Here is a 42,132-nt window from a genome sequence, read left to right on the forward strand (position 1 = left end):
CCCGGGCCAGGGCCAGGCACCCGGACCCGCCCACAGCGGCGTCCCGGGCCAGGGCCAGGCACCCGGACCCGCCCACAGCGGCGTCCCGGGCCAGGGCGAACGGCCCCGTGGGAGCGTCCCGGGGCCCGGACTCCACGGGAGCGTCTCCAGGCAGGGCGAACGGCCCGGCGGGAACGTCCCCGGGCAGGAGGAACGGGCCCGCGGGGCGGCCTACGGGGGCGTCCCGCGGGCGCAACGACCGGAGGCCGGGTGGCGGACGCATCGGCCGTGAGGGGCCTGCATCCGGCGGCCTGGCCGATCGCCGCGCTCCTGGTGGGATACCCGCTGTGGTGGGTGCTGGGCTTCGGCGGCCTCTCGGTGGTCGCGGTGGCCCCGGTGATGGCACTCGTGCTGTGGCGCAGGCGGCCGATCAGGGCGCCGCGCGGGTTCGGGCTCTGGCTGCTGCTCCTGGCGGGTTACCTGGTCAGCGGGTTCATGCTGGGCGAGATGCCACCGGACACCTACGGCGAGTTCGGGGCCGGACGGCTGATCGGCTACCTCATGCGCCTGTCCCTGTACGTCTCACTGCTGATCATGGTGCTCTACCTGGGCAACCTGGCGGAGAGGGAACTGCCGCAACTCACCCTGGTGCGCATGCTCGGCACGCTGTTCCTGACGACCGTCGCGGGGGGTCTGCTGGGCGTGCTCGCCCCGCACGCCGAGTTCACTTCGCCGGTCGAGTCGATCCTCCCCGGGTGGATCAGCGGCAACTCCTTCGTCCACAACCTGATCCACCCGACCGCGGCGCAGACGCAGTGGGTTCTCGGTCACCCCTCGCCCCGCCCGGAGGCCCCGTTCGAGTGGGCCAACGCCTGGGGCAGCAACGTCTCGGTGCTGCTGGTCTGGTTCGTCGTCGGCTGGTGGGCGCACGGCGGGCCCCGTAGGCGCCTGGCCGTGGTCCCGCTGCTGGCCCTGGCCGCCGTCCCGATCGTCTACTCGCTCAACCGCGGCCTGTGGATCGGCCTCGGCGTCGCCGTGGCGTACCTCCTGCTGCGCCTGGGCGGGCGGGCCCGCGTCGCGGCCTGCGCGGCGGTCACGGCCGGGGCGCTGGCGTTCTTCCTCAGCCCGTTGCAGGCGATGGTGGCCCAACGGCTGGAGAACCCCCACAGCAACGACATCCGGGCCTTCACCGTGTCGGAGACCATCGCCGCGGCGAGCACCTCGCCGCTGATCGGCTACGGCAACACCCGCAGCGCCCGGGGCAACCACCGGACGGTCACCACCGGCAAGACCGACTGGTGTCCCACGTGCGGGCACCCTCCGCTCGGAGGCGACGGCCACCTCTGGCACCTGATGATCACTCAGGGCTTCACCGGGGCCGCGCTCTACTCGGCCTTCTTCGCCGGGGCGGCCCGCCGCCACTGGCGCGACCGGAGCCCGATCGGCATGGCGGGGGTCCTGGTCATGATCCTCACCCTGCTCTACATGTTCGTCTACGACGGGCTGGTCACCCCGCTCAGCCTGTATCTCATCTCGTTCGCGCTCCTGTGGAGGAACTCGATGGCGAGCACGACCGCATGAACGACGCCCGCGCCAGGCTGCGCTACCTCGACCGGACGATCGGCCTGCTGTTCCCCGGTCCCGGTGAGCCACGGCCCTACACCCTGCTCCCCCACCGGCTGATGCCCCGCAGGCTGGTGCCGAGGGCATGGTGGCACCCCGCCGGTAGGGTCACCGTCCCGGCGGGGCGGGACAGCATCGAGACCTACCTGAGCGAGGCGCTCGGCACCCCCGTCCGCGTCACACTACACGTCCGCCCGGCCCGGCGGGCCAACCGCAAACCCGTCCTCCAGGCGCGCGGTCCCGAGGGGACCGTCGCCTTCGTGAAGATCGGTGACACCGACCGGACCCGCGCGCTCGTCGCGCACGAGGCGCGTACGCTCGACCTGCTCGCCGGGGTGCCGCTGAAGAGCGTCGTCGCACCGGTGGTGCTGCACCACGGTTCCTGGCGCGGCCTGTCCGTGCTCGCGCTGGCGCCGCTGCCCGTACGGCGCGGCCGGGTCCCCGGCGACCTGCTCTCCGACGCGGTCGGCGAGATCGCCCGCCTTCCCGGCCACCCCGCCCTGCCAGGACCGGTCACCGGCGAGCTCACCGGCGAAGGCCCGCGCTCCGGAAGGCGGCCGGTCGCGGGCCCGCGCCCCGGGGAGGGGTTCGCCTGGCACGGCGACCTCGCCCCGTGGAACATCGCACCCGGGCCCGACGGACGGCTGCTGGTCTGGGACTGGGAGCGGTTCGGCACCGGGGTCCCCCTGGGCTTCGACGCCGTCCACCACTTCTTCCACCGCGCCCTGCGCCGGACCGGTCCGCTCGCCGCCGCCGAGGCCTGCGTGGCGCAGGCCCTGCCCACCCTGGCCCCGTTCGGGCTGTCGGCCGCCGAGGCCCGGCTGACCGCGGTGCACTACCTGATCACGCTGGCCAACCGGTACGCCGCCGACGGCCACAGCCCTCTCGGCCCGCCGGAGCTCTGGCTGAGCCCCGTCGCCGACCGCCAGGAGGTCCTGCTGTGATGCCCGCGCTGAAGCGTTACGCGCACGCCGTGTCATGGACCGCGGGGCGCCTCACCTCGGGGAGGCGGGTGCTGCCCGCGTTCCTGATCATCGGGGCGCAGCGCTCCGGCACGACCTCCCTGTACCGGGCGCTGGCCCAGCACCCGCTGATCCTCAAGCCCGTCCTGCGCAAGGGCGTGCACTACTTCGACCTGGCCTACGACCGGGGCCTGCCCTGGTACCGGGCGCACTTCCCGCTGCGGCCGACCGCCGCCCGGCTGGAGCGCAGATACGGTTACCGCCCCCAGGCGTTCGAGTCGTCGCCCTACTACCTGTTCCACCCGCTGGCCGGTCCCCGCATCTCCGTCGACCTGCCCGGCGTGAAACTGATCGTCCTGGTCCGTGACCCGGTCGAGCGGGCCTTCTCCGCTCACGCGCACGAGCTGGCCAGGGGCTTCGAGACCGAACCCGACTTCGCCCGAGCCGTGGAACTGGAGGAGGAACGCCTGGCCGGGGCGGTGGAGGCCCTGGTCACCTCGCCGTGCTCGACGAGCACCGCCCACCGCCACCACGCCTATCTGGCCAGGGGCCGTTACGCCGAGCAACTGGCCCGGTTGGAGCCGTTGGTCGGGCGGGAACGGATCCTCGTCCTCGACAGCGGGCGATTCTTCACCGAGCCGGAGACCGCCTACGACCGGGTTCTGGCCTTCCTCGGGCTGCCGCACATCGGCACCCCGGTCTTCGAGCGGCACAACGCCCGGCCCAGGCCCGCGCCGATGCCCGACACACTCCGCCGCGAACTGTCGCGCCGTTTCGAGGAGGACGACGCCCTGCTGCTCTCCTGGCTCGGCGCGGAGCCCTCATGGCGGTGCTGACCCGGTTGCCGCCCCAGCCGCTGAACCGGCTGCTGAACCGGCTGAGAGAGCGGCTGCTGACCCGGCTGAGGGACCTGGCACGGACGGCCGGGGCCGCGCGGAGCGGGGTGACGCGAAGCGGGGCGGCGGGGCTGGCGGGGGCGGGGGTGGCGGCCATGGCGCAGTTCTCGCTGGTCGTGGTCGTCACCAGGGGCACCGCGCCGGAGACCGCCGGCGCCTTCTTCGCCGCGACCGCCCTGTGCCTGACGGCCGCCGCCGTCCTGCGACTGGACGCCGGTAACGGCCTGGTTCACGTCATCGCCCGTACCCGGCCGTCCGGTCACCGCCCCGCCCCGGGCCGCCACGGATCCGACCGCCCCATGCCTGCGTACCACCTGTCCGGATACATCCGCGCGGCGCTGCTCCCGGTCGCGGCGCTCTCGCTGACCGTGGGGGTGGTGGTGACGCTCACCGCCGCCGATCCCGCACTGCGGGTGCTGGCGGTGGCCCTGCCCTTCCTCGCGTGCGCGGACGTCGTCGTCAGCGCGACCCGCGGGTTCGGCGCGATGCGACCCACCGTGCTGCTGGACGGTGTGTTCCAGCCGGTGGCCCGGCTCGTCCTCGTCGGCGGCGCGGTGCTGGCGGGCGTGACCTCGGTGCCGATGCTCACCGCCGCCTGGGCGCTGCCGTCCCTGCCGGTGCTGCTGCTGGCCTGGCTCTGGCTACGCCGGCGGCCGCTCCGCGCCCCGGACGGACCACACGTGCCGGACGCGCCGCGCATCCCGGACGAACCAAACGTGCCGGACGCGCCGGGCACACCGAGCACGGTGGGCGTGGCACGCGACCTTTGGCGCCATACCTGGCCCCGCTCGCTGGCGGCCGGGATCCAGGCGGTGTTCCAGCGGATGGACATCGTGATCGTGGCGGCGCTCGCCGGACCGGCCGAGGCCGCCGTCTACACCGCCGCCACCCGCTTCAAGATCGTCGGCCAGTTGGCCGGGCAGGGACTGGCACGGGCGGCGCAGCCCCGGCTGGTACGGGCCATGGCCGAGGGCGACCTGCCGCGCGCCCGCGCGCTGTACCGCTCGTCCACCCGCGTGCTGGTACTGCTGACCTGGCCGATCTGGCTGGCGTACGCCGCCGTCGCGCCGTGGCTGCTCGGGGTGGTCTTCGGCGAGGACTACGCCTCCGGAGCACCGGTGGCGCTCGTGCTGGCCGCCACGATGATGCTCGCCACCGCCTGCGGGATGGCCGACGTGGTGCTGACCTCCGCGGGGCACACCGGTTCCAGCCTGGCTCACCTGGCCGCCGCCGTGGCGACCGCCGTACTGCTGGACGTGCTGCTGGTCCCCGGGCTGGGAGCGCTCGGCGCCGCCCTCGGCTGGGCGGGGGGCACGGCGGTCAAGAACCTGCTGCCGCTGTGGCGCATCCACCGCGGCTACGGCCTGCGTCCCTTCGGCTTCCCCGGGCATGCCGCCCCGGCCACCGGGGGGACGCGGTGACGCCCGTGCTGGTGACCGGCCTCCCCCGGAGCGGGACGAGCTGGACGGGCAGGATGCTCACGGCGAGCGGCGAGCTGATCTACGTCAACGAGCCGCTCAACCCCGAGCACCCGCCGGGCCGCTCCCCCGGTGTCCTCCGCGCCGCCGTCACCCACCGCTTCCAGTACATCTGCCCGGACAACGAGCAGGACTGGTTGCCTGCCTTCCGCCGCACTGTCGCGCTCCGCTACGGGTTCCTGGCCGAACTGCGATGCAACCGGTCACCGTACGACCTGGCACGGATGGTCCGCTATGGCACCGCGTTCACGCTGGGCCGGCTGGGCGGGCGCCGGGCGCTGCTGGACGACCCGTTCGCGCTGTTCTCCGCCGGGTGGTTCGCCGAGCGGCTGGGCTGCCGGGTGGTGATCCTGCTGCGCGACCCGGTGTCGTTCGTCGGCAGCTGGCAGCGGCTCGGCTGGACGGTCTCCTTCCACGAGTTCCTCGAACAGCCGCTGCTGATCCGCGACCAGCCCCATCTGGAAGCGTTGCGCCCGCTGGTGGGTTCCCGGGACCGCATCGCCAAGGCCGCGGCCCTGTGGCGGGCAGCCGGGATCACCGCCGCCGGCCTGGCCGCCCGGCATCCCGGAATCCTGCTGGCCCGCTACGAGGACCTGGCCACCGACCCGGGAACGGGCTTCCGGCGCCTGTACGAATGGGCGGGCCTGACGTGGTCTCCCCGCGCCGAGAGCCGCGTCATGCGCGCGTGCACGACGGCCCCCGGCGCCGCCGCCCGGGACGGGGGCGGCTTCGCCTGGAGCGGCCTGTCGCGCACCGCCTACCGGCCGATGGACTCGCGCCGAGCCCTCGTCTCGGCCACCGCCCGGCTGAGCCCTCATGAGGCCCGCCGGGTCAGGGAACTGGCCTTCGCGGCCCCCGATGGCTGGACGGGCCCGGCCGACGGGGAGGGACCGACCGGCCAGGAGAGCCGGGAAAGCCCGGCCGGCTAGGAGAACAGGCCGCGGATGAGGGAGGTGGTGAGGAGCCCGAGGGCGTACGGCGCGTCGTCGACCAGGTAGCGGCGGGCGAGCCTGCCCGGTTCCCCTGCCAGCCGGAAGAGCCACTCCAGGCCGCTCCGGCGCATCCACGCGGGTGCCCGGCGCACGGTACCGGCGGTGAAGGCGATCGCCGAGCCGCAACCGACGAACCAGGTGCCGGGCAGGTCCTTGCGGAGCGCGGCGATGAGCCGCTCCTGCTTGGGGAAGCCCAGCCCGACGAAGACCAACCGGGGCCCGGCCGCGACCACTGCGTCGCGGACCCGGGCGCAGCTCTCGGGGGCGTCCTCGAACCCGTAGGGCGGGGAGTCGACCCCGGCGACGACAAGGTTCGGATAGCGCAGGATCAGCTCGCAGGCGGCCTGCGCGGCCGCGCCGGGTGGTCCGCCCAGCAGGTAGACGGGATAGCGGTAGAAGGCCGCGGCCTCCGACAGGGACCAGATCAGGTCGGCCCCGGTGACCCGGCCGGGCACCGGGGTGCCGAGCAGCCGCGCCGCCCACACCAGCGGCATACCGTCGGCCACGACGAGGTCGGCGCCCTCGACGAGCGCGCGCGCCCGCGGGTCGCGGCCGACGGTCCGGCAGATGTCGACGTTCGGAGTGACGAGGTGCCCGCCCTCACCGCGTTTCAGCGCGGCGACCACGTGGTCGACGATCTCGCTCTCGGTCATCGGATCGATGGCGACGCCCGCCACGTGCACGCGCCTGCGCAGCCGCCTGCGGGTGGCTCGGTCGGGCCGGGACCGGCCGGTCCGGCCCTGCCGGGAACGCTGCCGGGGGATGGCGGGCACGGGCGCCGCCCCGTGACGGGCGGCCGGGGACCCGGGGTCGGCCACGGCCAGGTGATCGGCCGCGAACCTCTGGTCCGTCACCGGCCCGCGGACGGCCGCGAACCCGTGCTCCGCACCGGGCCGGTGCAGACCCGCAGGACGGTCCTCCGTCACAGGCCGATGCCCGGTGCCGGGATGGTGATCTGCCGCGGACCGGGGCTCGGTCACGGGCCGGCGCTCGGTGGTGGGCGGCATCAGATGCCGTGCCCTCGGTGGTGCAGGACGCTGAGCAGGGCGTCGGGCCTGATCAGACCCGCCGCCACCGCGAGCGCGAGAGGCGCTCTTGGCTCGCTCCGGCGGGTGGAGAACGCACGCCAGGCCCAGCGGCCCGCCTCCCGCCGACGGCCGAGGGCGGCGTGGTGGAAGGCAAGCTGGCCGTAGACCCGTGCCGCGCCGCGCGGGTCTACGGCCAGATCGGGGTGCCGGGCGAGCATCCACTCCAGTCCGGCGATGCGGTCGGCCCAGCGGGCCACATACGACGAGCCACCCCAACGCACGCGCACCAGGGGACGGTCGACGTGCACGATCGGATGGTGGGCGGCGGCGCGCAGGGCGAGGTCCCAATCTTCGTTCTGGCCGTGGGGGGCGCTCTCATCCACCCAGAGCCCACCGCGCCGGAACAGGAAGGTCGAGGAGTGCACCATCACCATGCGTGAGCGCACCAGGTGCCCGCGGGTCACCCGGCAGGTGCCGGCCAGGCGGGGGATACGGCGCGAGCCGTACTCGACCTCGATGGAACAGCTGGAGAATCGCGCGTCCGGTTCGGTCGCCAACGCGGCCACCTGGGCGCGGACCTTGCCGGGCAGCCACTGGTCGTCGTCGTCGCAGAAGGCGACCAGGTCGGTGCCGAGCGCCGCGATGCCGGTGTTGCGGGCCCCCGGCAGGCCGGGGGTGAGCCGGTTGGCCATCACCCGCACGCTGCGCGGGGGCGCCTCGTCCGCTCCCGGGACCGAGGGCGAAGGCGGGGAGACGATCAGGTCGGCGAGCTGGCCGGTGACCGGGGCCGGATCACCGCCGTCGACGACCACGACCACCTCGATCAGGCCGGGGTGATCCTGACCGAGCACGGCGAGCACGGCGGCGCGCAGCCGGTCGGGCCGGTGCCCCCGGGTGGGCACCACGACGCCCACGGACGCGTCGGCGCTCACGGACGTCTTCACCCCTACGGCCGATCTCCCGCCCGTCACGGCCGTCGCCACGCCGGCGGACGTCGCCGGGCCCATGGGTGCCATCGGGTCCGTGGGCGCCCACGCGCCTGCGGGTGCCTGCGCACTCGTGGACGTCGTCATGCTCACGGGTGCGTTCACGCGAGCCTCCTTCGGTAGCCATACTTGATCATGAGCGGCCAGGTCAGTGCGGTGACCAGTCGCCGCCGACGGGGCGAGGCGGCGGTGCGCCAGCCGTCGTCCCCGGTCAGCTCGGTGGGCCCGAGCGCGAAACGCATGGGGTTGCCCGAGGCCGTGTGCGCCGTCGAGAACTCGGCGACGCGCCCGGACAGGAAGTCGAGGCGGGGCGGGAGGCCGATTCTGGCGACCAGGCGCCTGAGAGTGGCGGCGGGGGCCTCGATCAGGTCCTCGTAGCGGACCCGGGTGACCGGGACTCCCCGCCGGGCCAGAAGCTCCAGGCTGAGGTTCTCGGCCATCCAGTGGAGTGAGGTGCGGGACGGCGACCAGTGCGTCATCGGACGCCCGTCCTCGGGGCGGGGGACGTGCCGGTGCCAGGAGTGGGCGACGGCGCGGGGGTCGCGGACCACGTGGACCACGTGGACGTCGACGCCGGCCGCGGCGAGGCAGAAGGCCAGCGAGGCGTGCTTGCTGGAGTCGACCACGACCGGGCAGTCGGCGACCTCACCCGCCGCGTCGTACAGGCAGCGGTGCACCCCGACGTACTCGCTCAGCTCAGCGGTGCCGGGCGCCGGCCAGCGGCCGGTGCCCGCCTGCTCCTCGGCCAGGAGCCGGGCCAGGACCGGGATACGCCGGGTACGGTCGACGCGGGAGCGGAGGGCGAGCATCCGGTGGGCCAGTTCCTCGGACCAGCCGCCGAAGGCCCGCTCGCCGACCTTGTGCCAGAAGGGGCACGACCCGAAGGGCTCGCGGCACCCGCAGGACTCGTCCGCCAGCACGCTCCTGGACCACAGGTGGACGATCTCGCCGAGCGGCGCGATGCCGGGGACCTCACCGAGCAGGCGCTCCAGCAGGGTGGTCCCGCTACGGCCGAGGCCGCCCAGGAAGACCACCCGGGCAGGGGACGGACTATCAGACACAGGCACGAATCCTTACCCGATGGATACGGAACGTGCCGAGGCTAGCGCGGAGGGTAATCGTACGGTCAGAGAACGGACAAAGGATCTACCGAGTCGGCACAACAGCGGGGCAGTGCGTCGGATACCACCCGAATCCATCACATTGCACGGCACTCCACAGCGTCCACGCCGGAACGCTGACGGAGAGGCGGCGTAGTGGGGTCCAGGACGCGAAGACAGCGCCGCGGTGGTGCGGGACACGACGGTGGAGCGACGGCATCACGGCGAACCGCCCGTGCCCGCCATCGCACCGCCGCGGGGTGCGCGGCGGGTACGCGGTGACGGACACGGGCGGTCGGACGGAGCGCGTGGGCGGCCGGATGCCACGGACACGGACGGGCGTCACGAACGATCGGACCGCCCCCGGGGAAACGACCCGGCCACCGCGGACACGAACGGGCGTCACGAACGGTTAGGCGCCGCACCCGGAAACGACCCGGCGTTCGCGGACACGGACGATCGGCCGCACCCGGAAACGACCCGGCGTTCGCGGGTGCGGCCGGGAGACCTACTTGGCCTCGACGACCATGCCGGCGCCGACGGTGTTGTTGGTGGCCTCGTCGACGAGGATGAAGCCACCGGTGAGGCGGTTGCGGGCGTAGTCGTCGACGAACAGCGGCTGGGTGACACGGAGCGAGACCCGCCCGATCTCGTTGAGGCTGAGCGACTGGGCCGTCTCGTCCCGGTGGAGGGTGTTGACGTCCAGCCGGTAGTGCAGATCCCTGACCAGGGCGCGGGCGGTGCGGGTGGTGTGTTTGATGACCAGCTTGCTTCTCGGGGCCAGTTTGCTCGCGTCGGTCATCCAGCAGACCATCGCCTCCAGTTCCTGGGCGACATGCGGCTGGTTGTTGGGCCGGCAGATCATGTCGCCGCGCGAGATGTCGATGTCGTCCTCCAGCCGGAGCGTCACCGACATCGGCGGGAACGCCTCGTCGACCGGTCCGTCGAAGGTGTCGATCGAGGCGATGCGCGTGGTCAGCCCGGAGGGCAGGTGCACGACCTCGTCGCCCGGCTTCAGCACGCCTCCGGCGATCTGGCCGGCGTAGCCGCGGTAGTCGTGGAAGGCCGGGTCGGTGGCCCGCTGCGGGCGGATGACGTACTGCACGGGGAAGCGCACGTCGACCAGGTTGCGGTCGGAGGCGATGTGCACGTTCTCCAGGTGGTGCAGCAGGGAGGAGCCGTTGTACCAGGACATGTTCTCCGAGCGCGACACCACGTTGTCACCGTGCAGGGCCGAGATCGGGATGAACGTCAGGTCGGGCGCGTTCAGCTTGGAGGCGAAGGCGGTGAACTCCTCACGGATCTCCTCGAACCGCTCCTGGGAGTAGTCGACCAGGTCCATCTTGTTGACGGCCAGCACCAGGTGCGGCACCCTCAGCAGGGTCGTCAGGAACGCGTGCCGCCGCGACTGCTCCAGCACGCCCTTGCGAGCGTCGATCAGCACGATCGCCAGGTCGGCGGTGGAGGCGCCCGTGACCATGTTGCGGGTGTACTGGATGTGCCCGGGGGTGTCGGCGATGATGAACTTGCGCCTGGGCGTGGCGAAGTAGCGGTAGGCCACGTCGATCGTGATGCCCTGCTCCCGCTCGGCCCGCAGGCCGTCGGTGAGCAGCGACAGGTCGGTGTACTCGGTGCCGCGGTCACGGGAGGTGCGCTCGACGGCCTCCAGCTGGTCCTCGAAGATCGCCTTGGAGTCGAAGAGCAGGCGCCCGATGAGGGTCGACTTCCCGTCGTCGACGCTTCCCGCCGTGGCAAAGCGAAGGATGTCCATCAGAACTGCTCTCCAGAGATCGTACGGCTCTCACTGCGGGGCCGCGCCGGACGTGGTCGGGAAACGCCCGGGGCCGGGCGGCGCCGGGAACCGGTCGGGGAGGCGGGCATCAGAAGTAGCCCTCCCTCTTGCGGTCTTCCATGGAAGCCTCCGAGGCCCGGTCGTCGGCACGGGTGGCGCCACGCTCGGTGATGCGGGTCGCGGCGATCTCCTCGATGATCTCCTCGACCGTCGCGGCGGTCGACTCGACGGCGCCGGTGCAGGTCACGTCACCGACCGTGCGGTAGCGGACCGTCAGCTCCATGAGCGGCTCGTCCTCGTCACGGGAGACGAACTCGCTGTCGGCCAGCAGCATGCCGTCACGCTCGAACACCTTGCGGGTGTGGGCGTAGTAGATCGACGGGATCTCGATACCCTCGCGCCGGATGTAGTCCCAGATGTCGAGCTCGGTCCAGTTGGACAGCGGGAAGACCCGGATGTGCTCGCCCTTGCGGATCTTGGCGTTGTAGAGGTTCCACAGCTCGGGGCGCTGGTTCTTCGGGTCCCACTGGCCGAAGTCGTCGCGGAAGGAGAACACGCGTTCCTTGGCGCGGGCCTTCTCCTCGTCGCGGCGGGCCCCGCCGAAGACTGCGTCGTACTCGTTCTCCTCGATCGCGTCGAGGAGCGTGGTGGTCTGCAGCCGGTTGCGCGAGGCCCGGCGGCCGGTCTCCTCGACGACGCGGCCGGCGTCGATGGAGTCCTGGACGCTGGCGACGACCAGGCGGGCGCCGAGCTCGGCGGCGCGCCGGTCACGGAACTCGATGACCTCGGGGAAGTTATGCCCGGTGTCGACGTGCATCAGGGGGAAGGGGATCGGTGCGGGCCAGAACGCCTTCTCCGCGATGCGGAGCATGACGATGGAGTCTTTACCACCGGAGAAGAGCAGACAGGGACGCTCGAACTCCGCCGCGACCTCGCGCATGATGTGAACGGCCTCTGCCTCGAGGACGTCGAGCTGCGACGTTGTGTAGTCGCGCTGAAGCATCGGACTCTCCTAGCGGGGATTAGCGGTGCAGATCCCGGATTCCAGCGAGCAACGTTGGTGCCAGTCCCGGTAGGGAAACAAGGATATCCGGCAGTGACGGGTCACCTTGGTTGTAGGTCAGCGCCGCGCCGTCGATGCGGCTGGCGTGGGCTCCGGCGGCGAGGGCCACCGCGACGGGCGCCGCGGAGTCCCATTCGTACTGGCCACCGGCGTGGACGTACGCCTCGACCTCGCCGGTGAGCACCGCGGAGATCTTGGCGCCCGCCGATCCGATGGGCACGAGGTCGGCCCCGACGAGGTCGGCGAGGTTGCGTACGAACTCCGGCGGGCGGGTGCGGCTGACCGCGATCCGCGGGCGGGCACCGGCCCGCGGGGCGGGCAGGACAGGGGGCTCGACGGTGGAAAGAGTGCGGCCCTGGGCGGGCAGCGCCACGGCACCGGCCGTCAGCGCACCGCGCTCCCAGAGCGCCACGTGGACCGCCCAGTCGGCGCGACCCTCCTCGGCGAACTCGCGGGTGCCGTCCAGCGGGTCGACGATCCAGACACGCTCGGCCCGCAGCCGGCGGGGGTCGAGCCGTTCCTCCCTGGTCGCCTCCTCGGACAGCACGCTGTCGTCCGGGCGCAACCGCGCCAGCGCCTCCGTGAGGAACAGGTGGGAGGCGATGTCACCCTCCTTGCGCAGCGCGGACGGGTCACCGAAACCCCGCTCCGCCCGCAGGGCCGCCAGCTTCTCACCGGCCGTCGTCGCCAGTTCCGCGGCGAGTGTGTGATCGTCGCGAACGGTCATCAATATGCTCCAGCTCCTCGCGCGACAGCCGACCAGGTCTTCCAGAGAATCTGCAGGTCCAAGGTGAGAGACCAGCTCTCCACGTAACGCAGGTCCAACCGTACCGATTCCTCCCACGACAGATCCGACCGGCCGCTCACCTGCCACAGGCCCGTCATACCGGGCCTGACCAGCAGCCGGCGGCGGACGTCGTCACCGTACCGCGCCACCTCCTCGGGCAGCGGCGGCCGGGGCCCCACCAGTGACATGTGGCCGAGCAGCACGTTGATGAGCTGGGGCAGCTCGTCCACGGAGTGGCGGCGCAACCAGGCGCCGATCGGGGTCACCCTGGGATCGTTGCGGATCTTGAAGAGCACGCCCTCGCCGTCGCTGCACAGGTCGATCTTCCATTGTTCGGCGTCGGCGCGCATCGTCCGGAACTTGTACATCGTGAACTCGGCGCCGCCGCGGCCCACCCGGGTCTGCCGGAAGAACACGGGCCCGGGGCCGGAGGCCCGCACGGCCACGGTCACCCCGGCCAGCAGCGGCAGCAGGACGACCAGCAACAGCCCGGCCCCGACCCGGTCGAACAGGTTCTTGACCACCTGGCGCAGGCCGGAGATCTCAGGATGGTCGACGTGGAGCAGCGGCAGCCCCGCCGCCGGGCGGATGGTGATCCGCGGCCCGGCCACCTCCATCAGCGCCGGGGCCACGATCAGGTCGGTGTCGGTCTTCTCCAGCCGCCACGCCAGCCGCCGCAGGGCCACCCCGTCCATCTCGGGGCAGGCCAGGACCGCCACCGTGTCGGCGGCGACCTGCCCGACCACGAGCGGGACGTCGGAGAAGTCGCCCAGCACCGGGACACCCTCCACATCGCCCATGCCGTCATGCGGCGCGCAGGCGCCCACGACCTCCATTCCGTGGTACCGCTCCCGGCGGAACCGGCGGACCAGCTCGGCGACGGCCGCCCGATGGCCCACCGCCACCACCCGCCGCATGCACCTGCCCCGCGCCCGCCTGCGGTGCAGGGATCGGCGCAGGGCGTAGCGCGCCAGGAGGGTGAGCAGCGTGGTCAGCGGGATCGCCAGCACCACGTAGCCGCGGGCCACCTCCGTCTTGGTGAGGTAGGCGCCGACGGCGAGGGCGGCGGTGAGCATGAAGCCGCAGTGCAGGACGCGCCGGAACTCCTCCGGGCCCAGGCCGATGAGGCGCGGCTCGTACGCGCGGTTCAACGCGACGGTGCAGACCCAGGCGACCGGCAGGATCGCGCTCGCCACGACATACGGGGCGACATAAGGAGTAACCTCGCCGAATCGAACGAACAGCGCCAGCACGCCGGCCAGGGCGGCACAGCCGGTATCGGCGGCGACGGCCATCATCCTGTGCCCCCGCACCCAGCCGGGCGCACGCCGACGGGCGGCCGGTGTGACACCGGGCACCGATCGGACGGCTGTCACGTCGCGCACGTTCTCCCCCTGAGTGACCATTCGCGTACGCACAGTCATCGAATGGTAGCGGCAGACAGGAAGGCACGCACGTTGAAGACCGAAACGTATATCTCTGTGGATATCGAAGCCGACGGCCCCATTCCGGGGCCGTATTCGATGGTGAGCTTCGGAATGGCCGTGGCGGGACGCATGACCGGGAAGGTGTTCGAACCCGTCGATCCGGAGTCCCACACGTTCTACGCCGAACTACGGCCGATCAGCGACGACCACGTGCCCGAGGCACTGGCCGTCAGCGGGCTGGACCGGGACACGCTGATCCGCGAGGGACGCGACCCGGCCGAGGCGATGCGCGAGGCCGCGGCGTGGATCCGCGAGACGTGCGGCACCAGCTCACCAGTGCTGGCCGCCTACCCGCTCTCGTATGACTGGATGTGGATCTACTGGTACTTCATGCGCTTCGCGGGCACCTCGCCGTTCGGGCACTCGCGCTGCGTCGACCTCAAGACGCTGTACGCCGCCAAGGCGGGCGTGCCGATCGGCTGGGCCACCAAGCGGCAGATGCCGCGGCACCTGCTCTCCCAGCGGCCGCACACCCACAACGCGCTCGACGACGCGATCGAACAGGCGGAGCTGCTGCAGAACCTGATGGCCTTCGGCCGACCGCCCGGGACCTGATCGGCCGGGCCGGCCGGTGCCGTCTGCGTCCGGTCCGCTACCTGGGAGGCCCGGAGATCTTGAGGTCGCCGGCGTGGAAGGTGTTCTGGGTCTGCTCCAGGCCCACCTTGATCAGCGACTCCACCACGTCGGCGGCACGGTCGACCAGGAAGGCGAGGTCCTTGCGCTCGGCGGTGGCGAAGTCCCGCAGGACGTAGGCCGCGGCGTCCATCCGGCCGGGCGGACGGCCGATGCCGAACCGCACCCGGAGGTAGTCCCTGGTCGCGAGCGACTTGGTGATCGACTTAAGCCCGTTGTGGCCGTTGTCACCGCCGCCCAGCTTGGCCCTGAGCGCACCGTAGGGGATGTCGAGCTCGTCGTGGACCACGAGCACGCGAGCCGGGTCGACCTTGTAGAAGTCGGACAGGGCTTTGACCGGACCGCCCGAGAGGTTCATGTACGAGAGCGGCTTGGCCAGCACCGCGGGAACACCCGCCAGACGGCCCTCCAGCACCTCGGCCCGCGACCTGTGCGCCTTGAAGCGGCCGCCGACCCGGGCGGCGAGCTCGTCCAGGACCATGAAACCGGCGTTGTGGCGGTTCCCGGCGTACTCCGGCCCGGGGTTCCCCAGGCCCACGACCAACCAGCGGTCCACGGTCGGCATCCCTTCCCGCGCGCGTCAGGATCACATGCGCGTCAGGGCGGTCCGGTGGTGGACCGCCCTGACATATCCGGCGAAGAACTACTCGGCGGCCTCGGCGGCCCCGGCGGCCTCACCCTCGGCGGCCTCGGCGGCCTCACCCTCGGCGGCCTCGGCGGCGGCCGGAGCCGCGACGACCAGCACGATCGTCTCGGGGTCGGCGACCAGGGTGGTGCCCCGGGGCAGCTTCAGGTCGCCGGCGGTGACGTGGGCGCCGACCTCCAGGCCCTCGACGTCGACCTCGACGCCCTCGGGAATGTGGGTGGCCTCGGCCTCGACCGAGACGGAGACGAGCTGCTGGTCGAGGATGCCGTCGGCGACCTCACCGGTCACGGTGACGGGGATGTCGACGGTGACCTTCTCGCCGCGCTTGACCAGCAGCAGGTCGACGTGCTCCAGGAAGCCCTTGATCGGGTCACGCTGGACGCCCTTGGGCAGCGCGAGCTCGTCGACCGCGCCCTGGAGGCGGATCAGCACGTTCGGCGTGCGCAGGGCGAGCAGGAGCTCGTGGCCCGGCAGCGACAGGTGCCTGGGCTCCGTGCCGTGCCCGTAGAGGACGACGGGCACCTTGTGCTCGCGACGGATCTTGCGGGCGGCGCCCTTGCCGAACTGGTCGCGGAGCTCGGTGTTGATGACGACTTCGGACACGGCGGATCTCCTAGGGATCTTCGACGACGGGAAAGGTGCGTTCCCCCTCACCCGCCCTAGCGGAAGGCGTTACGAACGCACGCAACCTGAACAGCCTACAGTGTTTATGGCGACGCTGGCGCGTCGCGGTTCGGACGCTCTGACCCGGCTGTGTTTATGGCGACGCTGGCGCGTCGCGGTTCGGACGCTCTGACCCGGCTCCTTCCCTCGTCGCTCATCCGCTTCGCTCCTTCGCTCCTCAGTCCAGTCGCCGGCGCGTCCGAACGAAGTCCCTTTGGGCAGAAAACACGGGCGCCTCCCCACGGAGTTCCCCAGACCGGTGCCAGTACGTCCGAACGGAAGGCGCCTCGGGGCAGAACACGGGCACGTCCCCATGAAGTCCCTGAGGCCGGTGTCGGAGCGGAGTTTCCCGGGGCAGGACGTGGGCGCGGCGGGGCGGAGTCTAAGCCGGGCGCCCCGGTTCCTGAACGGTGTCCGGTTCAGGGACGGGGGCGCCCGACCCGCCGGGTGGGGCCCGGCGGCTCGGGGGCCGGAGGGGTCAGGAATCGCCCTCGAAGAGGCTCGTCACCGAGCCGTCGCTGAAGACCTCCGTGATCGCGCGGGCGATCAGCGGGGCGATCGACAGCACGGTCAGCTTGTCGAACTTCTTGTCCTCGGCGAGGGGCAGCGTGTTGGTGACGATGACCTCGGAGACCCTGGAGTTCTTCAGCCGGTCGACCGCCGGGTCGGAGAACACGGCGTGCGTGGCGGCCACGACCACGTTGGTGGCGCCCTGCTCGTACAGCGCGTCGGCCGCCTTGCAGATCGTGCCCGCGGTGTCGATCATGTCGTCGATCAGCACGCAGGTGCGACCGCGCACCTTGCCGACGACCTCGTTGACCTTCACCTGGTTGGCCACGTCGAGGTCGCGACGCTTGTGGATGAAGGCCAGCGGGGTGCCCAGGGTGTCGGCCCACCGCTCGGAGAGCCTGACCCGCCCGGTGTCGGGCGAGACGACGGTGGTGTTCGCCAGGTCGAGCTTGTCCTTGAGGTAGTTGACCAGGACGGGCATGGCGAACAGGTGGTCCACCGGGCCGTCGAAGAAACCCTGGATCTGCGAGGTGTGCAGGTCGATCGACATGAGCCGGTCGGCGCCCGCGGTCTTGAACAGGTCGGCCATCAGGCGGGCGGTGATGGGCTCGCGGCCGCGGCCCTTCTTGTCCTGCCGGGCGTAACCGAAGAACGGCATGATCACGGTGATCCGCTTGGCGGAGGCGCGCTTGAGCGCGTCCACCATGATCAGCTGCTCCATGATCCACTTGTTGATCGGGTAGGTGTGGCTCTGCATGACGAACGCGTCACACCCCCGGACGGACTCCAGGTAGCGGGCGTAGATCTCGCCGTTGGCGAAATCCCGCAGCGTGGTCGGGGCCGCCTCGACGCCGAGGTGGCTGGCCACCTCGTCCGCGAGTTCCGGATAGGCACGACCGGAGAAGAACATCAGGTTCTTCTCGCCGGTCTGCTTGATGCCGCTCATGCCGTCCCCCTCATCAGACGGCGCGCCGACGCCTTCACGACGTCGTTGTGCCCGCTGACCCGTGCGTGCCCGATGGCGCGCCGGCTTCGCTGACTCACGTCCTGCTCCCCTGCTGTTTCCCGGCCTCGGCGGCCCGCAGCGCCGCCTCGGCCGATCTGGTGCCCGCGCGCCTGCGCGCGACCCACCCTTCAATGTTGCGCTGCCGCCCGCGGGCCACCCCGATGGCCCCTGCCGGGACATCACCATCGATGACCGAGCCCGCGGCGGTATATGCGCCGTCGCCGATGTTCACCGGCGCGACGAGCATGGTGTCGCACCCGACGAAGGCATGCTCGCCCACCGTCGTGTGGTGCTTGTTGACGCCGTCGTAGTTGACGAAGACCGTCGAGGCGCCGATGTTGGCGCCGGAGCCGATGGTGGCGTCGCCGACGTAGGACAGGTGGGGCACCTTCGCGCCCTCGCCCACCTTGGCGTTCTTCATCTCGACATACGTCCCGGCCTTGGCCTTGCGGGCGAGCACGGTGCCGGGCCGCAGGTAGGCGTACGGGCCGACAAGGGCGTCGGGGCCGATCTCGGCCTCGACGCAGACCGCGTTGCGGACCAGCGCCCCCGCGCCGACGACCGTGTCGGTCAACGTGGTGGCCGGGCCGATCTCGGCACCCTCGGCGACGGCCGTGCGGCCGTGCAGCTGGGTGCCCGGGTGGATGACCACGTCGGGTTCCAGGGTCACGTCCACGTCGACCCACGTGCTGGCCGGGTCGATCACCGTGACGCCCGCCCGCATGTGCGCCTCCAGCAGGCGAGAGTTGAGCACTTTGCGGGCGAAGGCGAGCTGGACGCGGTCGTTGACCCCTTCCACCTCCACGTAGTCGGCCGCGACGTGCGCGCCGACCCGGTGGCCGTCCTCGCGGAGGATGGCGAGGACGTCGGTGAGATACTCCTCACCCTGGGCGTTGGCGGTGGAGACGCGCTTGACCGCGTCGGCCAGCAGGAGCCCGTCGAAGGCGTAGACGCCGGAGTTCATCTCCTTGATGGCCCGCTGCTCGGGGTCGGCGTCCTTCTCCTCGACGATCTCCAGGACCGCCCCCGTGTCGTCGCGGATGATCCGGCCGTACCCGTACGGGTTGGGGACCTCCGCGGTCAGTACGGTGACGGCGTTGCCGTCGTCGCCGTGGCGCCGGAGCAGCGCGGCGAGGGTCTCGGTGCGCAGGAGGGGCGTGTCGCCGTAGGTCACCAGGACGGTGCCGCCGATGGTGCCGACGGCCTCCAGAACGGTCCGGACGGCGTGGCCGGTGCCCTTCTGCTCGGTCTGGACGACGGTCCGCGCGTCGGGGCTGGTCTCGGCCAGGTGTGCCGCGACTCGCTCCCTTTCGTGACCGATGACAACAATGAGCCGCTCGGGTTCGAGACCTCGAGCGGCGACGAGCATGTGGTCGACCAGGGTACGGCCGCACAGCTCATGCAGGATCTTTGGTGTTCTCGACTTCATCCGGGTGCCCTCGCCTGCGGCGAGGACGATGACGGCGGCCGGGCGCGGCACACTCACGGACGAGGCTCCCTCGGCGTCGCGGCTGAGACATGACGAAGCGCGACAACGGGCGGCTACCGCCAGGGCACCGCACCGTCATCCCCTCGACAACGTGAGGATACCTTCCCCTCCGGGAACCTACCCAGCCGACTAGCCGAGCTATTAAAGATGGACATAAGAGACAGCTCCGGCACCAGGACTCGAACCTGGACAACAAGAACCAAAATCTTGCGGGCTGCCAATTACCCAATACCGGACCGACCGCGCGATCACCATCAGCTCCACACGCCCGGCCCCCCTACGATACAGAGCCCGCGATGTCGAACGCGCCTCGTTTAGGGTCGCATCCACCCCCGGGGGCGATCAAGCACGCGCACATCCAGGTAAGGATCAGCCGTCCCGCCGTTTATCAGGCGGGTGCGGGGCAGGGCAATACACGGAACCACCACGGGATCCCGCCGCGGAAGTCACCTTCCACACATCCGGAGCACAGGTATTCCTTACTTACGATGGCGTAGGTTACGGTGGCGTAGCCGCACAGAGTGTCCCTCTCCTTTCCCGAAGCCCACGAGGTAGCGCATGACCGTTATCGCAGAACGCCCTGGTCCAGGCCCCAAACCTGATGTCGACCCGGAGCCGAAGACCCGTCCTGAGATCATCACGTTCGGGGTGGTCGTGGCCCTGCCGCTGATCGCGCTGGCGGCCGCCGTCCCGTTCGCGTGGGGCTGGGGGCTGGGCTGGTCCGATATCGTGATCGCCGCCGTCTTCTACGTGGTCACCGGGCTGGGCGTCACCGTCGGCCTGCACCGCCACTTCACGCACGGCTCGTTCAAGGCCAAGCGCCCGCTGAAGCTCGCGCTCGGCATCGCCGGCAGCCTGTCGCTGGAGATGTCGGTGCTCGACTGGGTCGCCACCCACCGCAAGCACCACAAGTTCTCCGACAAGGAGGGCGACCCGCACTCGCCGTGGCGCTTCGGCACCGGTTTCGTGGCGGTGAGCAAGGGTCTGCTCTGGGCGCACATGGGCTGGCTGTTCGAGGCCGACCGGGCCAACCGCGAGAAGTACGCGCCCGACCTGGTCAAGGACCCCGACATCGTCAAGCTGCACAAGTTCTTCCCCGTGCTGGCGATCACCTCGCTGGTCCTGCCGGCCGTCCTGGGCGGCCTGCTGACCTGGTCGTGGTGGGGCATGGTCACCGGCTTCTTCTGGGGCACCCTGGTCCGGATCGGGCTGTTGCACCACGTGACCTGGTCGATCAACTCCATCTGCCACGTCTTCGGCGAGGAGGTCTTCGAGTCGCGTGACAAGTCGCGCAACGTGTGGTGGCTGGCCATCCCCTCCTTCGGGGAGTCCTGGCACAACCTGCACCACTCCGACCCCACCTGCGCCCGCCACGGCGCCCTGAAGGGGCAGATCGACATCAGCGCGGCTGTGATCCGCCTCTTCGAGAAGGCCGGCTGGGCCTACGACGTCCGCTGGCCGACCCCCGAGCGGCTGGCCGCCAAGCGCATCGCCGCCTGACGGTCCCCGTCCCGGGCCGCCCGCGGGCGGCCCGCGGCTCCGCCCGTCCTCGTACCGCCGCGCCGGACGGCGCGGCGCGACCCGACACCCACCACAGGAACCGGCGGAACGACGATGCCCACCGAGCGCACGACGGCGACCGGAGCGACGACAGCCCTCCGGGCGGCCACGGACGCGGGTCACCCCCGCCGGGCCGGGGGCGCCATTATTAGAACCGTGAGCGAACCCCGACGACGCATGTCAGGCAAAGAACGCCGCGAGCAGCTGATCCAGATCAGCCGGACGCTGTTCGCGGAGAAAGGGTTCGACGGCACGTCGGTCGAGGAGATCGCGGCGACGGCCAACGTCTCCAAGCCGGTGGTCTACGAGCACTTCGGCGGGAAGGAAGGCGTCTACGCGGTCGTCGTCGACCGGGAGATGCAGAAGCTCCTGGGCATGGTGACCGAGGCCCTGTCGGCCTCGCACGCGCTGATCAAGCTGGAACGGGCCGCCCTGGCCCTGCTGGCGTACGTGGAGGAGAACAGCGAGGGTTTCCGGATCCTCGTCCGCGACTCGCACGCCGCCTCCGGCACCGGTACGTTCGCCAGCCTGATCAACGACATCGCCAGCCAGGTCGAGGACGTCATGGTCGACGAGTTCGCCGAGCGCGGCTACGACCCGAAGCTGGCCCCGATGTACGCGCAGATGCTGGTCGGTATGGTGGCGCTGACCGGCCAGTGGTGGCTGGACGTGCGCAGGCCCCCGCGCGAGGAGGTGGCCGCGCACCTGGTCAACCTCGCCTGGAACGGTCTGACCGGTCTCGACCCGCGGCCCCGGCTCTCGACCGCCTCGCGGATCCCGGAGCACCGGTGGCCCGCCGCGCCCCCGCGCCCGGCCGAGCCGCGGACCGCCACACCCCCGCGCCCCACCGAACCGCGGACCCCCGCGCCCCCGCGCCCGACCGAACCGCGGACCGCCGCGCCCCCGCGCCCGACCGAACCGCGGACCGCCACACCCCCGCGCCCCACCGAGAAGGAGCTCCGGGAGCTGGAGAAGCAGCGCGAGCGCGAGCTCCGGGAGCAGGAGAAGATCCGTGAGCGCGAGCTCAAGGAGTTGGAGAAGCAGCGCGAGCGCGAACAGCGCGAGGCCGAGAAACTGGCGCGGGAGCTGGAGAAACAGCGGCAGCGCGAGCAGCGGGAGCTGGAGAAGCAGCGCGAGCGCGAGTTCCGGGAGCAGCAGCGGCTGATCCGGGAGCAGGAGAAGATCCGCGAACGCGAGCTCAAGGAGCAGGAGAAGATCCGGCTCCGGGAGGCCAGGGCCGCCGAGCGCGAGGCCGCCAGGCAGGCCCGGTTGATCGCGGAGGGCCGGGTAAAACTTGACGCTACCGAATAAGCAACAGCGCCCGTTGAGCCGAAATTAACGTTCTGTTCAACCAAAGCGGGCATTCTGGTCATATGTCCGCTGAAGTCGCCGGTCTCGCCCCCGATGGTCTCCCCCTCCCCCAAGAACGCTTCCTCAACCGAGAGGAGAGCTGGCTCCAGTTCAACCAACGGGTGCTGGAGATGGCGGAGGACCCCGCCCTGCCCCTGCTGGAACGGGTGCGCTTCCTGGCGATCTTCGCCAGCAACCTGGACGAGTTCTTCCGCGTGCGGGTGGCCGGACTGAAGCGGCGGATGGCCACCGGCCTGCTGCTGCGCACCAAGAGCGGGCTCAAGCCGCGCGAGGAGCTGGCCAGGATCGCCTCGATAGCCAACGACCTGGCACAGCGGCACTCGGCCTGCTTCCAGGAGCGGATCTGCCCGCAGCTGGCCGCCGAGGGCATCGAGATCGTGCGCTGGGACGACCTGGGCCGCGACGAGCGCACGGAGATGCGCAAGCTGTTCCGCGAGCGGATCCGGCCGGTGCTGACGCCGCTGGCCGTCGACCCCGCCCACCCCTTCCCGTACATTTCCGGTCTTTCACTTAATCTCGCGGTTACCGTCCGAAACCCATCGACCGGGAATACGGTCTTCGCGCGGGTGAAGGTGCCGAGCCAGCTCCCCCGCTTCGTCGCGGCCTCGGCGAACCGGTTCGTCCCCCTGGAGGACGTGATCGCCGCCCATCTCGGGCAGCTCTTCAAGGGCATGGAGGTCGTCGAACATCACGTCTTCCGGGTGACCCGCAACGAGGACCTGGAGGTCGACGAGGACGTCACCGAGAACCTCATGCAGGCGCTGGAACGCGAGCTGCTCAAGCGCCGCTTCGGACCGCCGGTCCGGCTGGAGGTCGAGGACAGCATCACGCCCGAGGTGCTCGACCTGCTCGTCGACGAGCTGGGGGTGGCCGAGCACGAGATCTACCGGCTCCCCGGGCCGCTGGACCTGACCGGGCTGCACGCCATCGCGGACCTGGACCGGGGCGAGCTGAGCTTCCGTCCCTTCGTGCCCGCCGAGGTCGTCCACGTGGAGGACGACATCTTCGCGGTGCTGCGCGAGCGGGACGTGCTGCTGCACCACCCGTACGACTCCTTCGCCACCAGCGTGCAGCGGTTCATCGAGCAGGCCGCCGCGGACCCGAACGTGCTGGCCATCAAGCAGACCCTCTACCGGACCAGCGGTGATTCGCCGATCGTGGACGCGCTGATCGACGCCGCCGAGGCGGGCAAGCAGGTCGTCGTGGTGGTGGAGATCAAGGCCAGGTTCGACGAACACGCCAACATCACCTGGGCACGCAAGCTGGAGCGGGCCGGCTGCCACGTGGTCTACGGCGTGGTCGGGCTGAAGACCCACTGCAAGCTGGCCCTGGTCGTGCGCCAGGAGCCCTCGGGCGAACTGCGCAGCTACTGCCACATCGGCACGGGCAACTACAACCCCAAGACCGCCCGGCTGTACGAGGACCTGGGCCTGCTCACCGCCGACCGGCTGGTCGGCGAGGACGTCACGGACCTGTTCATCCACCTGACCGGCTACTCCAACCACTCCGCCTACCGGCGGCTGCTGGTCGCCCCGCACTCCCTGCGCGGCGGGCTGCTGGCCAGGATCGAGCGGGAGATCTCCCACCAGGAGGCGGGGCGCCCGGCCAGGATCAGGATGAAGACGAACTCCCTGGTCGACGAGCCGCTCATCGACGCCCTCTACCGGGCCTCACGGGCGGGCGTCCAGGTGGACCTGTGGGTGCGGGGAGTCTGCACGCTGCGCCCCGGCATCCCGGGACTGTCGGAGAACATCCGGGTCAGGAGCGTGCTGGGCCGCTTCCTGGAACACTCCCGGATCTACGAGTTCGGATACGGCCGTCGTCCCGAGGTCTGGATCGGCAGCGGCGACATGATGCGCCGCAACCTGGACCGCAGGGTGGAGGCACTGGTCAAGGTCTCCAGCCACCAGCACCGCGTCTACCTCAGCGACCTGATGGACCGGGCCATGGCGGACAACACCTCCACCTGGTGGCTCAACTCGGACGGGACCTGGACCCGGCACCTCGGCGACGACCTGCAGAGCCACCTGATCAGCACCCGGCGGTGGAGGACGATCGATGACTGAGCCGCAGGCGCATCCGGCGGACCTGATCCGCGCCGCCGGGGCCGTCGTGTGGCGGGGACCGGAGACCGCGCCGGAGATCGCCCTCGTCCACCGGCCCAAGTATGACGACTGGTCGCTCCCGAAGGGGAAGCTCAAATCCGGCGAGCACGTCATCGCCGGCGCGCTGCGCGAGGTGGCCGAGGAGACGGGGATCACTGTGGAGCTCGGCCGCGCCCTGCCGCCGGTCCGCTACCTGAAGGGCGGGCGGCCCAAACGCGTCGACTACTGGCTGGCCCGGGCGGTGACGGACGAGCATCGCGCCGACGGTGTCGAGGTCGACCAGGTGGTCTGGCTGCCGATGGAGGAAGCGAGGCGACGGCTGACGTACGAGGGGGACGCCGGGCTGCTCCGCGCGCTCGACGGGGTGCCGCTGGCCACCGTCCCGCTCGTCTTCGTCCGGCACGGCCGGGCCGGCGACCGGCAGAACTGGGTGGGCGACGACGACGAGCGGCCGCTCGACGCGGTGGGCAGGGCGCAGGCCGAGATCCTCACGGGCGTGCTGGGCGCCTTCCACCCGGCCGAGCTGGTCAGCTCCCCCAGCAGGCGGTGCGCGCAGACGCTGGAGCCGTACGCCGGCCGGACCGGCCTCGGCGTCCGCCTCGAACGCCCGCTCTCGGAGACCCACTACGACCCGCGCGCCTGCCTGCGCCTGGTCTCCGAGGCGCTGGCCGCGGGCCGCTCCACCGTGCTCTGCAGCCACGGAAAGGTGCTGCCCGACCTGATCTCCAGGGTGAGCCACCGGCCGGACGAGGTCCATCTCCGCAAGGGCGCCTTCATGGTGACGCACCACAGCGGCGGCCGTGTCGTCGGCACCGACCACTACCTCACCTGACGGCGGCGGGCCAGGCCGAGCCTGCCGGCGGCAGGCTCGGCCGATCGCCGGGCGACCGGCCCGCGACCGGGTCGCCGTCCCACGGGGCGACCCCGGCCAGGCCACCGTCCCGGAGCCCGGCCCGCGGCCGGGTCACCGGGGCCGGGGGCCGGTCAGAGCAGCTTGGCCACGGCGGCGGTGGTCTCGTCCCAGACCCGGGGGAACTCGTCGTGGGCGCGCTGGGCCTCGGCCCGCTCCAGGCCGGTCAGCACGCCGTAGGTGAAGGTGTCCTCCCCGGCCGTCCGGGCGGTCGCGGCCTCGGCCGCCAGCCGTTCCTGGGCGACCACGCCGTCCTGGTGGGTGCCCAGCACCTCCTGCACGTTCTCGGCCCGCTTGGCCAGATCCTTCCTGCCGAGGGCCTCGGCCGTGTAGCGGGCCCGCTTGGCCGCCTTCCGCACCTCGTGCATGGCCAGCTCGCGCTCGCCGGGGTCGTCGATGGCCTGGGCGGCCTCGTAGGCCCTGGTGACCCGCCGCCAGGCCTTGGCCGCGACGGCGTCCAGGGTGTCGGCCGGTTTCCTGGCCGCCTTGGTGAGCACGGGGGTGGTGACCAGGTCGTCGACGGCGTCGAGCAGGGCGAAGTAACGCTCGCCGCCGAGCGCCTCCCTGATCCGGTCGTAGGCCTCGTGCTCGTCGTCCAGCAGGTCGGAGGTGAGGCGGTTGCGGACCGGGCCCACGATCAGCGTGTCGTCCAGGGTGTCGAGCCTGCGGGCGAACCGCTCCCGGATGACCTCCAGGTCACGGGCCTCGCCGAGGACCACGCCGAGCCACTTGAGTTCGTCCTGGAGGCTCTCGGTCCCCTCTACGATCGTCTTGAACGACTTCAGCGCGCTGCGCAGCCGCCGGCTGGCGACCCGCATCTGGTGCACGGCCTCCTCTTCGGCGCGCCGGACCCGGGGGTCCTGGGCGAGCAGCGCCTGGGACTGCGCGGTGAGGTAACCGATGACGAGCTCACCGGCCGAGCCCGGCTCGGTCTCCGCCCGCCGGGGCGCGGAGACCGACCCCGCGGCCTCCAGCAGGCGCGCGAGCTTGCTCGCCGCGTCGGCGGGGCCGGCCCCGGCCTTGCGGAGCCGCTTGCCGACCTTGCCCAGCAGCTTCTCGTCCCCCGCCAGGAGCTCGGCCTCGACCTCGCGCCACCGCGCCACGTGGGGCTGCTCACCGAACACGGTCCCCTTGACCCTGTCGTCGGCGATCTCGACCAGTCGCACACCCGCCCCGTTGACCAGCGTGGTGACGGAGCGGCGGGTGTCGAGCTCGGCGACGGGCGTGAGCGGGGCGCCCCGGGTGTAGGCGAGCACGAGGTCCGCCAGCTCAGCAGGGACGATCTTGGTGCTCCGGGTCAGCGGGTGGGTGATCTCCTGGCGGGCCCCCTTGGCCTTGGGGAGCTTGAGGTGCCAGCCCGGGTCCGTGCCGCCCCTGCGCCGCCTCAGGGTGATGCCGCGCGCGGCGAGCCGCAGGTCCGGCGTGTCGAAGTAGAGTGCGACCAGCTGGTAGCTCTTCGGCCCGACGACCTCGGCGATGCCCGGCAGACCCCTCAGATCGGGGAGCTCGTAATCCGCCGATACGTCAAACTTGTCCTCGATCTCTATCGCCACAGGCCATCCCCTGGTTTCCGGATATCTACCGCTTTTCGCAGTATTTATTGCTGCCCCATCAACCGTCCAGGAACCCTGGAGACCACCCATGCAACGGGAGACGCCCGGCCGATCACCGCCGGGCGACGACGAAGACACGGCGGAATGGGAAGACTGTACCGTATGACCTGCGGGGATACGCCTCGCGGAGCAGCGCGCCGCAGTCGGCGAGGAAGTCGGCCGCCTCGCCGGGCTCCAGCCGGTCGAGCATGGGGCGCAGGGCGGTGCCGGTGATCCACGACAGCACCGCGTCGTCGCCCGGGAGCACGTGCAGGTAGGTGGTCTCCCAGGCGTCGACCCGGCAGCCGAGCCCGGCCAGCAGGTCGAGGTAGCCGGCCGGGTCGTCGACCGGGGCGGGCCGGACCAGGTCGCCCAGCCGGTCGCGCCACGCGCCCAGGCACAGCTCGCGGACCAGGGCGTGGCTCGGGGCGTCGAAGTTGCCCGGGACCTGGAAGGCGAGCCAGCCGCCGGGGGCGAGCTCCGCCGCCCAGCGCGCCAGCACCTCCCGGTGGCCGGGCACCCACTGCAGGACGGCGTTGGAGACGATCACGTCCACCGACCGGCCGGGTCGCCACCGGGTGACGTCGTCGACGGAGAAGGTCAGCCGATCCCCGGCGGGAGCCCTGCCGATCATCGCGGGCGAGGAGTCGAACCCGTGGACGAACGCCTCGGGCCAGCGCCGGGCGAGCGCCGCGGTGAGCTCGCCCGTGCCGCAGCCGGCGTCGACCACGTAACCGGGCCGCTCTGCGGCTATCCTGGCGACCAGCTCGAAGAAGGGCCGCGCACGCTCGTCGGCGTAACGGCCGTAAACCGCCGGATCCCACACATCTCTCGACATCAAGACATTTGATATCCGGCGAGATATCTCGATGTCAAGAGAGATAGACTCCCGCCATGACCCTGCACCACGCGGACCGCGACGCCGAACGCTCGGCCGACCCGCAGGACGAGGTCGATCGGCTGGTCGCCGCCTGGCGCCAGGAGCGGCCCGACCTCGACGTGGAGCCGCTCCAGGTGCTCAGCCGGGTCTCCCGGCTCGCCCGCCACCTCGACCGCGCCCGCCGCGCCGCCTTCGCCGAGCACGACCTGGAGACCTGGGAGTTCGACGTGCTCACCGCCCTGCGCCGGGCCGGCGAGCCGTACGAGATGAGCCCGGGGGCCCTGCTGCGCGCGACGTTGGTGACGTCCGGGACGATGACCAACCGGATCGACCGCCTCGCCGCGGCCGGCCTGGTCAGGCGCCGCCCCGACCCGGAGGACCGGCGCGGCGTCCTGGTCTCGCTGACCGACGCCGGGCGGACGCGCGTGGACGGCGCCTTCGCCGACCTGCTGCGCCGCGAGCGCGAACTGCTGTCCAGCCTCGGAAAACGCGAACAGCAGGCCCTGTCGGGCCTGCTGCGCACGCTACTCGTCCCTTTTGACGCCACGGACCCCGGAGCGCACTGACCCTCCTGCCCCGCTGAGGAGGGCCAAACCCGCGAAACCGTCACGGCCCGGACACGCCCTCCGGGCCGGGCGCCCCGGCTCAGCCGCCGAGGCGGTCGGCCACCTCCAGCCATTCGGACTCGATCGCGTCCTTCTCGGCGAGGACCTCCTTCAGCTCCGCGTCGAGGGAGGCGAGGCGGCCGTAGTCGGCGGCGGCGTCGGCCATGGAGGCGTGCAGCCTGGCCTCGCGGTCGCCCAGCCGGTCGAGCTGGCGTTCCAGCCGGGAGAGCTCCTTACGGAGCTCCCGCTCCTCCTTCGCCGACAGGCCGGGGGCCTCCCGGCCCGGGGCGGCCGGCGCGGCCGGGGCCGAAGAGGCGGCGCCGGAGGCCGCCCGCGCCGACAGGGCCCCGCCGGAGGCCCGGCGGTCGAGGTACTCGTCGACGCCGCCGGGGAGCATCGACAGCTTGCCGTCGCCGAGCAGCGCCACCACCCGGTCGGCGACCCGCTCCAGGAAGTAGCGGTCGTGACTGACCAGGATGAGCGTGCCGGGCCAGCCGTCGAGCAGGTCCTCCAGCTCGTTGAGCGTCTCGATGTCGAGGTCGTTGGTCGGCTCGTCGAGCAGCAGCACGTTGGGGTCGTCCATGAGGAGGCGGAGGAGCTGCAGGCGGCGGCGCTCGCCGCCGGACAGGTCGCCGACGACCTTCCACTGCGCCTCACCCTTGAAGCCGAGGCGCTCCAGCAGCTGGGAGGCGGTCCACTCCTTCTTGCCGACCTGGATGAACTTGCGGACCTCCTCGACGCTCTCCAGCACCCGGCGCGCGGGGTCGAGCTCGGCGAGTTCCTGCGACAGGTGCGCCAGGCGGACCGTCCGGCCGCGCACGACCCTGCCCGAGTCGGGCTGGACGGTGCCCGCGAGCAGACGGAGCAGCGAGGACTTGCCCGACCCGTTCACCCCGATCAGCCCGATCCGGTCGCCGGGACCGAACTGCCAGGTCGCCCGGTCGAGAACCTGCGGGCCCCGGCCGGGGCCTCCGGCGTGCAGGGTGACGTCCTCGAGGTCGTAGACCGTGCGGCCCAGCCGGGCCGCGGCGAACTTGACCAGCTCGACGCTCTCCCGGGCGGGAGGCTCGTCGGCGATCAGCGCCTGGGCCGCCTCGATGCGGAACTTGGGCTTGGACGTGCGCGCGGGCGGGCCACGGCGCAGCCAGGCGATCTCCTTGCGCATCAGGTTCTGGCGGCGGGCCTCCGCGGCGGCGGCCACCCGGGCGCGCTCCGCCTTGGCCAGCACGTACGCGGCGTAGCCGCCCTCGTACCGCTCGACGGAGCCGTCGACGACCTCCCAGGTCCTGGTGGAGACCGCGTCGAGGAACCACCGGTCGTGCGTGACGACCAGCAGCGCGCTCCGGCGACCCGACAGGTGCCTGGCCAGCCAGTCGATGGCCTCGATGTCGAGGTGGTTGGTGGGCTCGTCCAGGATGATCAGGTCGTGCTCGCCGATGAGCAGCCGGGCCAGGGCCGTACGGCGCCGCTCGCCACCCGACAGACTTCCGGCGAGCGCGTCGAGGTCGACGTCGCCGAGCAGGTTGGCGAGGATCTCGCGGATGCCCGCGTCGCCCGCCCACTCGTGCTCCTGCTTGCCCCCCAGGACGATGTCGCGCACCGGGCGCGCCGGGTCGAGGTCGTCGCCCTGCGAGAGCGTGCCGACCTGGAGGCCCCGGTTGTGCGTGACCCGGCCGCTGTCGGGCTTGAGGTCACCGGCTATCACCGAGATGAGGGTGGTCTTGCCGCCGCCGTTGCGGCCGACCACGCCGATGCGGTCGCCCGCCTCGATGCCGAGGGAGACGTCGCTGAGCAGGGGCTTGGGACCGTAGGAGTGGGAGACCGACTCAAGATTGACCAGATTCATCGCCACACAAGGGTATCCGCTCCCGGCTCACCCGGTCCCCTCCCGGCGGGCGCGCTGGACGACCGTCGGGCCGGGGACGGGACCGTACGCGGTGATGATCTCGCGCGCCACCCCGGCGCCCCGCAGGGAGGCGGCCAGCTCGGCCGCGTGGGCCTCGGACCCGGCGAGGAAGGCGCAGGTCGGCCCGGAACCGGAGACGAGCGAGCCGAGGGCGCCGTGCTCGCGACCGGCGTCCAGGGTCCGGGCCAGGGAGCGGCGGAGCATCACGGCGGCGGGCTGCAGGTCGTTGGCCAGCTCACCGCCGAGGGCCTTGGCGTCGCCGTCGCGGAGCGCGGTCAGCAGGGATTCGCCGGCCCGGGGCCAGGCGACCTGCTCGCCGGTCGCCTCGCGCAGGCGGTCGCACTCGGCGTAGACCGTGGCCGTGGACAGGCCGCCGTCGGCGAGCGCGAACACCCAGTGGAACGTGCCCGAGACCTCCACCGGGGTCAGCCGCTCGCCCCTGCCGGTGCCGACGGCCGTACCGCCGAGCAGCGCGAAGGGGACGTCGCTGCCGAGGTCCGCGGCGATCTCCAGCAGGTCGTCCAGCGGCAGGCCCAGGCCCCACAGCTCGTTGCACGCCACCAGCGCCGCGGCGGCGTCGGCGCTGCCGCCGGCCATGCCGCCCGCCACCGGGATCGACTTGCGGATGACCAGGTTCACACCGTAGGAGCGCCCGGCGTGCCGGGCCAGGGCGAGCGCGGCCCGGATGGCGAGGTTGTCGCCGTTCTCGGGCACCTGGTCGGCGGACTCGCCCTCCACCCGGACGCTCATCCCGGTCTCCGCGGTGGCGGTCACCTCGTCGAAGATCGAGACCGCGTGGAAGACGTTCACGAGGTCGTGGTAGCCGTCATCGCGCAGCGGGCCGACGGCAAGCTGCAGGTTGACCTTCGCGGGCACGCGGACGGTCACGGAGTTCATACGTCCCTCTGGGGCGCTCGCTTACTGGTCACGACGTCAGATCGTAACGGGGTCCTTCTCCTGGGCCCGCAAACGCACTGACAAATCCCACTATGCAGGACTTTCAACGTCACGGTGCTCGGCGATCCGCGCGAAGTCCTCGACGGTGAGCTGCTCGCCGCGCGCCGAGGGATCGATCCCCGCGGCCCGCAACGCCCGCTCGGCCGCCGCGGCCGTGCCGGCCCACGACGCCAGGGCGGCGCGCAGGGTCTTGCGACGCTGGGCGAAGGCGGCGTCCACCACGGCGAAGACCTCCTCCCGGGTGGCACGGGTGGCGGGCGGCTCGCGGCGGACCATCGAGACCAGCCCGGAGTCGACGTTGGGAACCGGCCAGAAGACCGAGCGGCCCACCGGCCCCGCCCGGCGGACGTCGGCGTACCAGGCGGCCTTGACCGAGGGGACGCCGTAGACCTTGGAGCCGGGGGCGGCCGCCAGCCGGTCGGCGACCTCCGCCTGGACCATGACCAGCACGTTGCGCAGCGACGGCAGCGTCTGGAGCAGGTGCAGCACCACCGGGACGGACACGTTGTACGGCAGGTTGGCCACCAGCGCGGTCGGCCCGCCCTCGGGCAGGTCCTCGGGGAGGACCCGCAGGGCGTCGGCGTGCACCACGGTCAGGCGGTCGACGAACTCCGGGGCGTGCTCGGCGACGGTGAGCGGGAGCTGAGCGGCCAGAACGGGATCGATCTCCACCGCGACCACGCCGCGAACCTCGGGAAGCAACGCGAGAGTGAGCGACCCCAGGCCGGGGCCGACCTCGATCACCACGTCGTCGGAGCTCAACCCGGCCGTCCGCACGATCCTGCGGACCGTGCCCGCGTCGATCACGAAGTTCTGCCCCAGCTTCTTGGTGGGACGAATGTTGAGCTTATCCGCCAAAATACGTATTTCTGCTGGACCAAGAAGGCTCATGCTGGTTCCTCGCACGGCGGCTCGAACCCGGCCCGTGCCGGTCCGCCGTGTCCAATGACTTGTTTGCCGCGTTCACCCAATGTCGCCCTCCGATGCCATCCGACAAGTTTCCCGCACCGAAGACCATGCGTGGACGCGTGAAGGAGACGGGGAGTTCCGTTGTGGATAACGTTGCCATACGGGGGATCGTCAGCGAGAGAGGGAACCTTCCCGGTGAAGAGGACGTGAACCAGCCCGGTGTCGAGGGGCTCCGCCCCACCGATCCCGAGCGGGTCGAGAACTACCGACTGCTCGGGCGTCTTGGCGAGGGCGGGATGGGGACCGTCTACCTCGCGCTGGCGCCGACCGGCCGGCCGGTGGCGCTCAAGATGGTCAAGGCCGAGTTCGCGATCGAGGAGGGCTTCGCCGCGAGGTTCCACGCGGAAGTCGAGAACGCCCGGCGGGTGGCCTCGTTCTGCACCGCCCAGGTGCTCGACAACGGCAACACCGACGACGGCCTGCCGTACATGGTCACCGAGTACATCGCGGGTACACCGCTGTCGCGGCAGATCGCCGAGCACGGCGCCCTGGAGCCCGGCACGCTGCACGGCGTGGCCCTCGGGGTGGCCGCGGCGCTGGCCGCGATCCACGTGGCGGGGCTGGTCCACCGCGATCTCAAGCCCGCCAACGTGATCCTCTCCATGTCCGGGCCCCGCGTGATCGACTTCGGCATCGCCCGGGCCCTCGACTCCACGCACAGCTTCACCCGCTCCGGCGAGGTGATGGGCAGCCCCGGCTGGTGGGCCCCCGAGCAGGTCCGCGGGCTGGGCGTCACCCCGGCCGCCGACATCTTCGCCTGGGGCTGCCTCGTCGCGTACGCCGGCAACGGCCGCCACCCCTACGGGCGCGGCGACATGATGACCATGGCCACCCGGCTGCTCACCATGCCTCCCGACCTGGGCGCGCTGCCCGCCCCGCTCAACGACCTGGTCCGCCGGGCCACCGCGATGGACCCGCTCCAGCGGCCCAGCGCCCAGGACCTGTTGATCGCCCTGGTCGGCGGCGGGATCTCCGCCCCGGCCGCCGCCCCAGTCCGGACCGACCCGCCCACCCTGATCGCCACCGACATGCTCCACGAGTCGTGGCAGCCGCCGGCCAACGTGGAGCCCGACTCCACCCAGACCCTCAGCGCGCTGAACGCGCAGGCGATACGGGGACTCGCCGAACAGGCCGGGGCGCCCGCCCCGGCCGGTGACCAGGCTTCCCCCGCCCCGGCCGCCTCCGGCGCGTCTTCCGCGGTCGCCCCCGGTGCTTCTCCGGCGGCCGGCCCGGCCATGACTCCCACGCCGCCCCCCGCGTCCTCCGCCGCCCCGGGTCCGGGCCCCTCCGCTTCCTCAGGCCCCGCGCCCTCCGCGGCCCCGGCGCAGGACTCCTCCGCGGAGGCCCGTACGACGCCGGGGCAGGCGCCCGCCTCCGGACCGAACCCCACGCCCGCCTCCGGGCCAAACCCCACGCCCGCCTCCGGACCGGCTCCCGGACCCGTCTCGCACTCCGGCTCCACGCCCGTCCCGGAAACCGGTCCCACCCCCTTCCCGGGCGCGGGACCGCTCCCGGCACCGCTGCGGGCCGAATCCGCGACCTCGCCGTCCCGCCCCTTCGCCATCCCGGTGACCCCGGCTCCGGCCCCGTCGCCGGGCCAGGTGCCGACCCTGCCCCCGTCCGGCTCCCCTCTCCCGCCCGAGCCCGGCCCGGCGCGCGCGGGGACGGCCCCGCGCCGGCGCTGGCTGTTCGCCGCGCTGGCCGTGCTCGCCGCGCTGGCCGTCACGGTCGCCGTGCTGGTCGGCACCCGGGGCGGCACGGGCGACGGGCAGGGGACGCAGACCGGCGCCGGTGACGTGGGCCGCCGGATCATGGCCGGTTCCTTCGCCGGAGACCCGCAACTGATCATCCCGCGGGCCCCGGAGTGCGGGCTGGCCGGCTACCGGGGGGCCACTCCGGAGCGGGGCCGTTTCTGCGCGGTCCCGTGGACGCTGACCAACACCGGCGGCGAGGAGGTGTCCCTCGGCCGCACCCCGCTCAGCCTGGTGGACGACCGCGGCGGGGTGCACGCCCCGGTACGGGTCTCCACCGGTCCGCCGGCCATCCTGCCCCCGGGGGCCAAGATGGACGGCGTCCTGGTCTACGATGTGCCCCCCGCCCGCAGGGCCGCGAGGCTGACCGGCGTCGTGATCGAGGGAGGCAGGCAGATCGAGGTGAGGCTCTCTTGAGACTTCTGCTCCCGCTGCTGGCCACCGCTGCGATCGCGCTCCCGTCGGCCGCCCAGGCCACGGCCGTCCGGACCGGCGCCGGAGACCCGGCCACGGCGCCGGGCGGAGCGAGGGTCGGGACGAGCGCCGGAACCGGGGCCGGGAACTGCGCCGGGACGGGCACGGCCACGGACGACTTCGACGGCGACGGCACGGACGACTTCGCGACCGGCGACCCGTTCGCCTCCCCCAAGGGCCTGGCCGGGGCCGGCACCGCGCACGTGCTGCTGGGGCGGGGCGAGCGCGGAACGACCGTGACGGCCGACGGGGTCCGGGCGGGCGACGGGTTCGGCTGGTCGGTGCGCCTGGCCGAGGTCGACGCCGACGGCTGCGCCGACCTGCTCGTCGGCGCACCGTACACCGACGTGGCGGGCCGCAAGGACGCGGGCGCGGTCTACGTGGTGTACGGAGGGCCCCGCTCCCGGACGGTCCGCCTGGTGGCCCCCGAGCCCGAGGCCGACGCCCACTTCGGCTGGTCCCTGGCCTCCGGCGGGACCCTGGTGGCGATCGGCGCGCCGCACGAGGACGCCGACGGCACCGGCGACTCCGGCGCCGTCTACCTGTTCGACACCGGCGCCCTCGGTCCGGGCCGGCGCGTCACCCAGGAGACCGAGGGAGTCTCCGGCAACGGCGAGGTCGGTGACATGTTCGGCTGGTCGCTGGCGATCGGCGACATGGGCGGTACCGCGGACGAGCCGGACCTCGCGGTCGGGCTGCCGTACGAGAACGACGACGGCCTGGGGCGCCAGGACGGCGACGGCAAGATCGACTCGGGGTCGATCGCGGTGATCTTCGACGTGCGCGAGCCCCGCGACAAGTACACGAGCAAGAAATGGGACCTGCGCCAGGTCGTCGCCGCCGCCGCGGGCGACCGGTTCGGCTACGCGATGGCCTACACCGAGGACGGCGGAGTCGGCTACCTCGCGGTGGGCGCGCCCCTGGGTGACGGCGGCGGGGTGAAGGACTCCGGCCTGGTCCAGCTCTTCCGGGCGACCCGCACCGTGGAAATCGCCCCCGCGGCCACGTTCCACCAGGGAAGCGAGGGCACCGCCGGCGAGGGGTACGGTTTCTCGCTGGCGCTCACCGCCGACGGCGGGGTGAGGCTCGCCGTCGGCGTCCCCTTCGACGGCCCGGACCGCCGGGGCGGTGTGCACCTGGTGCCGGTGACCGACCCCGCCCGGGCGCGGCTGATCACCCATGACCGGCCGGGCGACCTCTTCGGCTGGTCGGTGGGGTTCAGCGGCAACCGCCTGGTCGCCGGGGTGCCCGACCGCGGCGTCTCGGGCGCGGTGGCCCTGCTGGGCCGCAACGACACCGAGGGCGTCCTGCTCTCCCCGGGCACCGGCGGAGTGCCCGCGCTCGACGGCGGCTCCTCCGCCGACTTCGGCGCCTCCATCGGCTGAGACCCCCGTACGACACCGGCCGAGGTCTCGTACGTGCCCGGCCGGGGCTTCCCGCACCGGCCGGGCGGGGTCACCAGGCGCCGAAGACCGTCTCCCCGTTGGCGCTGACCGCGGCGGCCAGGCCGGCGAGGTCGGTCTCCTTGACCTCGGCGACACAGCGCAGCGTGAGCGGAATGAGATAGGGCGCGTTGGGCTTGCCTCGGTGCGGCACCGGAGGCAGGTAGGGCGCGTCGGTCTCGACGAGGATCAGCTCCAGGGGCGCGATCCGCGCGGCCTCGCGGAGGTATCCGGCGTTCTTGTAGGTGACCGGGCCGGAGAAGGACATGAAGTATCCGGCCTCGGCGCATTTCTTGGCCATCTCCGCGTCGCCGGAGAAGCTGTGGAAGACGACGACGTCCGGGGCGCCCTCCTCGGCCAGTACGCGCAACACGTCGTCGTGGGCGTCCCGGTCGTGGATGACCAGGGCCTTGCCGGTCCGCTTGGCGATCTCGATGTGCGCCCGGAAGCTGGCGTGCTGGTCGTCCTTGGACGCCCAGTCCCGGTAGTAGTCGAGCCCGGTCTCCCCCACCGCCCTGACGTGCGGCAGACGGGCCAGTTCCTCGATTTCGGCGAGTGTCTCCGGCGTCGAGGCGTGCGCCTCGTTGGGGTGGATGGCCACCCCGGCGTAGACGTCGGCGTGGAGCGCGGCCGTCTCGGCGTTCCAGCGGGAGGACGGCAGGTCGTAGCCGATCGTGACGAGCCGCGTCACACCGACGGCACGGGCGTCGTCGAGGATCCCCTCGATGCTCGCCCGGGCCGCCTGGGCGGCCTGCGCGACCGAATCGCCCGAGGATGCCTGGCGGTTGCCCACCATGATGTCCAGATGGCAGTGGCTGTCGAACACCTCTGCGGGGAGGGGCTCGGGGGCGGCGGGAAGCGTCGTCGTGCTCACGCTCTCAACCTACCGACGCCCCGCCCCGGCCCGCGCCCGCCACCGGACCGACGTCCGGCAGCGGCCGAGACCGGTCGCGGGGCGGCCCGGAGGCGTCAGCCCTCCAGGCGGGCGAGCTCCTCGTCGACGACCTTCGGGTCGAGCTTGGCGAACAGCGGGGTCGGCGGGGCCAGCGGGAGGCCGGCCCTGATCGGCGAGGACTCCCAGCGGGCGGCGCCGTCGTAGGAACCGGTGATGATCGGGTAGGCGCGGCCGCCCTCCTCGTCGACCTCCCGGACCTCGGGCATCCCCGACCAGACCCCGGTGCCGCCGAGCATCGCGTAGATCTTGTTGGAGGAGGTCGGCAGGAACGGCGTGAGCAGGGTCTTGGCGTCGTCGACGACCTGCAGGGCGACGTGGAGGATGGACTTGACCCGCTCGGGGTTGTCCTTGATCTTCCACGGCTCCTGCTCGGCCAGGTACCGGTTGGCCTCGCGGACGACGTCGAACGCCTCGGTGACGGCGTTCTTGAACCGGGAGCGCGCGAGCTCGGCACCGACCTTGGGGAAGGCGGCCCTGCTCTGCGCCAGCAGCGCGCGGTCGGCGTCGGTCAGGTCGCCCGCCTCGGGGATGACCCCGAAGTTCTTCGCCGCCATCGAGATCGAGCGGTTGACCAGGTTGCCCCAGGCCGCCACCAGCTCGCCGTTGTTGCGGTTGACGAACTCCGACCAGGTGAAGTCGGTGTCCTGGTTCTCCGGGCCGGCCACCGCGATGTAGTAGCGCAGCGCGTCGGCATCGTAGCGCTCCAGGAAGTCGCGCACGTAGATGACGACCTGGCGCGAGGAGGAGAACTTGCGCCCCTCCATGGTCAGGAACTCGCTGGAGACCACCTCGGAGGGCAGGTTGAGCGCGCCGAGCGAGCCCGGGGAGCCGTCGCGGGAGCCCTGGCCGTTGTAGCCCAGCAGCATCGCCGGCCAGATCTCCGAGTGGAAGACGATGTTGTCCTTGCCCATGAAGTAGTAGCCGCGGGCCTCGGGGTTCTGCCACCACTGGCGCCAGGCGTCGGGGTCACCGGAGCGGCGGGCCCACTCGATGGAGGCGCTGAGGTAGCCGATGACGGCGTCGAACCAGACGTACAGCCGCTTGTTGGCCTGGTCGCTCCAGCCCTCCAGCGGGATCGGCACGCCCCAGTCGAGGTCGCGGCTGATCGCGCGGGGTTGCAGGTCGCCGAGGAGGTTGAGGGAGAACTTCAGGACGTTGGGCCGCCAGTCGCCCTGCTTGGACTGCAGCCACGACCCGAGCACCTCGGCGAAGGCCGGCAGGTCGAGCATGAAGTGCTCGGTCTCCACGAAGACCGGCTTCTCACCGTTGATCCTGCTGACCGGGTTGATCAGCTGGATCGGGTCGAGCTGGTTGCCGCAGTTGTCGCACTGGTCGCCCCGCGCGCCGTCGTAGCCGCAGATCGGGCAGGTGCCCTCGATGTAGCGGTCGGGCAGGGTGCGACCGGTGGAGGGCGAGATGGCGCCCATCGTGGTCTTGGGGAAGATGTAGCCGTTGGCGTGGAGACCCTTGAAGATCTCCTGCGCCACGGCGTAGTGGTTGGCCGTCGTGGTCCGGGTGAACAGGTCGTAGGAGAGCCCCAGCGCCCGGAGGTCTTCGACGATCACCCTGTTGTAGCGGTCGGCGAGCTCGCGGGCGGTCACGCCCTCCTTGTCCGCCTGCACCTGGATGGGGGTGCCGTGCTCGTCGGTCCCGCTCACCATCAGGACCTTGTTGCCCGCCATCCGCTGGTAACGGCTGAAGACGTCGGACGGCACGCCGAACCCGGAGACGTGCCCGATGTGGCGGGGGCCGTTGGCGTAGGGCCAGGCGACCGCGGTCAAGATGTGCTGGGACATGGCCCCAGCCTAAAGGACGCGGGCTCAGGCCTTGGTGCTCTCCCGGCTCTCGGGGCTCCCGGAGGCTGCGACGCCGTCGGCGACGGTGCCGGCGGCCTCGGCCGCGGTGTCACGGCTGACCGCCTCGGCGGCCTCCTCCGCGGCGGAGGCGGCCACGTCGATGGGCGTCTCCTTACTGCGGCGGATGCCGAGGATGCTGATGAACAGCGCCGCGAAGATCGTCTGGAAGCTCATGATCAGCGCGGTGGCCGAGGGCACGACGATGCGCAGCGACTCCGACGGGATCAGCGGGCCGAAGCTGCGCGTCTGCCAGTGGACCAGTGAGGCGACCAGGCCCGCCAGGCCCGCCAGGGCCAGCAGGCCGCCGGCGACGAGCCCCTTCTCCAGGGTGACGATGTCGACGAGCTTGCGCACCCGCCTGTCTTCGGGCAGGAAGCCCTCCTCGGCCGCGTACACCTTGGTGAACAGGGCGAACAGCGACGCCTGGAAGCCGATCACCATCGCGGCCGAGGCTCCGACGAGGGTGTCGACGTCGAAGGCGAGGTTGCCGATGTAGACCGGGCCGAAGGTCAGGGCCGTGCCGGCGACCAGGCCGATGCTCATCAGGATGAGGCCGGGGATGAAGAACAGCCAGCGGGGGCTGTAGAGCAGCAGGAAGCGCAGGTGGCGCCAGCCGTCGCGCCAGGAGCGCAGGTGCGGCGGGCGGGAGCGGCCGTCGGGCGAGAGCGTGGTGGGCACCTCGCGCACGTCCAGCCCGGCCAGGGTGGAGCGGACGACCATCTCGCTGGCGAACTCCATGCCGCCGGTCTGCAGGCCGAGCTTGAGGATGGAGTCGCGTCGGAAACCGCGCAGGCCGCAGTGGAAGTCGCCGATCGCGCTGGGGAAGAACAGCCGGCCGATGAAGGAGAGCACCGGGTTGCCCAGGTAACGGTGGAGCGGGGGCATGGCGCCCGGCGCGATGCCGCCCTTGAAACGGTTGCCCATGACCAGGTCGGCGCCGTCGCGCAACTGCTCCACGAAGGGCATCAGCCCGGTGAAGTCATAGGAGTCGTCGGCGTCACCCATGATCACGTAACGGCCGCGGGCGGCGCGGATGCCACCCATGAGCGCGTTGCCGTAGCCCTTGGCGTCGACGTGCACGACCCGGGCGCCGGCCTCGCGCGCGAGCTGCTGCGAGCCGTCCGTGCTGCCGTTGTCGGCGATCAGGACCTCTCCGTCGATGCCGTGCTCACGCATGCAGGCGAGTGCCTTGCGTACGCAGGTCTCCACGGTTTCCGCCTCGTTCAGACAAGGCATGACCACGGTCAGTTCCACGTCTCAACCCTTCAATCACGGCAGGGGCCAATCCAACCATGATGCCTTCCGCTTCCCCCTGCCCGGGTCAACTCGGCCAAACGGCTGGCATCCTGTAGTGCATGGTGACCGTCGCCGAACGCCCTCGTCTGGACGCTCCGACAGCCGACAGGGTCGCGCGCCTCCGGGCGTTCCTGCACCGGCATCGTCTGTTCGCGGCCGCTCTCGTCCTGGCGTTCCTGCTGCGTGTGGTCACCATGCTCGGCTACGGACCGGCGCTGTGGTTCAACGACTCCTACGAGTACGTCTCCGGGGCGGTCAACCCCGAGCGGCCCAGCGCGCTGCGCCCGAACGGCTACTCCTTCCTGTTGCTGCTGCTCCGGCCGCTGCACAGCTTCGCCGTGGTGGCCTTCGTCCAGCACCTGATGGGCCTGGGCGTCGCCGTGCTGATCTACGCCCTGCTGCGGCGCAGGTTCGGGCTGCCCGGCTGGGGGGCGACGCTGGCCACGGTGCCGGTGCTGTTCGACGCCTACCAGATCCAGCTCGAACACCTGATCATGTCCGATACGATGTTCGTCCTGCTGGTCGTGGGCGTGATCACGCTGGTGCTGTGGCACCGGAAGGTGACCTGGCGGCTCGGCGCGGTGATCGGCCTGCTGCTCGCGCTGACCGCGCTCACCCGGTCGATCGGGCTGCCGATCCTGGCGCTGGTCGTGGTCTACCTGCTGGTCAAGCGCACGGGCTGGAAGCCGATCACGGCGATGGTGACCGCGTGCGCGGTCCCGGTGGTCGGTTACATGGCCTGGTTCTCCTCCGCGCACGGCAACTTCGCGATGACCAACAGCGACGGCGCGATCCTCTACATGCGCACCTCGCTGTTCGCCGACTGCAAGAAGATGGGGATCGATCCCCGCGAGGAGCTGGAGCTGGCCCTGCTGTGCATCAGCGCCCCGCCGAGCGAGCGCCACTTCTCCGGGCAGAAATACCTGTGGTGGGCGCAGAACGGCCAGCGCTTCCACGCCTTCGGGGTGGGCAGCACGTTCACCCCGGCGATGAACCGGACCGCCGGCCAGTTCGCCCAGCGGGCCATCCTGTCCCAGCCGCTCGACTACCTGGCCATCGTGGCCGGCGACTTCTTCCGCGCCTTCCACTGGGGCCGGCCGCGCTTCCCCGACGCCAACACCTACCGGCAGTACGAGTTCCTGCCCGAGGACAAGATACTGCCGGCCTGGGCGTCCTACCGGGGCACCGCCGACACCGACGCGCAGAAGTACGACCCGGGCCTGCGGACCGCGCAGATCCGGGGCAAGCTGAGCGTGGTCGGCACCGAGGTCCACGATCCGTGGGCCGGGTTCATGCAGGGCTACCAGCGCGTCGTCCGGCTGCCCGGCATCGTGCTGGGGCTGCTGCTGCTGGTCGGCCTGGCCGGGGTGGTGGCGCGCTGGCGCGTGCTCGGCGGCCCGGTGCTGCTGCCGTGGCTGGCGGCCTTCGGCCTCATCCTGGCCCCGGCCGCGACGGCCGAGTTCGACTACCGCTACCTGCTGCCGGCTGTGCCGCTGGCGTGCCTGGCCGCCGCGATCTCGCTGCGGCGCGGGATCCCCGGACGCGGGTTCCTCGGCGGGCTTCTCAGGCGCGTGCTTCCCCGGCGTGAGACCCCCGACGGCGGGGTGCCCCGGCGCGGGACCGCCGGTGGCGGGGTGCCCCGGCGCGGGACCGCCGGCCGCGGGCGGAGCGTCAGACCCAGCTCGAAAACAGCATCCGCGCCCACCACTGCGAGTGCGGAATGAGCTCGGCGGTCAGCACCGGGTAGAGCCATCCGAAGTTCACCAGCGCCAGGAGCGTGAAAGCCCCGACGACGGCGGCCCCGACCGCCCTGCGGTTGGGCGGGGCGTCGAGGCGTCCGATAATCAGTCCGGCCGCGAGCACGATCGCCAGGATCATGAACGGGACCATGGCGATCGCGTAGAACAGGAACATCGTCCGGTTGTCGGCGATGGCGTAGTAGAACCAGGGCAGCCAGCCGGCGGCGTAGCCCAGGAGGGCCGCTCCGGCCCGCCAGTCGCGGGTGGCGACGTACCAGGCGATCATGGCGATGAGCGCGGCCAGGCCGCCGTACCAGATGACGGGGGTGCCGACCCCGAGCACGGCCTGCGAGCACGTGCCGGCGCCGCAGCCCTTGCCCGAGCCCTCGTAGAAGAACGCCACCGGCCGGGAGAGGATGGGCCAGGTCCACGGGTCGGACTGGTAGTCGTGACGCTCGCTCAGCCCGGTGTGGAAGCCGAGCACCTGGAAGTGGTAGCTCAGCCACGACCGGATCGAATCGAAGACGAAGAAGCCGGGCCCCTGGGAGGTCGCCTGCGTCCAGTTGCGGCCCCAGCCCAGCGGGGAGGCGAACCAGCCGGACCAGGAGACGACGTAGGTGACCGCGGGCAGCAGGACCATGGAG

34 protein-coding genes and 1 tRNA gene are annotated in these 42,132 nt (G+C 71.8%); 14 read left to right on the forward strand and 21 right to left on the reverse strand.

The genetic code is table 11. From position 1 onward, the window contains the following. The first annotated feature begins 267 nt into the window (after nt 1–267). The 5 genes from ABD841_RS10070 to ABD841_RS10090 are packed head-to-tail and all read left to right on the forward strand — an operon-like array spanning nt 268 to nt 5,867. Nucleotides 268–1,560 (forward strand): hypothetical protein, encoded by a 1,293-nt coding sequence (locus ABD841_RS10070; RefSeq protein WP_344970017.1) that lies wholly within the window; start codon nt 268–270, stop codon nt 1,558–1,560. Further along, on the forward strand, nt 1,527–2,546 hold the full coding sequence (locus ABD841_RS10075) for a hypothetical protein (protein WP_344970019.1): 1,020 nt from the start codon (nt 1,527–1,529) through the stop codon (nt 2,544–2,546). Before ABD841_RS10070 ends, ABD841_RS10075 begins: the two co-directional genes overlap by 34 nt. Continuing rightward, a complete protein-coding gene (locus ABD841_RS10080; RefSeq protein ID WP_344970020.1) occupies nt 2,546–3,400 on the forward strand; it encodes a sulfotransferase domain-containing protein in 855 nt (284 codons plus the stop codon). The genes ABD841_RS10075 and ABD841_RS10080 overlap by 1 nt, the downstream gene beginning before the upstream one ends. Further along, nucleotides 3,388–4,881: a lipopolysaccharide biosynthesis protein gene (locus ABD841_RS10085; protein WP_344970022.1), complete on the forward strand. Its 1,494-nt coding sequence runs from the start codon at nt 3,388–3,390 to the stop codon at nt 4,879–4,881. Before ABD841_RS10080 ends, ABD841_RS10085 begins: the two co-directional genes overlap by 13 nt. After that, nucleotides 4,878–5,867, forward strand: a complete 990-nt coding sequence (locus tag ABD841_RS10090; protein ID WP_344970024.1) for a sulfotransferase — start codon at nt 4,878–4,880, stop codon at nt 5,865–5,867. The genes ABD841_RS10085 and ABD841_RS10090 overlap by 4 nt, the downstream gene beginning before the upstream one ends. On the opposite strand, the gene ABD841_RS10095 is transcribed toward ABD841_RS10090, so the two are convergent. The 7 genes from ABD841_RS10095 to ABD841_RS10125 all read right to left on the reverse strand — a co-directional run bounded on the left by ABD841_RS10095 (nt 5,864) and on the right by ABD841_RS10125 (nt 14,092). Further along, nucleotides 5,864–6,856 (reverse strand): WecB/TagA/CpsF family glycosyltransferase, encoded by a 993-nt coding sequence (locus tag ABD841_RS10095; RefSeq protein WP_344970025.1) that lies wholly within the window; start codon nt 6,854–6,856, stop codon nt 5,864–5,866. The two genes, ABD841_RS10090 and ABD841_RS10095, sit on opposite strands and share 4 nt — an antisense overlap. Nucleotides 6,857–6,936: 80 nt before the next feature. Further along, entirely contained in the window at nt 6,937–7,890 is a 954-nt protein-coding gene (locus ABD841_RS10100) for a glycosyltransferase family 2 protein (protein WP_344970027.1), read from the reverse strand. A 155-nt stretch (nt 7,891–8,045) separates the two neighbouring features. Continuing rightward, a complete protein-coding gene (locus ABD841_RS10105) occupies nt 8,046–9,005 on the reverse strand; it encodes a sulfotransferase (protein WP_344970028.1) in 960 nt (319 codons plus the stop codon). A gap of 547 nt (nt 9,006–9,552) precedes the next feature. Continuing rightward, on the reverse strand, nt 9,553–10,815 hold the full coding sequence (gene cysN, locus ABD841_RS10110; protein WP_344970030.1) for a sulfate adenylyltransferase subunit CysN: 1,263 nt from the start codon (nt 10,813–10,815) through the stop codon (nt 9,553–9,555). A 109-nt stretch (nt 10,816–10,924) separates the two neighbouring features. Beyond that, a complete protein-coding gene (gene cysD / locus ABD841_RS10115) occupies nt 10,925–11,839 on the reverse strand; it encodes a sulfate adenylyltransferase subunit CysD (protein WP_344970031.1) in 915 nt (304 codons plus the stop codon). Nucleotides 11,840–11,858: 19 nt separating this feature from the next. Continuing rightward, a complete protein-coding gene (locus ABD841_RS10120) occupies nt 11,859–12,626 on the reverse strand; it encodes a 3'(2'),5'-bisphosphate nucleotidase CysQ (protein WP_344970033.1) in 768 nt (255 codons plus the stop codon). Then, entirely contained in the window at nt 12,626–14,092 is a 1,467-nt protein-coding gene (locus ABD841_RS10125) for a sugar transferase (protein WP_344970034.1), read from the reverse strand. Before ABD841_RS10125 ends, ABD841_RS10120 begins: the two co-directional genes overlap by 1 nt. A 150-nt stretch (nt 14,093–14,242) precedes the next feature. Here ABD841_RS10125 and ABD841_RS10130 point away from each other — a divergent pair, with 150 nt between their 5' ends. Next, a complete protein-coding gene (locus ABD841_RS10130; protein ID WP_344970036.1) occupies nt 14,243–14,728 on the forward strand; it encodes a 3'-5' exoribonuclease domain-containing protein in 486 nt (161 codons plus the stop codon). A gap of 37 nt (nt 14,729–14,765) precedes the next feature. Here ABD841_RS10130 and pth read toward each other — a convergent pair whose 3' ends face one another. The 5 genes from pth to ABD841_RS10155 form a co-directional block, all read right to left on the reverse strand. Then, complete coding sequence (gene pth, locus ABD841_RS10135; RefSeq protein ID WP_344970038.1) at nt 14,766–15,371, reverse strand: aminoacyl-tRNA hydrolase; 606 nt, start codon at nt 15,369–15,371, stop codon at nt 14,766–14,768. A 78-nt stretch (nt 15,372–15,449) separates the two neighbouring features. Continuing rightward, nucleotides 15,450–16,055: a 50S ribosomal protein L25/general stress protein Ctc gene (locus ABD841_RS10140; RefSeq protein WP_344970039.1), complete on the reverse strand. Its 606-nt coding sequence runs from the start codon at nt 16,053–16,055 to the stop codon at nt 15,450–15,452. A gap of 538 nt (nt 16,056–16,593) precedes the next feature. Continuing rightward, nucleotides 16,594–17,571, reverse strand: coding sequence for a ribose-phosphate diphosphokinase (locus ABD841_RS10145; RefSeq protein WP_344970041.1), 978 nt, complete (start codon nt 17,569–17,571; stop codon nt 16,594–16,596). 94 nt (nt 17,572–17,665) lie between these two features. Further along, nucleotides 17,666–19,117: a bifunctional UDP-N-acetylglucosamine diphosphorylase/glucosamine-1-phosphate N-acetyltransferase GlmU gene (glmU, locus tag ABD841_RS10150; RefSeq protein WP_344970042.1), complete on the reverse strand. Its 1,452-nt coding sequence runs from the start codon at nt 19,115–19,117 to the stop codon at nt 17,666–17,668. Nucleotides 19,118–19,284: 167 nt separating this feature from the next. Further along, a tRNA-Gln gene (locus tag ABD841_RS10155) sits at nt 19,285–19,356 on the reverse strand. Between the two features lie 322 nt (nt 19,357–19,678). Here ABD841_RS10155 and ABD841_RS10160 point away from each other — a divergent pair. From ABD841_RS10160 to ABD841_RS10175, 4 genes are all read left to right on the forward strand, one after another. Continuing rightward, the gene (locus ABD841_RS10160; RefSeq protein ID WP_344970044.1) at nt 19,679–20,620 is read left to right on the forward strand and encodes an acyl-CoA desaturase; all 942 of its coding nucleotides are present in this window, start codon (nt 19,679–19,681) and stop codon (nt 20,618–20,620) included. A gap of 216 nt (nt 20,621–20,836) precedes the next feature. Then, nucleotides 20,837–21,991 (forward strand): TetR family transcriptional regulator, encoded by a 1,155-nt coding sequence (locus tag ABD841_RS40820; protein WP_425581969.1) that lies wholly within the window; start codon nt 20,837–20,839, stop codon nt 21,989–21,991. A gap of 62 nt (nt 21,992–22,053) precedes the next feature. Continuing rightward, nucleotides 22,054–24,117, forward strand: a complete 2,064-nt coding sequence (locus ABD841_RS10170; RefSeq protein ID WP_344970045.1) for an RNA degradosome polyphosphate kinase — start codon at nt 22,054–22,056, stop codon at nt 24,115–24,117. Next, complete coding sequence (locus ABD841_RS10175; protein WP_344970047.1) at nt 24,110–24,988, forward strand: NUDIX hydrolase; 879 nt, start codon at nt 24,110–24,112, stop codon at nt 24,986–24,988. The genes ABD841_RS10170 and ABD841_RS10175 overlap by 8 nt, the downstream gene beginning before the upstream one ends. Before the next feature lie 152 nt (nt 24,989–25,140). Here the strand turns inward: ABD841_RS10175 and ABD841_RS10180 are convergent, their stop codons facing one another. After that, a complete protein-coding gene (locus ABD841_RS10180) occupies nt 25,141–26,619 on the reverse strand; it encodes a CYTH and CHAD domain-containing protein (RefSeq protein ID WP_344970048.1) in 1,479 nt (492 codons plus the stop codon). Nucleotides 26,620–26,731: 112 nt separating this feature from the next. Continuing rightward, nucleotides 26,732–27,496 (reverse strand): trans-aconitate 2-methyltransferase, encoded by a 765-nt coding sequence (locus ABD841_RS10185; RefSeq protein ID WP_344970050.1) that lies wholly within the window; start codon nt 27,494–27,496, stop codon nt 26,732–26,734. Between the two features lie 56 nt (nt 27,497–27,552). Here ABD841_RS10185 and ABD841_RS10190 point away from each other — a divergent pair, with 56 nt between their 5' ends. Continuing rightward, on the forward strand, nt 27,553–28,104 hold the full coding sequence (locus ABD841_RS10190) for a MarR family winged helix-turn-helix transcriptional regulator (protein ID WP_344970052.1): 552 nt from the start codon (nt 27,553–27,555) through the stop codon (nt 28,102–28,104). A gap of 79 nt (nt 28,105–28,183) precedes the next feature. Here ABD841_RS10190 and ABD841_RS10195 read toward each other — a convergent pair whose 3' ends face one another. From ABD841_RS10195 to rsmA, 3 genes are all read right to left on the reverse strand, one after another. Next, a complete protein-coding gene (locus tag ABD841_RS10195; protein ID WP_344970053.1) occupies nt 28,184–29,989 on the reverse strand; it encodes an ABC-F family ATP-binding cassette domain-containing protein in 1,806 nt (601 codons plus the stop codon). Nucleotides 29,990–30,016: 27 nt separating this feature from the next. Next, nucleotides 30,017–30,946: a 4-(cytidine 5'-diphospho)-2-C-methyl-D-erythritol kinase gene (locus tag ABD841_RS10200; protein ID WP_344970055.1), complete on the reverse strand. Its 930-nt coding sequence runs from the start codon at nt 30,944–30,946 to the stop codon at nt 30,017–30,019. A gap of 90 nt (nt 30,947–31,036) precedes the next feature. Further along, the gene (gene rsmA / locus ABD841_RS10205; RefSeq protein ID WP_344970057.1) at nt 31,037–31,897 is read right to left on the reverse strand and encodes a 16S rRNA (adenine(1518)-N(6)/adenine(1519)-N(6))-dimethyltransferase RsmA; all 861 of its coding nucleotides are present in this window, start codon (nt 31,895–31,897) and stop codon (nt 31,037–31,039) included. A 224-nt stretch (nt 31,898–32,121) separates the two neighbouring features. Here rsmA and ABD841_RS10210 point away from each other — a divergent pair, with 224 nt between their 5' ends. Further along, the gene (locus ABD841_RS10210) at nt 32,122–34,143 is read left to right on the forward strand and encodes a protein kinase domain-containing protein (protein WP_344970059.1); all 2,022 of its coding nucleotides are present in this window, start codon (nt 32,122–32,124) and stop codon (nt 34,141–34,143) included. Then, nucleotides 34,140–35,585 (forward strand): hypothetical protein, encoded by a 1,446-nt coding sequence (locus ABD841_RS10215; RefSeq protein WP_344970060.1) that lies wholly within the window; start codon nt 34,140–34,142, stop codon nt 35,583–35,585. The genes ABD841_RS10210 and ABD841_RS10215 overlap by 4 nt, the downstream gene beginning before the upstream one ends. A 70-nt stretch (nt 35,586–35,655) precedes the next feature. On the opposite strand, the gene ABD841_RS10220 is transcribed toward ABD841_RS10215, so the two are convergent. The 3 genes from ABD841_RS10220 to ABD841_RS10230 form a co-directional block, all read right to left on the reverse strand. Then, a complete protein-coding gene (locus ABD841_RS10220) occupies nt 35,656–36,516 on the reverse strand; it encodes a TatD family hydrolase (protein WP_344970062.1) in 861 nt (286 codons plus the stop codon). A gap of 95 nt (nt 36,517–36,611) precedes the next feature. Continuing rightward, on the reverse strand, nt 36,612–38,393 hold the full coding sequence (gene metG, locus ABD841_RS10225) for a methionine--tRNA ligase (RefSeq protein WP_344970063.1): 1,782 nt from the start codon (nt 38,391–38,393) through the stop codon (nt 36,612–36,614). 24 nt (nt 38,394–38,417) lie between these two features. Beyond that, nucleotides 38,418–39,707, reverse strand: a complete 1,290-nt coding sequence (locus tag ABD841_RS10230; protein WP_344970065.1) for a glycosyltransferase family 2 protein — start codon at nt 39,705–39,707, stop codon at nt 38,418–38,420. Nucleotides 39,708–39,808: 101 nt separating this feature from the next. Between ABD841_RS10230 and ABD841_RS10235 the strand changes: the two genes are divergently transcribed. Continuing rightward, on the forward strand, nt 39,809–41,473 hold the full coding sequence (locus ABD841_RS10235; protein ID WP_344970067.1) for a hypothetical protein: 1,665 nt from the start codon (nt 39,809–39,811) through the stop codon (nt 41,471–41,473). Here ABD841_RS10235 and ABD841_RS10240 read toward each other — a convergent pair. Further along, nucleotides 41,421–42,132: dolichyl-phosphate-mannose--protein mannosyltransferase (locus ABD841_RS10240; protein ID WP_486389204.1), on the reverse strand; the 712-nt coding region annotated here is incomplete at its 5' end. The two genes, ABD841_RS10235 and ABD841_RS10240, sit on opposite strands and share 53 nt — an antisense overlap.

The organism is Streptosporangium fragile, from assembly GCF_039534445.1.
Classification (GTDB): domain Bacteria; phylum Actinomycetota; class Actinomycetes; order Streptosporangiales; family Streptosporangiaceae; genus Streptosporangium; species Streptosporangium fragile.

Coding starts and splice junctions, on each gene's coding strand:
- metG (WP_344970063.1), bottom strand. CDS start 38,393: ATGTCCCAGCACATCTTGACCGCGGTCGCCTGGCCCTACGCCAACGGC.
- ABD841_RS10120 (WP_344970033.1), bottom strand. CDS start 12,626: ATGACCGTTCGCGACGATCACACACTCGCCGCGGAACTGGCGACGACG.
- ABD841_RS10185 (WP_344970050.1), bottom strand. CDS start 27,496: ATGTCGAGAGATGTGTGGGATCCGGCGGTTTACGGCCGTTACGCCGAC.
- ABD841_RS10080 (WP_344970020.1), top strand. CDS start 2,546: ATGCCCGCGCTGAAGCGTTACGCGCACGCCGTGTCATGGACCGCGGGG.
- cysN (WP_344970030.1), bottom strand. CDS start 10,815: ATGGACATCCTTCGCTTTGCCACGGCGGGAAGCGTCGACGACGGGAAG.
- ABD841_RS10235 (WP_344970067.1), top strand. CDS start 39,809: ATGGTGACCGTCGCCGAACGCCCTCGTCTGGACGCTCCGACAGCCGAC.
- ABD841_RS10195 (WP_344970053.1), bottom strand. CDS start 29,989: ATGAATCTGGTCAATCTTGAGTCGGTCTCCCACTCCTACGGTCCCAAG.
- ABD841_RS10130 (WP_344970036.1), top strand. CDS start 14,243: ATGACCGGGAAGGTGTTCGAACCCGTCGATCCGGAGTCCCACACGTTC.
- cysD (WP_344970031.1), bottom strand. CDS start 11,839: ATGCTTCAGCGCGACTACACAACGTCGCAGCTCGACGTCCTCGAGGCA.
- ABD841_RS10145 (WP_344970041.1), bottom strand. CDS start 17,571: ATGAGCGGCATCAAGCAGACCGGCGAGAAGAACCTGATGTTCTTCTCC.
- ABD841_RS10085 (WP_344970022.1), top strand. CDS start 3,388: ATGGCGGTGCTGACCCGGTTGCCGCCCCAGCCGCTGAACCGGCTGCTG.
- ABD841_RS10200 (WP_344970055.1), bottom strand. CDS start 30,946: ATGAACTCCGTGACCGTCCGCGTGCCCGCGAAGGTCAACCTGCAGCTT.
- pth (WP_344970038.1), bottom strand. CDS start 15,371: ATGCCGACCGTGGACCGCTGGTTGGTCGTGGGCCTGGGGAACCCCGGG.
- ABD841_RS10190 (WP_344970052.1), top strand. CDS start 27,553: ATGACCCTGCACCACGCGGACCGCGACGCCGAACGCTCGGCCGACCCG.
- ABD841_RS10160 (WP_344970044.1), top strand. CDS start 19,679: ATGACCGTTATCGCAGAACGCCCTGGTCCAGGCCCCAAACCTGATGTC.
- rsmA (WP_344970057.1), bottom strand. CDS start 31,897: ATGAGCCTTCTTGGTCCAGCAGAAATACGTATTTTGGCGGATAAGCTC.
- ABD841_RS10170 (WP_344970045.1), top strand. CDS start 22,054: ATGTCCGCTGAAGTCGCCGGTCTCGCCCCCGATGGTCTCCCCCTCCCC.
- ABD841_RS10125 (WP_344970034.1), bottom strand. CDS start 14,092: ATGGTCACTCAGGGGGAGAACGTGCGCGACGTGACAGCCGTCCGATCG.
- ABD841_RS10175 (WP_344970047.1), top strand. CDS start 24,110: ATGACTGAGCCGCAGGCGCATCCGGCGGACCTGATCCGCGCCGCCGGG.